This is a genomic window from Dysosmobacter segnis, from assembly GCF_014297285.1.
GTDB classification, from domain to species: domain Bacteria; phylum Bacillota; class Clostridia; order Oscillospirales; family Oscillospiraceae; genus Oscillibacter; species Oscillibacter segnis.
The window spans coordinates 112,945-169,261 of the sequence record NZ_JACOQI010000006.1 but is presented as its reverse complement, the minus strand read 5'-3'; the positions used below and the strand labels follow the sequence as shown (position 1 = coordinate 169,261).

General features: G+C 56.4%; 55 protein-coding genes, 2 pseudogenes and 2 riboswitches (2 of these 59 running past the window's edge). Of the genes and pseudogenes, 36 read left to right on the top strand and 21 right to left on the bottom strand.

Translation table 11 applies throughout. The features are described 5' to 3' along the window. The 11 genes and pseudogenes from H8Z83_RS08320 to H8Z83_RS08270 all read right to left on the bottom strand — a co-directional run. Positions 1-1,521: pseudogene (locus tag H8Z83_RS08320) on the bottom strand (VirD4-like conjugal transfer protein, CD1115 family); its annotated part reaches 57 nt to the left of the window's first position; the annotation flags it as partial. A gap of 85 nt (positions 1,522-1,606) precedes the next feature. Then, the gene (locus tag H8Z83_RS08315; protein ID WP_187014614.1) at positions 1,607-3,508 is read right to left on the bottom strand and encodes an AAA family ATPase; all 1,902 of its coding nucleotides are present in this window, start codon (positions 3,506-3,508) and stop codon (positions 1,607-1,609) included. 16 nt (positions 3,509-3,524) lie between these two features. After that, positions 3,525-5,033: a MobQ family relaxase gene (mobQ, locus tag H8Z83_RS08310; protein WP_187014624.1), complete on the bottom strand. Its 1,509-nt coding sequence runs from the start codon at positions 5,031-5,033 to the stop codon at positions 3,525-3,527. A gap of 231 nt (positions 5,034-5,264) precedes the next feature. Beyond that, positions 5,265-5,561 carry a DUF3847 domain-containing protein gene (locus tag H8Z83_RS08305; protein ID WP_187014613.1) on the bottom strand — a complete coding sequence of 99 codons (297 nt, stop codon included), beginning with the start codon at positions 5,559-5,561 and terminating at the stop codon, positions 5,265-5,267. An 82-nt stretch (positions 5,562-5,643) separates the two neighbouring features. Further along, positions 5,644-6,474, bottom strand: coding sequence for a hypothetical protein (locus H8Z83_RS19550; protein WP_243184840.1), 831 nt, complete (start codon positions 6,472-6,474; stop codon positions 5,644-5,646). A 105-nt stretch (positions 6,475-6,579) separates the two neighbouring features. Beyond that, a complete protein-coding gene (locus H8Z83_RS08295; protein WP_187014612.1) occupies positions 6,580-6,876 on the bottom strand; it encodes a hypothetical protein in 297 nt (98 codons plus the stop codon). A gap of 133 nt (positions 6,877-7,009) precedes the next feature. Continuing rightward, positions 7,010-7,201 (bottom strand): transposon-encoded TnpW family protein, encoded by a 192-nt coding sequence (locus H8Z83_RS08290; protein WP_187014611.1) that lies wholly within the window; start codon positions 7,199-7,201, stop codon positions 7,010-7,012. Between the two features lie 79 nt (positions 7,202-7,280). Further along, a complete protein-coding gene (locus H8Z83_RS08285; RefSeq protein ID WP_187014610.1) occupies positions 7,281-9,155 on the bottom strand; it encodes a recombinase family protein in 1,875 nt (624 codons plus the stop codon). A gap of 32 nt (positions 9,156-9,187) precedes the next feature. Next, positions 9,188-9,484: pseudogene (locus H8Z83_RS08280) on the bottom strand (conjugal transfer protein TraG); the annotation flags it as partial. Further along, positions 9,481-9,969: a PcfB family protein gene (locus H8Z83_RS08275; protein ID WP_187014608.1), complete on the bottom strand. Its 489-nt coding sequence runs from the start codon at positions 9,967-9,969 to the stop codon at positions 9,481-9,483. The pseudogene H8Z83_RS08280 and the gene H8Z83_RS08275, both read right to left, overlap by 4 nt. 6 nt (positions 9,970-9,975) lie before the next feature. Then, positions 9,976-10,869: a DUF6017 domain-containing protein gene (locus tag H8Z83_RS08270; protein ID WP_187014607.1), complete on the bottom strand. Its 894-nt coding sequence runs from the start codon at positions 10,867-10,869 to the stop codon at positions 9,976-9,978. A 426-nt stretch (positions 10,870-11,295) separates the two neighbouring features. Between H8Z83_RS08270 and mblB the strand changes: the two genes are divergently transcribed. Continuing rightward, positions 11,296-12,390 (top strand): anti-phage 6A-MBL system MBL-fold protein, encoded by a 1,095-nt coding sequence (mblB, locus tag H8Z83_RS08265; RefSeq protein ID WP_187014606.1) that lies wholly within the window; start codon positions 11,296-11,298, stop codon positions 12,388-12,390. A gap of 9 nt (positions 12,391-12,399) precedes the next feature. After that, complete coding sequence (cap2-3, locus tag H8Z83_RS08260; RefSeq protein ID WP_187014605.1) at positions 12,400-14,559, top strand: anti-phage 6A-MBL system cap2_3 protein; 2,160 nt, start codon at positions 12,400-12,402, stop codon at positions 14,557-14,559. 64 nt (positions 14,560-14,623) lie between these two features. On the opposite strand, the gene H8Z83_RS08255 is transcribed toward cap2-3, so the two are convergent. Next, positions 14,624-14,827, bottom strand: coding sequence for a helix-turn-helix domain-containing protein (locus H8Z83_RS08255; RefSeq protein WP_187014604.1), 204 nt, complete (start codon positions 14,825-14,827; stop codon positions 14,624-14,626). 410 nt (positions 14,828-15,237) lie between these two features. Then, a riboswitch (THF riboswitch) is annotated at positions 15,238-15,348 on the top strand. Positions 15,349-15,425: 77 nt separating this feature from the next. On the opposite strand from H8Z83_RS08255, the gene H8Z83_RS08250 reads away from it, so the two are divergent. The 9 genes from H8Z83_RS08250 (at position 15,426) to H8Z83_RS08210 (ending at position 23,729) form a co-directional block, all read left to right on the top strand. Beyond that, positions 15,426-15,992, top strand: a complete 567-nt coding sequence (locus tag H8Z83_RS08250) for a folate family ECF transporter S component (protein WP_187014603.1) — start codon at positions 15,426-15,428, stop codon at positions 15,990-15,992. Positions 15,993-16,185: 193 nt separating this feature from the next. Beyond that, positions 16,186-17,262 carry a heat-inducible transcriptional repressor HrcA gene (hrcA, locus tag H8Z83_RS08245; protein ID WP_207732022.1) on the top strand — a complete coding sequence of 359 codons (1,077 nt, stop codon included), beginning with the start codon at positions 16,186-16,188 and terminating at the stop codon, positions 17,260-17,262. Continuing rightward, positions 17,259-17,858 (top strand): nucleotide exchange factor GrpE, encoded by a 600-nt coding sequence (locus H8Z83_RS08240; RefSeq protein WP_187014602.1) that lies wholly within the window; start codon positions 17,259-17,261, stop codon positions 17,856-17,858. Before hrcA ends, H8Z83_RS08240 begins: the two co-directional genes overlap by 4 nt. Before the next feature lie 12 nt (positions 17,859-17,870). Further along, positions 17,871-18,062, top strand: coding sequence for a PspC domain-containing protein (locus tag H8Z83_RS08235; RefSeq protein WP_187014601.1), 192 nt, complete (start codon positions 17,871-17,873; stop codon positions 18,060-18,062). Positions 18,063-18,136: 74 nt separating this feature from the next. Beyond that, the gene (gene dnaK / locus H8Z83_RS08230; RefSeq protein WP_187014600.1) at positions 18,137-20,002 is read left to right on the top strand and encodes a molecular chaperone DnaK; all 1,866 of its coding nucleotides are present in this window, start codon (positions 18,137-18,139) and stop codon (positions 20,000-20,002) included. 151 nt (positions 20,003-20,153) lie between these two features. After that, positions 20,154-21,296 (top strand): molecular chaperone DnaJ, encoded by a 1,143-nt coding sequence (dnaJ, locus tag H8Z83_RS08225; protein WP_187014599.1) that lies wholly within the window; start codon positions 20,154-20,156, stop codon positions 21,294-21,296. 8 nt (positions 21,297-21,304) lie between these two features. Further along, positions 21,305-22,114 (top strand): histidinol-phosphatase HisJ family protein, encoded by an 810-nt coding sequence (locus tag H8Z83_RS08220; protein ID WP_187014598.1) that lies wholly within the window; start codon positions 21,305-21,307, stop codon positions 22,112-22,114. A gap of 80 nt (positions 22,115-22,194) precedes the next feature. After that, positions 22,195-22,635: a ribose 5-phosphate isomerase B gene (gene rpiB / locus H8Z83_RS08215; protein ID WP_187014597.1), complete on the top strand. Its 441-nt coding sequence runs from the start codon at positions 22,195-22,197 to the stop codon at positions 22,633-22,635. Positions 22,636-22,667: 32 nt separating this feature from the next. After that, entirely contained in the window at positions 22,668-23,729 is a 1,062-nt protein-coding gene (locus H8Z83_RS08210; protein ID WP_187014596.1) for a putative glycoside hydrolase, read from the top strand. A gap of 48 nt (positions 23,730-23,777) precedes the next feature. Here H8Z83_RS08210 and H8Z83_RS08205 read toward each other — a convergent pair whose 3' ends face one another. Continuing rightward, positions 23,778-24,491 carry an MBL fold metallo-hydrolase gene (locus tag H8Z83_RS08205; RefSeq protein WP_187014595.1) on the bottom strand — a complete coding sequence of 238 codons (714 nt, stop codon included), beginning with the start codon at positions 24,489-24,491 and terminating at the stop codon, positions 23,778-23,780. Between the two features lie 67 nt (positions 24,492-24,558). On the opposite strand from H8Z83_RS08205, the gene mutY reads away from it, so the two are divergent. Genes mutY through H8Z83_RS08170 form a run of 7 tightly spaced genes read left to right on the top strand, consistent with a single transcriptional unit; the run spans position 24,559 to position 28,624 of the window. Beyond that, the gene (mutY, locus tag H8Z83_RS08200) at positions 24,559-25,638 is read left to right on the top strand and encodes an A/G-specific adenine glycosylase (protein WP_187014594.1); all 1,080 of its coding nucleotides are present in this window, start codon (positions 24,559-24,561) and stop codon (positions 25,636-25,638) included. 1 nt (position 25,639) lies between these two features. Beyond that, positions 25,640-25,867 (top strand): hypothetical protein, encoded by a 228-nt coding sequence (locus H8Z83_RS08195; RefSeq protein WP_187014593.1) that lies wholly within the window; start codon positions 25,640-25,642, stop codon positions 25,865-25,867. A 35-nt stretch (positions 25,868-25,902) separates the two neighbouring features. Continuing rightward, entirely contained in the window at positions 25,903-26,091 is a 189-nt protein-coding gene (locus H8Z83_RS08190) for a hypothetical protein (protein WP_187014592.1), read from the top strand. A gap of 2 nt (positions 26,092-26,093) precedes the next feature. Continuing rightward, entirely contained in the window at positions 26,094-26,573 is a 480-nt protein-coding gene (locus H8Z83_RS08185; RefSeq protein WP_187014591.1) for a PF20097 family protein, read from the top strand. A 5-nt stretch (positions 26,574-26,578) separates the two neighbouring features. Beyond that, positions 26,579-27,172, top strand: coding sequence for a thymidine kinase (locus H8Z83_RS08180; protein ID WP_187014590.1), 594 nt, complete (start codon positions 26,579-26,581; stop codon positions 27,170-27,172). Then, positions 27,172-28,044, top strand: a complete 873-nt coding sequence (locus H8Z83_RS08175; RefSeq protein WP_187014589.1) for a radical SAM protein — start codon at positions 27,172-27,174, stop codon at positions 28,042-28,044. Before H8Z83_RS08180 ends, H8Z83_RS08175 begins: the two co-directional genes overlap by 1 nt. 40 nt (positions 28,045-28,084) lie before the next feature. After that, complete coding sequence (locus H8Z83_RS08170; protein WP_187014588.1) at positions 28,085-28,624, top strand: hypothetical protein; 540 nt, start codon at positions 28,085-28,087, stop codon at positions 28,622-28,624. Between the two features lie 82 nt (positions 28,625-28,706). Here H8Z83_RS08170 and mgtE read toward each other — a convergent pair whose 3' ends face one another. From mgtE to thyA, 4 genes are all read right to left on the bottom strand, one after another. Next, positions 28,707-30,089: a magnesium transporter gene (mgtE, locus tag H8Z83_RS08165; protein ID WP_187014587.1), complete on the bottom strand. Its 1,383-nt coding sequence runs from the start codon at positions 30,087-30,089 to the stop codon at positions 28,707-28,709. Positions 30,090-30,210: 121 nt separating this feature from the next. Further along, a riboswitch (M-box (ykoK) riboswitch) is annotated at positions 30,211-30,373 on the bottom strand. A gap of 116 nt (positions 30,374-30,489) precedes the next feature. Further along, entirely contained in the window at positions 30,490-32,538 is a 2,049-nt protein-coding gene (gene recG, locus H8Z83_RS08160; RefSeq protein ID WP_187014586.1) for an ATP-dependent DNA helicase RecG, read from the bottom strand. Between the two features lie 114 nt (positions 32,539-32,652). Continuing rightward, positions 32,653-33,147, bottom strand: a complete 495-nt coding sequence (locus H8Z83_RS08155) for a dihydrofolate reductase (protein WP_187014585.1) — start codon at positions 33,145-33,147, stop codon at positions 32,653-32,655. A gap of 11 nt (positions 33,148-33,158) precedes the next feature. Further along, positions 33,159-33,989 carry a thymidylate synthase gene (gene thyA / locus H8Z83_RS08150; protein ID WP_187014584.1) on the bottom strand — a complete coding sequence of 277 codons (831 nt, stop codon included), beginning with the start codon at positions 33,987-33,989 and terminating at the stop codon, positions 33,159-33,161. Positions 33,990-34,187: 198 nt separating this feature from the next. Between thyA and H8Z83_RS08145 the strand changes: the two genes are divergently transcribed. After that, positions 34,188-35,036: an AraC family transcriptional regulator gene (locus tag H8Z83_RS08145; protein ID WP_187014583.1), complete on the top strand. Its 849-nt coding sequence runs from the start codon at positions 34,188-34,190 to the stop codon at positions 35,034-35,036. 98 nt (positions 35,037-35,134) lie between these two features. Here H8Z83_RS08145 and H8Z83_RS08140 read toward each other — a convergent pair whose 3' ends face one another. Further along, the gene (locus H8Z83_RS08140) at positions 35,135-36,061 is read right to left on the bottom strand and encodes a SufB/SufD family protein (RefSeq protein WP_187014582.1); all 927 of its coding nucleotides are present in this window, start codon (positions 36,059-36,061) and stop codon (positions 35,135-35,137) included. Continuing rightward, entirely contained in the window at positions 36,058-36,798 is a 741-nt protein-coding gene (locus H8Z83_RS08135) for an ABC transporter ATP-binding protein (protein WP_187014581.1), read from the bottom strand. Before H8Z83_RS08135 ends, H8Z83_RS08140 begins: the two co-directional genes overlap by 4 nt. A 242-nt stretch (positions 36,799-37,040) precedes the next feature. On the opposite strand from H8Z83_RS08135, the gene H8Z83_RS20035 reads away from it, so the two are divergent. The 17 genes from H8Z83_RS20035 to H8Z83_RS08050 all read left to right on the top strand — a co-directional run bounded on the left by H8Z83_RS20035 (position 37,041) and on the right by H8Z83_RS08050 (position 55,675). Next, positions 37,041-37,655, top strand: coding sequence for a ferritin-like domain-containing protein (locus tag H8Z83_RS20035; RefSeq protein ID WP_187014580.1), 615 nt, complete (start codon positions 37,041-37,043; stop codon positions 37,653-37,655). A 113-nt stretch (positions 37,656-37,768) separates the two neighbouring features. Further along, positions 37,769-38,272 (top strand): GreA/GreB family elongation factor, encoded by a 504-nt coding sequence (locus H8Z83_RS08125; protein ID WP_187014579.1) that lies wholly within the window; start codon positions 37,769-37,771, stop codon positions 38,270-38,272. 523 nt (positions 38,273-38,795) lie between these two features. Next, on the top strand, positions 38,796-39,359 hold the full coding sequence (rsmD, locus tag H8Z83_RS08120; protein ID WP_187014578.1) for a 16S rRNA (guanine(966)-N(2))-methyltransferase RsmD: 564 nt from the start codon (positions 38,796-38,798) through the stop codon (positions 39,357-39,359). Next, positions 39,356-39,841 (top strand): pantetheine-phosphate adenylyltransferase, encoded by a 486-nt coding sequence (gene coaD, locus H8Z83_RS08115; protein ID WP_187014577.1) that lies wholly within the window; start codon positions 39,356-39,358, stop codon positions 39,839-39,841. Before rsmD ends, coaD begins: the two co-directional genes overlap by 4 nt. A 12-nt stretch (positions 39,842-39,853) precedes the next feature. Continuing rightward, complete coding sequence (locus H8Z83_RS08110; protein ID WP_187014576.1) at positions 39,854-40,381, top strand: hypothetical protein; 528 nt, start codon at positions 39,854-39,856, stop codon at positions 40,379-40,381. A 468-nt stretch (positions 40,382-40,849) separates the two neighbouring features. Next, positions 40,850-41,293: a division/cell wall cluster transcriptional repressor MraZ gene (gene mraZ, locus H8Z83_RS08105; protein ID WP_187014575.1), complete on the top strand. Its 444-nt coding sequence runs from the start codon at positions 40,850-40,852 to the stop codon at positions 41,291-41,293. Between the two features lie 3 nt (positions 41,294-41,296). Then, positions 41,297-42,244, top strand: coding sequence for a 16S rRNA (cytosine(1402)-N(4))-methyltransferase RsmH (rsmH, locus tag H8Z83_RS08100; protein ID WP_187014574.1), 948 nt, complete (start codon positions 41,297-41,299; stop codon positions 42,242-42,244). A 61-nt stretch (positions 42,245-42,305) separates the two neighbouring features. Continuing rightward, on the top strand, positions 42,306-42,866 hold the full coding sequence (locus H8Z83_RS08095; protein WP_187014573.1) for a hypothetical protein: 561 nt from the start codon (positions 42,306-42,308) through the stop codon (positions 42,864-42,866). Between the two features lie 95 nt (positions 42,867-42,961). Further along, positions 42,962-45,409 (top strand): penicillin-binding transpeptidase domain-containing protein, encoded by a 2,448-nt coding sequence (locus H8Z83_RS08090; protein ID WP_187014572.1) that lies wholly within the window; start codon positions 42,962-42,964, stop codon positions 45,407-45,409. A gap of 168 nt (positions 45,410-45,577) precedes the next feature. Continuing rightward, positions 45,578-47,026, top strand: coding sequence for a UDP-N-acetylmuramoyl-L-alanyl-D-glutamate--2,6-diaminopimelate ligase (locus H8Z83_RS08085; RefSeq protein WP_187014571.1), 1,449 nt, complete (start codon positions 45,578-45,580; stop codon positions 47,024-47,026). 139 nt (positions 47,027-47,165) lie between these two features. After that, positions 47,166-48,152 (top strand): phospho-N-acetylmuramoyl-pentapeptide-transferase, encoded by a 987-nt coding sequence (gene mraY, locus H8Z83_RS08080; RefSeq protein WP_187014570.1) that lies wholly within the window; start codon positions 47,166-47,168, stop codon positions 48,150-48,152. A 45-nt stretch (positions 48,153-48,197) separates the two neighbouring features. After that, positions 48,198-49,424 carry a putative lipid II flippase FtsW gene (gene ftsW / locus H8Z83_RS08075; RefSeq protein WP_187014569.1) on the top strand — a complete coding sequence of 409 codons (1,227 nt, stop codon included), beginning with the start codon at positions 48,198-48,200 and terminating at the stop codon, positions 49,422-49,424. 212 nt (positions 49,425-49,636) lie between these two features. After that, positions 49,637-50,770, top strand: coding sequence for an undecaprenyldiphospho-muramoylpentapeptide beta-N-acetylglucosaminyltransferase (murG, locus tag H8Z83_RS08070; RefSeq protein ID WP_366463971.1), 1,134 nt, complete (start codon positions 49,637-49,639; stop codon positions 50,768-50,770). A gap of 198 nt (positions 50,771-50,968) precedes the next feature. Continuing rightward, complete coding sequence (murA, locus tag H8Z83_RS08065; RefSeq protein ID WP_187014567.1) at positions 50,969-52,237, top strand: UDP-N-acetylglucosamine 1-carboxyvinyltransferase; 1,269 nt, start codon at positions 50,969-50,971, stop codon at positions 52,235-52,237. A gap of 26 nt (positions 52,238-52,263) precedes the next feature. Beyond that, positions 52,264-53,040: a cell division protein FtsQ/DivIB gene (locus H8Z83_RS08060; RefSeq protein WP_187014566.1), complete on the top strand. Its 777-nt coding sequence runs from the start codon at positions 52,264-52,266 to the stop codon at positions 53,038-53,040. A 180-nt stretch (positions 53,041-53,220) separates the two neighbouring features. Beyond that, on the top strand, positions 53,221-54,369 hold the full coding sequence (ftsZ, locus tag H8Z83_RS08055) for a cell division protein FtsZ (protein WP_187014565.1): 1,149 nt from the start codon (positions 53,221-53,223) through the stop codon (positions 54,367-54,369). Positions 54,370-54,667: 298 nt separating this feature from the next. Further along, positions 54,668-55,675 (top strand): SpoIVB peptidase S55 domain-containing protein, encoded by a 1,008-nt coding sequence (locus H8Z83_RS08050; RefSeq protein WP_243184838.1) that lies wholly within the window; start codon positions 54,668-54,670, stop codon positions 55,673-55,675. Positions 55,676-55,758: 83 nt separating this feature from the next. Here H8Z83_RS08050 and H8Z83_RS08045 read toward each other — a convergent pair whose 3' ends face one another. Beyond that, a complete protein-coding gene (locus tag H8Z83_RS08045) occupies positions 55,759-55,944 on the bottom strand; it encodes a DUF4177 domain-containing protein (RefSeq protein WP_187014563.1) in 186 nt (61 codons plus the stop codon). A gap of 133 nt (positions 55,945-56,077) precedes the next feature. After that, positions 56,078-56,317: the final stretch of an NUDIX hydrolase gene (locus H8Z83_RS08040; protein WP_187014562.1), read on the bottom strand. The gene runs 324 nt beyond the window's last position; the window shows 240 of its 564 coding nt (coding positions 325-564); its start codon lies off the right edge, out of view — the gene reads right to left on this strand; its stop codon occupies positions 56,078-56,080.

Sequence of the window (56,317 nt, the reverse complement as noted above, 5' to 3'; positions counted from 1 at the left end):
GTACAGATCGAAAGGCTCGTCCGGCTTCACAATGGCCGGTCTGCGTTTCATGTACCGTTCAATGTCAAAGGTGTTTTTCTTGTCGGCGTCGGCAAGGTATTTATAGCGGGGATGCTTCGTTATATCAAACTTGTCGCTGAAAAACGGCCGCACACCTCGAAGCTGCAAGATACACTTGCCTCCGTCCATCACCGCGATCTCGTCCTGGGTCATCAGCTCCTTTCCTAATTTCTGATAGTTGAGGCCGTGGGAAACCTGGCTGCCCCGGTTCTCGGATTGATTGAAGCTGTCGATGGTCTCCTTGCCTAGCAGCTCCGAGATTTCTTTCAGGGTGGATTTCTCCTTGCCTCCCAAAAACAAGGTGGTGTCGCAGTTGCCCACAATGGTATCTGCGGCGTCCTTGTAGATGGTCTTTAACTGGCTTTGGGACTGCAAAATAATAGAAGCCGAGATTTCCCGGCTCCGGATGGTGGCAATCAGCTTGTCGAAGTTGGGTATCTGCCCAATGTTGGCGAACTCGTCCAACAGGCACCGCACATGGACGGGCAGCCTGCCGCCGTACACGTCGTCCGCCTTGTCGCAAAGAAGGTTGAATAGCTGGCTTTGCAGCATGGCGATGACGAAGTTGAAGGTGGTGTCCGTGTCGCTCATAATGAGGAACAGCGCCGTTTTCCGGTCGCCCAGGGTTTCCAGATCCAGCTCGTCGTCTGACATGATTTCCCGCAGCTCCGCAATATCAAAGGGAGCAAGGCGGGCGCCGCAGCTAATCAGGATGGATTTCAGGGTTTTGCCGGCGGCCAGCTTGAATTTGCGGTACTGCTTCACGGCGAAGTGGTCCGGGTGCTCCTTCTCCAGCTTGGCAAAGAGCAGGTCAACGGGGCTTTGAAATTCCTCGTCGTCCTCTCTGGCCTCCGATGCGTTGATGAACTCCAGCAGCGTGAGGAAGTTCTTTTCTTCCGGTTCCGCCTCGTACCAGATGTACCCGACCAGGGCGCAGTACAAAAGCCGTTCGGCCTTGACCCAAAAATCTTCCGATGATTTTTCCCCGTCGCCTTTGGTGTTGGCGATGATGACATTGACCAGTTTGAGGATGTCTTTCTCCGACCGGATATAGGCGAAGGGGTTGTATTTCATGCTCTTTTTGAAGTTGATGGTGTTGAGGACTTTAATGCGGTACGGCTCATAGATGACCTTCCCATGGGCATCCCGCATGGGCTTTCCGTTCTCGTCCAGCTTGGGGGCGCCCCGCCGCAGCATGGTCCCTACCTCGGACAAAAGCTGTCCTTTGGGATCGGTGACCACATAGCTGCTGTGCATCTGCATGAGGGAGGGCTTGACGAAGAACCGGGTCTTGCCGCTGCCGCTGCCGCCGACGACCAGAATGTTTTTGTTCCGGGCGTACTTGGGATTTTTTGGGCGGCTGGACATGGTGAGTTTTTCCGTCTGGGTCAGAGGGATGTTCCGGTCGGGGACCGGATCGACATAGGGGGCAATATCGGCCGCTGTGCCCCATGAAGCGTTTTGTCAAGTGCTTTTTTAAGTTATTGACGCAAATTATCGTGAAAGCGCGAAAGTGCAAAGTGCAAAGGGTCTGCGTTTTGCACTTTCAGCTTGCGGGTTCGGGTGGCTGCTTCTTCTTGATGAAGTTGTACCATTGACCGCCGACACGCCTTGCGCCTAAAATGCCGCCCATGTTGCGCTTGGCGTTCTGCACCGTCCTTTCGGATATTCCGGCTTCGGCTGCGGCTTTTACAATGTCCTCGCTGGCAAGCTCTTTCCCGTCTGCAAGCAGGTCAAGTATCAGCCTTTCGGCTTGCTCGGTCTTGGTGGCGTTGTTCCCGCCCGCGCCGGACAGCAGCTCGTCGGCGGTGATGTCGTATTCGCCTATCCATGAAAAGCCCGTTTCCGGGTCAAGGCAAAAGGCAACGGGCTTGCCCTCCGGCGCAAGGGAAGATTTGTCATGGACGATAACGCGCACATTCGGTTCTCGCTTCACGCGCCCGATAAGAAGCACGCTCCGGGCGGCGGCGCGGAAGTCGATAGAACCTAAGCCCCGGTATGCGCTCTGCCCTCCGGCAGCTTTGTTGAGATGTCCGATAAGGATAACGGCGCACCCGGTACGCTCGGCAACATCGGCAAGGCGGCGGAACATGGGGCGCACTTCGTTTGCCCGGTTCATGTCGGTTTTTTCGCCCATGTACGCCTGTATGGGGTCAAGGATAATCAGCCGCGCCCCGTTCTGTACGATTGCTTTCTCTATGCGCTCGTCAGATAGGGTAAGCTCCCGTTTTGCTTCATCAATCACAAGCACCCGGTCAAGGTCGGCTTCTGCTTCTATCAAGCGGGGCTTGACGGTATCACCCAAACCGTCCTCGGCGGTCTGGTAAATCACTTGGAATGGCGGTAAGGGCTTCATTCCCGGCAGCGTTCCCCCGGTGGTGCAGGCGGCGGCAAGGCGTAGGGCAAAAGTGGTCTTGCCCTCGCCGGGATTGCCTTGCACAATGGTTACTTTCCCAAAGGGGATATACGGCTCCCATAGCCATTCAACGGTCTGCGTGTCAACCTCGCTCATGCGGATAATCTCAACGGTTTCTTCCTGCGGCGGCTCTTTCAAGCCGTAAATCGCTTCCCGGATATACTTCCCGTCCGCGATTTCTGCCCGGTGCTGCAATACCTCGTTCCAGTCCTTGTAAAGCGGCACAAGGCGGTGAACGGTCAAGCCCTCCGGCACAAGCTCTGCAAGGCGGCTGCAAGCGTCGTTTCCGGCTTCGTCGCTGTCAAGGCAGAGAAAAACGGTCTTGATGTTCGGACGGTCAGAGAGAAAGCGCAACAGGGCTTTTTCTCCCACGCCGCCCAACGCCAGATAGCTTTGCTTCTGCCAGTCCTTTTTGAACAGGCAGAGGAAAGATAAGAGGTCTATCGGGGCTTCAAAGACAAACAACCTTTCGCCCTCGCCACGGTAGCAGAAGTTAAAGGCTTTGTCGCTGCCTTTCACATCAAGCCGAAAACTCCCGGCTGTGCCGCGCTGATGGGCGTATCGCGGTATGCCGTTTTCATCTCTACCGACAAATACGGCGTTATGGTGGGTGGCTTCCTCGTAAATATCCCCGGTGGAAAAGAAAAAGCCCGACACATCTTCATCAATGCGGCGGGCGGCTGTGAGGTAGTTCCTCGCTGTTCGGTTGTCGGGGCTGCGGGGTGGTAGCCGGAAGTCGGATAGGGGCGCGGGGCTTGGTCTGTCCGGCGGCGGTGCAGCTCCCTTTTCTCCTGTGAGAAGTTCAACGGCTTCGGTGAAGCTCTTGCCGAAAAACTCCATGACAAAATCAACGGGGCCGCCGCCCTTGCTCTGGCTGTGGCGATACCATTTGTTGCCCCGGACGGTCAAGCTGTCGTGCCGTTTCCAGCGGTACTCATTCCCGGCGCGGGTAAGCTGCTCGCCCCGTCCTTGCAGAAAAGAAACAAGGTCGGCTTGGTTGGCGCGGTCTATCTGTTCTTGGGTGTAATACATAAAAGTTCAACTCCTTTCAGCGGTCTATATCATGCCGCTTGGTGCGGCTCTGCGTCTGCTCCGGCTGGCCGGTGCGGAGTGCAATATCCACGCACTTGCGTATCTTCTGAAGCTCGGCAACCTCGGCGCGGGTATCTTTCAGCGTGTCATATTCCGCTTCCCGCTGTGCTTTGAGGTCGGTATATTCTTTCTCCCACGCGGAGATCGGCAGGGTTTTCACCCCCTCCGGCAAATGGGCATGGAGATAGCGGTTTGCCGCGTCCCATAGGGTAAGCTCGGCGCGGCGGGCTTCCGCAAACTTCTCTTGTTTTCCTTTCCAGCGGATTTGCCGATACTCGTCCTGTATGGGCTTGTAGGTTTGATAATTTCTGCCGTACTCCATGAGTTTTTGCAGTTCTTTCATGCGCTGCTCGGCGGTTTTCATTCCCTCCCGGATGGAATAGGCTTTATCACTGACAGAGGAAAGAGAAGCGTCCAGCTCATCAAGATTAGAGATACCATGCTCGGAAAGATAGTTGACCGCTGCCGCTATGGTTTTCAGTTCATCGGCTGTGTGCTGTTGTTGCCATCGCTGCGAATACTTCCGGCTCTTTTCTCTCTGAACGCTCAAATACTTCATCAACAGATTTGCAAGGTTGGGAGATTGCGGCGGCTGCTTCGGGGCGGTTTCCCGCGCTTTGAACAGGTCGGCAATCCACTCTTTGAGCTTCCCAATCTGCGCCCGGATTTCCCGGATAAGGCGGTTTGCCTTTTGAATACTGCGGTTCAGTTCGCCTTTCTCGGTGGCGATACCTTTCTTCTCCATCTGGCAAGCCGCCACGCCCATATGGACGGTCGGTATTTCGTCAATGCCGCGCTCGGCGTTACTGCGGTGGTCGATACGCTCCGGGCTTCCGGCACGCTCAAGATAGTCGTTTGAAATATCAGCCCATGCCTTGCGCCAAACAAGCGCATTCTCTTGGCTGTTCCAGCCTGTGAGGTCAACCTTGTGGGTTTTGTATCTTCCGCTTGGCAAGCGGATACGCTCGCCGTTTTCGTCAAGGTCATATTCCTTTTTGGATTTCGCCGCCCATGCTCCGCGCTCGTCAAGGGGGCGCATGGTAAGCATAATATGACAATGGGGGTTGCCGCTGTCGGTGTCGTGAATGGCATAATCAACGCACATTCCTCTGGAAACAAATTGAGAGGAACAGTATTCCCGGACAAGCCGGATCTGTTCCTCTCTGGATAATTCTATGGGGAGCGCCGCGTCAATCTCTCTGGCAAGCTGGGCGTTCCCGGCTTTCTCGTAAAGCTCCACGCTGTTCCACAAGGTTGAGCGGTCAGAGAAAGAGGGCGGGGCATGGGGCGGCAGCATGATCTCTGTATGGACAACGCCGCCTTTGCGGGTGTAGTCATGGGTCATTCCGTCCCATTCGTTTGTCAGCTTTTCACCGCTTCGGTAGGCGGCTGCGGCAATGGCTGATTTGCCTTTTCCTCGGCTCACAATGCCGATGTTCCAATGGTAAATGGCTATGGGTATCACCTCCCGGATAGGATAATAAAACCCGCAAAAATGGTACAGACGCCAACGGCGGGTGTACTGTTTTTGCGGGTGTGCAGGGATAGCCGCAAAGCGGCGCAAGGGGTGCAGCCCCTTGTTGCGGCAAAGCCGCCATATCGGAGCGCGGGGAACTCTCCCTGTGCGGAGATAAGCCCTCGGCAGAGCGCACACGCCCGCAAGGGTGTATAAGTGCGCCCTTAGTTCCTAAGGGATTTATTCGGCGTTCCCGCTTTCGGCTCGTTTTTTCAGATATTCCCGTGCTGGTTCACTCGTCAGTGCAAGCCGGAGAAGCGCGGCAGCTTCCTCGTCGGTCATGGTCTTTGCTTCCGGCACAATGCTTTCAAAGACTGCGCCCCGGACGATAAGGCGGTGGCTGCGCGTTCTGCGTTCCTCTTTGGATAACTTCTGACGCAACATCTTTTCCCGATTTTCAAACTGCCGGATTTTCTTCTTTCCATCCTCAATCTCGGCTTGCAGCTCCTCGCGGGTTTTCTCTCTTGGCTTTGTCATGGTTGGTCGCTCCTTTCTGCCTGTCGGCATAGAAAAAGGACAGTCGATTTTCTCGGCTGCCCTTGTGGGTGGCTATTCAATTTTAGTCTGCTGTTTTCAAATATATAAAATAGCTTGCTGTTCCGCCATAGCCATTTTCAGTATTCCATTCAGCTGTTACTTCATAAATATATCCGCCCAGTTTAAGAGTGAGTACGTTTCCAACAATAGTTACATCTTCGCTGTTTGTAGCAGGCTCTCCCCAATGTTCGTCACTCCAGCACTGCACACTTAAAATTGTATCTGGGTCTTCTGTAAATCTTAATGTAGCTGTTGTTTCTGTTGTTTCAAATGGTGGGGACAACAGATCCTTGCACTCTAACGGGTGTGGGCTATCAGCTATTGTGCTTTCAGCAGTTCCGTCAATATTTGTTTTTTGCCACGAATAAGTTCCTAATACTGCACCGATAGCGGTTTCGTCACTCACAACGCTTAATGTGGGCGGTTCTTCCAAAATTATATTGGCAGTCCCAGAGTTTAGTAATTCATTTGCATAGCTGTTGAGTGCTTCACATGGCTCATATTTTGTCTTATAACCGATACCGTCAATGACAATAAATGGGTTATACGCCATAATATCTGTTTGTGTACCGTCTACCATAGTCAAGGTAAAAACAACGCCTTGTCCATCATACTCTGTGTAAGAATTATCCTCATTATAGACAACAACATCATTCAAATATTCAACTAATTCTTGGATATTTTCAATCTCAATCGTTTTGCCTGGCGGTGTTAATAACACTTTAGCGGAAACAATCTGCGCTGCGTCCAAATCCTTATACGGTTTTTTCCCCTGTTGTGAAAAAAATACGATTACCGCGATACCTACTAAAATGATACAAGCTATTGCAATCATCAATCTCTTTTTTCTCATGGAACAAGCCTCCTGTTCTTCTCTGTTACTTGTATAGACGAAAAAATTGAAAGGAAGTTTCACTATCTATAAATATCATAGCACATGGTTATGAATAAATCCACCTCATTTCAGCCTGTCAGTGGCCTTGTTTTCTCTGGCAGACCGCCGCGCAGCTTCCCGCCGTTCCTCGCTGTATGGAGCGGTCAGACGGAAAGAGAAACGCCCCTTGCGGATTTCAAACTCCATGCAGCCCGTTTCGGGGTCTGCGTCGGTCTGGCGGCACTGGTCGGGGTGCTGCCCGGCGTAGGCGGCAAGCCGTTTCTTTAAGTCGGTGTTGTGGGTGCGAATATGGATCAGCGGGTCTTTCTCGTCAAACCAAATATCGGTGGTCTTTTCCTGCTTGGTAAGCCCTGTTCTCATAAGCTCTCCTTTCTGCGCCCCTGTTACGCAATAGGGGCATTTTTCGGGTGTTTTTCCCGGCTCTTGACTTGGGGAAAATGAGGATTTTCAAATAGAAACCGCCCGAACAGGGAATGTATCGTCGGGGCGGCTGTTATCGCGGATTTTCTGTTTTTTCCGGCTCTTGACCGTCAGGCGCGGATAAACGCGAGCTGTCGGCAAGCACCAGTTTGAGCAGCTTGTCGCGGAATGTTTCTGTGCTGCTATGATTGAAAAACAACTCCGCAACAATGGTCTGCCCGTTCCTCTGGGTCGTAATGATGCTGTCGGGGGTCTGTTCTGCCATAGGCGGCTCCTTTCTCCGGGCGCAAAAGAGGGATTTCCCGTAGTTCGGAAAATCCCTCTTGGTTGACGGTTATTCTGTTTTACTGTGCGGGCTGTGCGGCAGCTGCCTGTGCCTTTCTCCTTGCCCGGTATTCCCGCGCTTTCATGCGGTCATACTCCCGCTGCTTTTCAAGGTTTCGCGCCCGGTACTCCCTTGAATAGTTGCGGTGGTAGGCGCGGCTCTTTTCCTTTTTGGCTTCTTCGATTTCCTCCCGCATTTGCCGGATTTCCTGCTCGGTCGGTTCTGCAAGCTGTGTCACTTCATTCTCAAACTTGCCGATGTAATTGAAATATATGCTGATGTGCTGGATTGCGTATCTCGCCCTTTTCTGGTCGCGCTCATGCACTTCAATCCGGCTGATAAACTCGTTGAGAATGGCGGGGGTAAGGTCGGTAAAGGCGGCATGGCGTTCCGTCAGCTTCAAAAACTTCTGCGCCCGTCCTCCCGCGTTCTCATAAGCGGATAGCTGCTCTTGGAGCGTGGCAAGCTCCGCTTTCAGCGCGTAGTATTCTTCCGAATACTTCTGCGACATCTGCTCATAGCGGTCTTGTGAGATCGTGCCGAGGGCGTTGTCCTCATAGAGCTTATTCAGCACCTTGTCGATCTGTTCAAGGCGCGTCGTGATTTGCGGAATACGCTTCTGCTGTTTCTTGGTCTGGTCGGTCTGCTGCATGGCAAGGTTCTTTTTCACTAATGCTTCAAACTCCGCCCGATTGCTGATAGAATAGTCCTCGATTTTCTTCAGCACTTCCGCGATGGTCTGCATGAGCAAGTCTGCGTCCATGATGTGCGGGGAATTGCATTTCGGATTTCTGGATTTTCCCTTGTGGTACTCGCTGCAAAAAGCAACGTGCCGCTTGCCGCCGTTCCGGTAATCTATACGAATGTGCATTTTTGCGCCGCAGTCCTTACAGAAAAGTAAGCCGGACAGAGGGTGGATTTCCCCGTCCCCGTTGGGGCGTCTGACGGGTGCGTTTTCCAAGATCCGCTGTACGGTTTCAAAATCGCTGCGGCTGATAATCGGCTCATGCACATTTTCTGTGATGTGCCACTGGCTTCGGTCTACATAGTGGTTATGTTTATCCCGGAAATGCTTTGTAGTCTTGAAGTTGACCACATCGCCGCAATACTCCTGCCGTGTGAGGATATTGGTCAAGGTGGCTTTGTTCCACTTGCAGCGGTTATCCTCGTTGAGCGTCTTATTTTTACAGGTTCCCCGCCCCCGGTCTTTCATATAGAAAGTGGGGGTAGGGATTTGCTCGTTTTTCAGATGCACGGCGATTTGGTTGCGGTTTTTCCCGCCGATAAACAGACGGAAAATCAAACGGACAACCTCGGCGGCTTCCTCGTCGATTATCCAAAAATCCTTGTTGTCCGGGTCTTTGACATAACCGTAAGGGGCTTCGGTGACAATCGGCTTTCCACTCATGCCTTTGGTCTTAATGCCCGTTTTCACTTTTTTGCTGATGTCCTTTGCATACCACTCCGACATGATATTGATAAAGGGCGCAAACTCCAATGTGTCGGGTTTCTCGCTGTCAATGCCGTTGTTGACCGCGATAAAGCGCACATTGTTCCGTCTGAATATCTCCATCGCGTTGCCGACCTGGAGATAGTCGCGCCCCCAGCGGGTGAGGTCTTTCATAATGCAGACACCGATTTTCCCGTTTTCCACATCGTCCATCATGCGGGAGTAGGCGGAACGGTCAAAAAACCTGCCGCTTTCGTCATCGTCGATGTAGTGCCGGATATTGGTTAGGTGCTGCCCTCTGGCATAGTTCTCCAAAAATATTTTTTGGTTCTGTATGCTGTTGCTCTCGCCGCCGTCCCTGTCCTCGTCGCCCACGGAAAGGCGGGAGTAAAGGGCTGTAATTTTGCTATAATCAGTCATGTGCATAACCTCCTGTGCGTCCATGTATGTGTCATTTACACTTAAAATTATGCACTCCACCGGGCGCTGCCGTACTCGATGCCCTTGCGGTATTTGCGGGCGTTTTTCCCTTTGGCGTACACCGCCAGCCGGACAATGACAGACCCGGCAATACCTGCCAACAGGTCCAGGGAATGCAGGCTGGGCAGGCCAGAAGAAAACGCCTCCGTAAAGCCCTGGCTCAAATGCAGGAACTTTTCAGAGGCGTCAAGACCGGGCGCAAGGCGCACCGCCTGGCAGAGCTTATCAAAGAGATACACGAACAGCAGATACGGAAGGTTGAGGATGAGAACCTTCTTCAAATCAACCGTCATAATTCCACACCCCGGTCTTTGGTCTTGACCTTCTCCCGCTGGCGGTGCTGGGCTTTGGACTGCTGCTTTGCCTGCTCCAGTTCCTTGCGGATGGAGGGCTTTTTCTCTTTCTCCAGGTTCTTTGCGGAGAACTCCCGGAAGGCCGCCGTGATAACGTCGGCATCCCGGCCCTTGAAAAACACCAGATAGCGGGGTATCTCTCCGCTGGTGTCCTTTTTCAGCGCGAAGTCAATGCCGTACTTCTTGGCGGTGGCGGAAAAGGCCCGGATGTTCTGGTCGGTGATCTCGATATTGGAAACGCCGGTGTTGTGCTTCATAAGCTGCCGGAGGGTCTGTTTTCCGTGGTGCAGCTTGGTCTTGTGGTCGGTCACGCCTTTCTGCATCTCGTCCAGCACTTTTTTCATGGCCTGTTGCAGCATCCCGGCGGAGAGCTTGGTGGCCTCCACACAGAGGGCAACGGTGCGCTGGGTGACTTCTTCCTGCATGAGTGATTACCTCCTTTCTCCGCTGCCGTACAGGTCGTGGTTCACCAGGGACGCATAGTAGCTGTCGATGGTGGCCGGGGCGTTATACAGGGCAGCCAGCAGATATTTCTTGATGTTGCGGACATAGGTGGTGTTCTCCCGCATACGGTCCAACACATACTCGATGTGAGAACTGTTCAGCTTCAGGAACCGGGATTTGACCACCTCCGCCGGATAGTCGTCCCCGGCAATGCGGATCGTCTCCCTGTGGGAACAAACGGTATCCACCATAAGCTCCACCAGCTCGTTCAGCATATCCCGGTCCAGCCGGTCATCCCGGCATAGATAGTCATACTCGATATTCTCCAAAATCAGTTCCCGATAGCTCTCTCGCTCCCGCATCCAGTCCCGTCCGGTCCGGCTGCCCCCTGCGGGGGTTTGGGGGCTTGATTGGATAGGATTTGATCCTTCCGTACTTGATGAATCAGTATTTTGTTCTTCAGGATTTCTTTTCTCTTTATTTAATTGCGGCCGGTTTTCCAGACATGGGTTATCCATATCCGGGTTTTCCGTATCTGGACAAGCCGTATCCGGCTCGTCCTCACACGGCTGGCCCGTGTCCGGGGGATGGGGAGTTTCGTAGATGACATACTCCACATCCACGATTTTACCCTTGCTGTCCCGGAGGCGGTTGCGGACTATGTACCCGGCACGCTCCAGCTCCTTCAGGGCGGAGCCGATGCTGTCCGTGCCCTCCTTGCAGATTTTGGCCAGGCCCCTAGTGGTGTAGTTCCAGTCCTCCGGCAAGGACAGCATCATGGAGAGCAGCCCCTTGGATTTCAGAGACAGCCCCGCATTGCGCAGGTGGTGGTTGGACATCACCGTGTAGTCTCGGGTTTTCTCAATACGAAATACCGCCATGGTATCACCTCCTTTCGGCGGCCTGAAAAAGTGTTCGTTTTCGGGAAAAAAGCGGCCTCTATGCCGCCCGGATGCCCCGGAGGGGAAAACCTATGGGCGGTAGCCTTCCAACTGATTGTAAAAGAAAAAATATTAGATTTTTGCCCCCTTCCGGGACAGTTCTGTTGAGTTTAGTGCGTCACCTATAAAGGTATTAGAGTGAGCAACAGAATGAAAATCAAAATCATTCATAAAAAATGCCATAGGCTTATAACCTATGGCTTACAGCTTATATACATTAGAACATAGTAATGGAGATAAACCTTTCTTGCTGCAATTGGAAAACGATGGTATAATGCTATTGTCGATTTACTCATCATTTAAAAACGCATCAAATGGGTGATTTAAAAATACAAAACGGGCGCATAGATGTGAAAGGAGCAAAGAATGTCACAAACACTTACTTTTTATCCCCTTGGAAATGCTGAGACATGTTTGCTTGAGCTGGGAAATGGAGCCAAATTACTTTTTGACTATGCAGCAATGTATGACGGGTCAACAACAGATACACGATATGATATTAAAAAAGAACTGTCTACGATTAAAGAATTTGATGTAGTGATGTTTTCTCATGCTCACGATGATCATACACATGGTGCTAGCGAGTTTTTTTACCTAGATCATGCAAAAGCATATCAATCAGAGAGTAGAGCTAAAATCAAAGAACTATGGGTTTCTGCCGCATTCTTATTGGATACGGATTTGGAAAACCAATCTGACGCCAAAATCATTCGTGCGGAAGCAAGACATCGTTTGAAAAATAAATATGGAATCAAAGTATTTGCTGAGCCAGACAGCTTAGAAAAATGGTTAACCGATCACGAGATTGATTATGATGATGTGTCCGACTTAATCATACATGCAGGCCAAGTTATAAATCTACCGGATTCTTTAAACGAGGAAATGCAGGTGTTTGTGCACGCGCCCTTTTCCGATGATAGCGAAGATATACAAGATAAAAACGATCCGTCGCTTGTTTTGCAAGTTCGCTTGTTTAATAATGAGCGCGAGACTAATTTGCTGATAACCGGAGACACCCCCTATCAGGTTTTAGATAAAATTGTAGATATCTCTCAAGCTAATAGCAACGAATCTTTTCTTGCGTGGGATATTTATGATATTCCACACCACTGTAGCTATACCGGATTAAATGAAAAAGGCGAAAAAGCTGTTCGAATTATTACACCTACAGATAATGTTCAGTGGCTTCTTGAGCAAGCCACAACAAATGCTCATATGGTAGCCTCATGTCTCAAGATTACAGAGGAAACATCTCCTCCTCATATGTGCGCAAAGCGCGCATACGAAAAGTATACTAGCCCGGATGTAAAGTTCCTAGCAACTATGGAACATATTCCGTTTAGTGGCGGAAAGCCGACTCCTATTAAATTTGTAATTGACTCTTTTGGTGTTACTTTGAAGCAAGATAGAATGCAAGAAGTTTACTTTAAGAAATCCGCCCCTCGAGCAGGGAAGCAATAGGAGGAAAAAGTGGATTACACATGTAAAACTGCTTTTGCTACAAATATCCTAAAAAATCTGAGTGCAACTGGGTTAGGGAAATTAGTTAGCGTGCAAGACATAGACGGAGCTGAGGTTATTACTATAGATATTGGTCCAATGGAAATTCCTCAATATCCAGTTTATCTTGTGAAGACAATTGAACGTGTTAATATTATTTCCGTTGACGACGACCTTCCTGTTGTATATTGTCGTGATGATTTTCCGATAGTCCCTCATTTAAATGTGCTGCCAGATGGTCGAAAAACCTTATGTCTATTCGATGTTCCATTTAACGATATCAGATATACATTTAATGCAAGTATGTTCCTTCGGAGAATTGTCTATTGGTTTGAGCAAACGGCACGTGCACAACTTCATCAAGCAGATCAGCCACTAGAGCCTTATTTCCCTGGTACATGTGATGGCCTTATTCTATCGGATTCTGGGTATCCGTTTGTTAGACTTAAAAGAATTAAAACTTTAAATAGTATACTTTACAAAGAAATTGCTCTTGAAAACATAACCGAAGGCAGAGTGTACATACTTTTAAGTGCGGTCATAAAGAAGAACTATACGAAAAATATTATCAATAGGATGCCCCAAACGCTAGGGGAGTTAGACGATGCATTTGAAGAAAACATTCTAAAGGAACTTGAAACTCGTTTTTCAGAAATCTGGGCAGTCAAACAAACTTCGCTGTATAAAACTATATTTCAAGAAAAAGAAACAGAGTTACGAAATAGTGGAGTACTATTAGCTATTCGCATTGGTCTTTCAAGATCTGAAGGCGAGGAGCCTGAACGTTACTACATCAAGGCATTTCAAGTATCGGATACTTTTCAGTCTTTATATCAAGCCTTTGGATACCACAGAAGCAAGAAAAATAAATTAGAAAAAGTTAAACCCGCAGAAGACTATAAGAATATTTCAATTATTCCTTTTGAGATGTTCTATCAGTTTAATAGTCAGTTTGCCACTTTTCTTAACGAAGGCACGATTACCGAACACAACGATAATATTGTTCAAATTGGCCTTGGCGCACTGGGTTCACAAATTGCTAATAATTGTATTCGCGCTGGCTATGGAAACTGGACCTATATTGATCCGGATGCGCTTTATCCACATAATTTAGCAAGACATTGCCTAAATCAAGACAGCATTGGTCAAAATAAGGCACAAGCCATGCAACAGTATGCTAACCTCCTTTTCGACGGCAAAGATAATATTATTAAGGCAGTTATTTCATCAGATATTTTTAGTAAATCTGAGCAAGAAAAAATTCGGGCTTCGATTAGTGAAGCAACCCTCGTGGTAGACTGTACTGCATCTGTTGCTGCCGAAAGATACCTTTCTCATGAACTAGCCGGTAAAACAAGGTCAGTAAGTTTCTTTATGAATCCTACAGGAACTGCATTAATTATGCTTTTGGAAAGTGCAGATCGAAGTATTACATTAGATGTATTGGAAATGCAATATTATCGCCTGCTTATCAGAGAAAAAAAGTTGTGGCACCATTTAAAATCGGATCGCAAAGTTCTATATTCTTCGACTTGCCGAGGGGCAAGCCTTGTGTATCCACAAGATAATGCTTCAATTTTTTCCGGGCTTTGTAGTTCAGCAATTAAACAAATATTCTCTTCCCCCAATGCTACTGTTTCTATGTGGGTATATGATGATCTTTCTATCACTCGATACAAAAAAATCGGTGAAATATTTCAGGAAATTAATTGCAACGGATGGAAAATTAAAATTTCATCATCTTTAATTACACAGATGTATGATCAGAGAAGGAATAAATTACCCAATGAAACCGGTGGAGTTTTAATTGGAGCATATGACTATGAACATAATATTTGCTATATTGTTGATATAATAGATTCACCCTCTGACAGTGAGGAATACCCTAATGCCTATGTTCGTGGGCATAATGGATTGTTGAAACAAATAGAACGATTAGAAGAAATAACAATAGGAAACTTAACCTATATAGGAGAGTGGCACTCACATCCGACAGCCTCTACGCAGCCAAGTAAATATGATTTGATACTTCTGAAATCTATTTCAGACTATACTCTGGCACAAGGCAATCCAGGATGTATGTTAATCGTTGGTGACTCAAACTTTTCTGTTTATTTGCAATCCATTTAAAGAAAAATGTTACATATCAAACCGCCACAGGTTAATAGCCTGTGGCGGTGCCATTGTTCTTATTCTATTCCTCGTCCAGCCCCTCCGCCCTCAGCCAATCCTCAAAGGACTTCCTGGAGATGCGGATCATGTTGCCGATGCGGATCGTCTTGAACAATCCGGAGTTGGCGAGTTTATAGGCCGAAGCGCGGCCGATACCGAGAATGGCTGCGATGTCATTCACGGTGTATGTCCTGCTTTGGGGCGTCCCTTTTTCGTTGGTGCTCATAAAATCATCCTCCCTGCTAATAGCATTTTGAAATGGCCCCTGGAAGCCCTCTGTCACAAGGGGTTCCTGCTAATACCTTGCTAATACGACATTTGAAAAGCAGTTGTAAGGCAGCATATTTCAGGGGAATTTGTGCAAATTGACCTGCCTCCAGGCAGCACAATTTGCGAAGAAACAACACGGGAAGATATGATATGAACAATTTACGAAATGGTACGCCATACTCCTAAGCGTTAGGCCGCTGGTTCGACTCCAGTCCGGGGTGCCAGAGAAAAGCGGAACATCCGATCGGATGTTCCGCTTTTCTCTGGATTTTGCGCCTTTTCGAAAAAATCTCCGGAAAAATCCAAGCCGGGAAGGAGATGGCCTTGCATTTTTGGGAAAGGCATAGTAAAATACTACCAAATAGAGGCAGAGTAGAAGCACGCGTGTCGGCCAACAGGCCACAGTGCCGGAGGAACGGGGAGTTGTCCGCCGGACGAAAGGAGATTTCCGCAGTGTGTGCTTCGCATCCCGCTGCCGCATACCGGAACCGGCGGGCGGTGCTTGCCCGGCCTCCTCTGTGCGGCGTAACTGCCCACAGAAGGAGGAATTTTTTATGTATCCCCACCCCTTTTCCGTCGGCTATTGGCGCACAGCCGCCAATGAGCTGAAAGACGTCCGGAAGTTGACCTTTGCGGCGCTGTGCATCGCTTTGTGCATGGCGCTGGCCGCCATTCCGTCGGTGCCCCTGTGGGGCGGTGCCAAAATCACCTGGGGCTTCCTGGCCCGGGCGGTGTGCGCATGGGTCTGCGGACCTGTACTGGGCGTTGTGTTTGCCGTGGCGGAGGATCTGCTGAGCTTTTTCATCACCGGTGGCGGCGGCTACCCTTTCTTTCCCGGTTATACCCTGACCACCATGCTGGGTGTTTTCGTATACTCTTTGTTTTTCTACAAGTCGAAAATTACGTTTGGTAGAGTCTTTTGGGCGAAATTGCTGACCAATATCCAGAATGTGACCTTGGGCGCACTCTGGATGGCTATTCTCAGCGGCAAGGCGTGGTACGTCACCGCCAGCGGCAGCGCCATCAAAAACCTGATCTGTCTGCCCTTCCAGGCAATTTTGCTCTATACCCTGTTCACCACCCTTCGTCCGGTTTTGGTGAAAGCGCGGCTGATTGAGTGACAGGGAAAACCTCTTTTCGGTGATACGTGCGCCCCGGCTTCGGCCGGGGCACTTTTCGTATGAAAACCGGCGGGAAAGGGGGGAAGTTCATCATTTGCTTTCCCTTTGTTCACAAATTGTTTACCTGCCCCCATTGACTTTAGATAGCAGGGGTGGTAAACTGCGTTTAGCACTCATGGAGAAAGAGTGCTAAATGAAATTTGAGGTGCTTTTTGTGGACTTGACCGACCGGAAAAAGCAAATATTGAAAGTGGTGGTTGAGGATTACATCCGTACCGCCGAGCCGGTAGGCTCCAAAGCCATTGCCGCGGAAATGGGCGGCAGCGTTTCTTCTGCCACCATCCGCAATGAGCTTTCCGACCTGGTGGAGCTTGGTTATCTGGAACAGCCCCATACCTCCGCCGGACGGGTGCCGTCCCCCAAGGGCTACCGGCTGTACGTCAACGAGCTGATGGAGCGCCAGCGGCTCTCCTTAGCGGAGACCGAAAAGATCAACCAGTCCCTCCAGATGAAAATGGAGGAGTTGGACCGAGTGATTTCTCAGGCGGGCCGGGCCGTCAGCAGCTTTGTGAATTACCCCGCCTATGTGGCGACTGCCGGAAAGGGCAGCATCACCGCCAGCCGCTTTGATCTGCTGCCAGTGGATGAGAAAAGCTGCATCGTGGTCATGATGATGGGCGACAACCGGGTGAAATCCCAACTGCTGCGGATGCAGCTGAAGGTGGACCGGGATCAGATGGCCGCATTGGTGGAGCTTTTGAACCGGCATTTCACAGGGATCTCCATCAAGGAGATGAACCAGAAGCTGATGGCCATTTCTCAGGGCATTACCCCGCAGCTGTTTTTGCTGCTAAGCCAGACGGTGAATTACGCGGTGGATGTTCTGGAGGAATCCAACCATCGGGAGTTCATCATGGCGGGCACCAATCAGCTCTTGAAGCTGCCGGAGTTCCGGGACGCCGACAAAGCCCATGAATTGATGAGCTTTTTGGCGGACGATAAGGAAAAGCTGCCGGTGCCGGACGAGGGGCCTATTAAAATTTTGATTGGCCCGGAAAATGTGAACGATGCCTTAAAGGACACCAGCGTGGTGGTGGCCAGTTACGATATTGGCGATGATATGCGGGGGTTGATCGGCGTGGTCGGTCCTACCCGGATGGATTACGCCACCGTGGCCGCCCGGCTGACGGGCTTTGCCGATGGGCTGACCAGACTGTTCGGCAAGCAGGAAAAACAAGAACTACCCCCGAAGGAGGATACAGATACATGAGCGAAGAAACCAAAGAGCCTTTAGAGGAAACTCCCGTGACCGCGGAAACGGCGGAGACGGAGCAGGAAAAGACTCCGGAGAATCAGGAGCCGGAAAAGAAGGCCAAGAAGAAAGAAAAGAAGGAAAAGGGCATCACCTTTACCCGGGAGCAGGTGGAAAAGATGGAGCTGGCTGCCAAGCAGCTGGAATCCGTGAAGGATCAGTTCACCCGCCTCACTGCCGAGTATGACAACTACCGCAAGCGCACCACCAAGGAAAAGGATGGCATCTATCAGGATGCCAAGGGCGACACCATCAAGACCTTCCTGGCGGTGTATGACAATCTGGAGCGGGCCGCAGCCGCCGAGGGCGGCGAGGACGATCCCCACAAAAAGGGATTGGAGATGATCTTCCACCAGTTCAAGGAGCTGCTTGCCAAGGAGGGGGTCAAGGAGATCGAGGCCAAGGGTAAGGAATTTGACCCCGAGCTGATGGACGCCGTCATGCACATTGAGGATGAGAGCCTTGGAGAAAACGTAGTGGCTCAGGTGTTCCAGGCGGGCTTTGAGCTGAACGGCAAGGTTCTGCGACACGCCATTGTGCAGGTGGCCAACTAAAAGGAGATTTATATGGATAAGAAGCTGTACCGTGATCCCCAGAACGGGATGATCGCCGGTGTGTGCGCCGGTGTCGCCGAGTATTTCGGCTGGGACCCCACCTGGGTCCGGCTTGGCTGGGCGCTGTTCACACTGCTGGGCGGCAGCGGACTGATTCTGTATCTGATCGCGGCGATCATCATGCCGCGGCTGGACCGTATGTGATCTGAGCACCGGCGAAAACCGGGGTATGCAAATAGTTATCAATAAAAATTCAGATAAATTTGGAGGAATTCATTATGTCTAAGGTTATCGGTATCGACTTAGGTACAACAAATAGCTGCGTGGCTGTCATGGAGGGCGGCGAAGCCGTCGTCATCCCCAACGCCGAGGGCAACCGCACCACCCCGTCTGTGGTGGCATTCAGCAAGACCGGCGAGCGTATGGTGGGTCAGGTGGCAAAGCGTCAGGCCATCACCAACCCCGACCGCACCATTTCTTCCATCAAGCGTGAAATGGGCAGCGATTACAAGGTGAACGTGGACGGCAAGGCCTACACCCCTCAGGAGATCAGCGCCATGATCCTGCAGAAGCTCAAGAGCGACGCTGAGGCCTATCTGGGCCAGACCGTTTCCGAGGCTGTCATCACCGTTCCCGCTTACTTTACCGACGCCCAGCGTCAGGCCACCAAGGACGCCGGCAAGATCGCCGGTCTGGACGTGAAGCGGATCATCAACGAGCCTACCGCAGCCGCTCTTGCCTACGGCGTGGATAAGGAGCAGTCCCAGAAGATCATGGTCTATGATCTGGGCGGCGGTACCTTCGACGTGTCCATTCTGGACATTGATGACGGCGTTATCGAGGTTCTGGCCACCGCAGGCAACAACCGTTTGGGCGGCGATGACTTCGATGAGTGTATCATGAAGTGGATGGTCAGCGAGTTCAAGCGCACCGACAATGTGGACCTCTCCGGCGACAAGGTTGCCATGCAGCGTCTGAAGGAGGCTGCTGAGAAGGCCAAGATCGAGCTGTCCGGCGTGACCACCTCCAACATCAATCTGCCCTATATCACTGCGGACGCCACCGGCCCCAAGCATCTGGACCTGACCCTGACCCGGGCCAAGTTCAACGAGCTGACCGCTCATCTGGTGGAGGCTACCGCCGGCCCCGTCCGTCAGGCTCTGGGCGACGCTGGCCTCACCGGTAATGACATCCACAAGGTCCTGATGGTGGGCGGCTCCAGCCGTATCCCCGCCGTGCAGGACATGGTCAAGAAGCTCACCGGCAAGGAAGGCTTCAAGGGCATCAACCCCGACGAGTGCGTGGCTATGGGCGCAGCCCTGCAGGGCGGCGTGCTCACCGGCGACGTGAAGGGCCTGCTGCTGCTGGACGTCACCCCCCTGTCCTTGGGCATTGAGACCATGGGCGGCGTGTGCACCAAGCTGATCGACCGCAACACCACCATCCCTGTGAAGAAGAGCCAGATCTTCTCCACTGCTGCGGATAACCAGACCTCTGTGGAGGTCAACGTCCTTCAGGGCGAGCGTGAAATGGCTGCTGCCAACAAGTCCCTGGGCCGCTTCCATCTGGACGGCATCGCTCCCGCCCGCCGTGGCGTGCCTCAGATCGAGGTCACCTTCGATATCGACGCCAACGGCATCGTGAATGTCTCCGCCAAGGATCTGGGCACCGGCACCGAGCAGCATATCACCATCACCTCCTCCTCCAACATGAGCAAGGACGATATTGAGAAGGCTGTCAAGGAAGCCGAGCAGTATGCCGCTCAGGACAAGAAGATGAAGGAGGACGTGGAGGTCCGCAACCAGGCCGATCAGATGGTCTATCAGAGCGAAAAGACCCTGAATGAGATGGGCGACAAGATCCCCGCCGAGGATAAGAGCAAGGTCCAGGCCGGCATCGACAAGCTGAAGGAGGCCCTGAAGGGCACCGACACCGCCGCCATCAAGACCGCTACCGATGAGCTGACTCAGGACTTCTACGCTGTCAGCGAGAAGCTCTATCAGCAGGCCAACCCCCAGGGCGCTCAGGGCGGTGCCCAGACCGGTCCCGACATGGGCGGCCAGCAGGGCGGCAATGCCCAGGACGGTCAGTATTATGACGCCGACTACAAGGTCGTGGATGATGACGACCAGAACAAGAAGTAAAAAAGCTATACGGATCGGAACCGATGGGACGGGGATCATTCCCCGCCCCATTGGGGCCGTTTTGGAGCAAACTTAGAGATGAGAAATCCGGAACGGGGAAGCCGGTTCCTGATTCCTGATCCTTAAGTGATTCCTGAGAGGAGCAGCAAGTATGGCAGCAGAAAAACGTGATTATTACGAGGTCCTGGGCGTTGACAAGAGCGCATCCGAGGACGAGATCAAGCGCGCATATAAGAAGATGGCCCGGAAGTATCATCCGGACCTGAATCCTGACAATAAAGAGGCGGAGGAGAAGTTCAAGGAGGTCAACGAGGCCTATGAGGTTCTCTCTGACTCTGATAAAAAAGCCCGTTATGACCAGTTCGGCTTTGCGGGTGTGGACCCTAACTACGGAGCGGGGGCCGGCGGCGGTGCTTACGGTGCCGGCGGCTTCGACTTTGGCGATCTGGGGGATATTTTCGGCAGCTTCTTTGGCGGTGGCTTCGGCTCCGCTCAGCGCCGGAACCCCAATGCGCCCCAGCGGGGCGAGAGCATCCGCCTGAGTGTGACCATCAGCTTTGAGGAGGCGGCCTTCGGCTGCGAGAAAGAGGTCAGCGTGGACCGCTATGAGACCTGCGCGGTCTGTCACGGCTCCGGCTGTGCCGACGGCACCTCTCCTGAGGTCTGCCCGGACTGCCACGGCTCCGGTCAGGTGCAGGTGCGGCGGCAGACGCCCATGGGTGTGTTCGCCACCACCTCTCCCTGCGGCCGATGCGGCGGCAAGGGCCGCATCATCAAGACCCCCTGTACCGCTTGCCGGGGCAGCGGCTTAGAGCGCAAGCGCCGCACCATTCAGGCTAAGATCCCTGCAGGTATCGACAACGGCCAGACCATCTCCATCCGGGGTCAGGGTCACGCCGGAAAGAACGGCGGCCCGTCCGGCGATCTGCTCATCACCATTACCGTCCGGCCCCACGAGCTGTTCCGCCGGGAGGGTACCTCCGTCCTCTGTGAGGCGCCCATTACCTTTGCACAGGCAGTTCTGGGCGCGGAGCTGGAGATCCCCACCATTGACGGCAAGGTGAAGTATGACCTGCCGGAGGGCACTCAGTCCGGCACTACCTTCCGGTTGAAGGGCAAGGGTATTCCTGAGCTCAACGGCCGGGGCCGGGGTGACCAGTATGTGACTGTTTATATCGAAACGCCCCGGAACCTGAACCGGGAGCAGAAGGAAGCTTTGAAGAAGTTCGCGGAATCCGTAGGTGATAACAACTACGAGGAACGGAAGAAGTTCTTCAAGAAGTTTAAGAAGTGAGGCAAGGTATGTATCTGGCAGATTACCATACCCATACGCAATTTTCTCCCGACGCCCATGATCCCATGACGGTGATGGCTCAGGCCGCACTGGATGCCGGGATGGACGAGATCTGCTTTACGGATCATGTGGAGCCCCTGACCTGGGGGTCCAATGAACTGCGCCCGCCCTATGACTGGTCGGCGCTGACGGAGGATTTCGCCAACGTTCAGGCCGCGCTGGGGGACCGCATCCATCTGCGGCTGGGCATGGAGATGGGCGACGCGCAGAAGGCCCCGGCCCACATGAAAAAGCTGTTGGAGGACGCGCCGCAGTTTGATTTCATCATCGGCTCGGTGCACCTGCTGTCGGAGCGCTTCGGAAGCGATGACCTGTATCTCTACTCGCCCAAGAATCAGGCGGAGGCTCAGACCGCATTGGGAGATTATCTGGAAGAGGTTTTAGCGCTGGCAAAGCTGGGCGGCTTTACGGTTCTGGGCCATTTGACTCTGCCCCTGCGGTATTTCAATGAGATGCGGGGGCTTCATACCAGCTTTGATCCCTATGAGGCTGAGATCCGGGAAATTTTGAAAACTCTGATCGAAAACGGGCGAGGCATCGAGCTGAACGTCAACCGGGGCAATACGCCCTTGCCGGACGCCAAGTGGCTGCGGATCTACCGGGAACTGGGCGGTGAGCTCATCACCCTGGGCACCGACGCCCACAGCCCGGAGCATGTGGGCCGCTTCATCCGGGAGCGGCAGACTTTGCTGAAAGAGTGCGGCTTTACCCGGTTCTGCACCTTTGAAAAGCAGATGCCTGTCTGGCACGCACTGTAATAAAGAATTGATTTTTGTCGGAGGGCGGTGTATACTGACCCTGCATCATCCGAAAAAACGATTATTTGGAGGAAATGACTATGAAAATCGCATTGGGCTGTGACCACGGCGGCTATGAGCTGAAGCAATTTATCATGAAGACCTTGGAAAAGCTGGGCTATGAGTATGAGGATTTCGGCTGCTACTCTCTGGAGAGCTGCGATTATCCCGATTTCGGCGCTGCCGCTGCCCGTGCTGTGGCTGAGGGCAAGTGCGACCGCGGTATCGTGATCTGCACCACCGGCATCGGCATTTCCATCGCCGCCAACAAGATCAAGGGTATCCGCTGCGCCCACTGTGCCGACTGCCTGGAGGCAGAGATGACCCGCCGCCACAATGATGCCAACATGATGGCCATCGGCGCGGGCTTTACCGGCAAGAACATGGCAGAGCGCATGGTGGAGGTGTTCCTGACCACCGAGTTTGAGGGCGGCCGCCATGAGCGCCGGGTCAACAAGATGATGGCCCTGGAACAGGAATAACAGACCGAAAAGCAGAAACGGGGTGAGGCGGCATGGCATCAGGCACCAGAGGATACAGCAGCTATCGCGGGAGAGGCCGGAAGGGAAAAATTTTCCTGGCCATCCTGCTGATCTGCATTATTCTGGGTTCCGTGGGCTTTATCATGGCCCGGGAGCACATGCGCTATGACGCCGACGGCAATCTCCACTTTGACCTGCCTTGGGACAAAGGGACTTCCGACCCTGTCGAAGCCCCCGGAGACCCGGATGTGGTGATCCGGGAACCAGAGCAGACCACTGTCAAAACACCGGTCCGGGGGACGCTGCTGGCGGCAAAGCCGCTGACAATGGAAGATCAGGAGACCGCTGAGACGCCGCTTTCCGAAGCCGCCGTAACGGCGGTGACGCTGAAGGACAGCGCCGGCCGGGTGTATTTTGACAGCAGCGCTGCCGTGACCGGCGCAGTCAGCGTGAAACCGGACACCGGGGAGGCGCTGAATGACCTGACGGCCCGGACAGACGTGACCGCTGCGGCCCGGATCGCCTGCTTCCACGATCCCAAGGCCGCCAACGCCGACGTGGAGGGCATGGGCCTGAAAAACACCGGCGGTTATATCTTCTATGACGGCAACAACAGCCAGTGGCTGGACCCCGGCCATGAAAAGGCCCGGACGTATCTGCTGAATATCATCCGGGAAGCTGCGGAGCAGGGGTTCCGAGAGATCATTTTGACGGATGTCAGCTATCCCACCGCAGGCAAGCTGGACAAGATCGACTTTTCCAACGCCATGACCGCCGGGAACACGGCAGAGGCGGGACGGCAGGCACAGATCGAGGGCTTCCTCCGGGAGGTGCGGGATGCACTGCCGAAGAATGTGATCCTTTCACTGGAGCTGCCTGCGGAGACCGTTCTCGCCGGGACGAACAGTGACGCCGGGCAGGAACTCGGCGCCTTGGCGCCGCTGGTGGACCGCATCTATGCGGAGACCACCGAGGCGGAGGCCCCTGCATTGGAGACTGCTGTCAAGGCGGCGTCCGCTGCCTGCGGCTTTGTGCCGGAGTTGACGGAGCAGCCTGCCGAAGGTACGGAAAACTGGCTGCTGATCCAGAAGTAAATGAGCAAAAGGAACCCGCATTGTGAAAACAATGCGGGTTCCTTTTGCTTACAGCTCGCCGAGAAATTCCCCGTCCCGGTGGATTTTTACGGTGACGGGGGCAAACTGAGGGTACGCGGACAAAAATTCGTCGGTAAAGGCGAAGTCCTCCCACTGGTGCATGGGCAGAAACCGGCGGACCTCCATCAGATTCAAAAAATAGTTAGGCCCCAGATAGCCGTCCGTTTTCAGCCGGGAGTCTAACGGCAGCATGGCCAAATCGACGCGGCGGCCCCGGAGAGGTTCTGTGTACCGCTTGAAATTGGCCTCCATATTGCGGTTCCAAGCCAAGTCCTCTTCCGCCCAGTGCCACCAGTTCAGGTCTCCGGCGTGGAAAATGGACTGTCCGTTGACCGTCACCATCCACGCCACGCCCTCGTCGGTGGAGGGGAAGGTCTCCACGGTGACGCCGGGGAGAGGGGTAAAGGTGTCATGCTTGCCGCAGCGGCGGCATTTGGCGGCGGTCTCCGGTGAAAGCTGCCACTTTGTCAAATTGTGGGGCGTCAGGTGAAAGTCGCTGCCTAACAGGAATTGAATGTCCGCCTTGCAGTCCGCCAGTGCGAACACCGCCGGATTGAAATGGTCCTCGTGGCGGTGGCTGACGAACACCAGCAGCGGCTTGTCCGGCAGGGGCGGGAGAACGCCCTTCCACCAGTCGAACAGCAGGCAGACCTGATCCAGTTCGATGAAAAAACCGTCGTGGGCCAAAAATGTGACACGCATGTAAATTTTCTCCTTGATTCGCAAAAAGGGGGTGGGAAGCCGTCTCACCTTGTGGTAAGATTATAACATGAAACAAACAGATTCGACAACTGAAAATCTATTGCGGACGCTGCCGGAGCCGCTGTTGGGCTGGTACCGGGAAAACGCCCGGGACCTGCCCTGGCGGCACACGGAGGACCCTTACCGTATCTGGGTGTCGGAGATCATGCTCCAGCAGACCCGCGTGGCGGCGGTCTTAGGCTATTATGCCCGTTTTTTGGCGGTGTTCCCCACAGTGGAGGCGCTGGCGGAGACAGACGAGGAGCTGCTCATGAAGCTGTGGGAGGGCCTTGGCTATTACAGCCGGGCCAGAAACCTGCAAAAGGCGGCACGGGAGATCACGGCGCTGGGCGGCTTTCCGGACACCTATGACGGCCTGCTGGCCCTGCCGGGGATCGGAGACTATACCGCCTCCGCCATTGCCGCCGCAGCCTTCGGACGGCGGGAACCGGCGGTGGACGGCAACGTGCTCCGGGTCATGACCCGGCTGACGGACTGCCACGATGACATTTCTGATCCGAAAACCAAGCGGGCTGTCCGGGCGGCGCTGGCGGAGGTCATGCCGGAGGAACCGGCGGACATCCGCATTTTCAATCAGGCCATGATGGAGCTGGGGGCCACAGTCTGTGGGCCCAATACCGCTCCCCGGTGCGATGACTGCCCCGTAAGCGGCCTGTGTCTGGGCCGACAGCGGGGAACAGCAGAGACCCTGCCGGTGAAAAAGACGAAAAAGGAGCGGCGGGTGGAGGAAAAAACCGTGCTCCTGCTGAAACGAGACGGAAAGATCGCCCTGCGGAAGCGGCCTAAAACCGGCCTGCTGGCGGGACTTTGGGAGTTTCCCAATGTGGAGGGCACTCTGGATGAAACAGCCGCCGGTGCGGCGGTGGAGGCCATGGGCCTGTCGGTGATCGACTGGCAGAGCCGCCTGACGGCCAAGCACATCTTCACCCATGTGGAGTGGCATATGACCGGCTACGCGCTGACCGTCCGGGGCGACGGCCCTGCGGAACTGGAATGGGTGGATGCGGCAGGCCTTGCGGCGCGCTCTGTGCCGTCGGCGTTTGCCCGGTATTATGAAGAAGCAAAGCGTGAATTGGAGATGAAGTAAAATGGGATTCTTGCTGGGACTGCCTTTGAAGCTGTTGGCGCTGGTCTTTGGCCTGCTCCGGGTGCTGATCCCTGTCTTGCTGCTGATTTTGGTCGTTCGTTGGCTGTGGCGGAAATACGGCGGCCACAGGCGCTCGGAATCAGCAAAAAAAGACGAACCCCACTTCAAGGGACCGGTGTATACCGTGGATTACAAGGAAGTCAAGGACGATGACAGGCACAAGGAATGATCCTGCTTACCGCCCTGATGTTATAAGGAGAAATCATGCTGAAGGTTTTTAATGTCATCGGCGTTATTGTGCTGCTTTTGCTGCTGCGGAAGCTGATTTGGTGTCTGCGATGGCTGTGGTGCTGGAAACATGACCGGGAGACCCCACCGCCCATCGGCTGGCTGCCCAGCCGGGACGGGGGCCGGTTTGACGCTCATGTGCAAAAGTTTGACGGGGAGGACTGACAATGGCTTTCTGGAAAAAGAGCGAGGACCCTTGGGACATCGACCCCGACGAGCGCAGGCTGGCTTCGGAACCGGCGGAAAAAGCCCCCGGTCTGTTGGATACCCTCCGGGGGGATTGGGACGCTATGCAGGTGGAATGGCAGGAGAAACGGGAAAAGTTGCGGCTGCCGCCGGAGAAGTGCCCCTGGTGCGGCGAGGACATGGAGCAGGGCTTCCTTATGAGCGGCAGGGGTGTTTTCTGGTACCGGGGCATCCCCACCGGAAAGGCGCGGTGGCTCAGTCCCGGAGGTGGAAATATCATGCGGGTGGACACAGAAGGCTTTTTGACTACCTACCACACGGCCTGGTACTGCCCGGACTGTAAAAAGATGACCATTGACGCAGCTGACCTGCAAACGGAGGCGGAGAGAAACCAGACGGCATTCCCCGTGGGAGCGGAGGAGACAGCATCGCAGAGCGATGAAGCAAAAGAGGGAGAATAAAAAAGATGGCACAGCTTTATTTCAAATACGGAGCCATGGGCTCCAGCAAAACGGCCAACGCTTTGATGGCCCGGTTCAACTATGAGGAGCGGGGCCAAAAGACCCTGCTGGTGAAGCCCCGGATGGACCAGCGGGACGGAGACCACATGGTCCATTCCCGTATCGGTCTGGAATACCCCTGCGTCTACTTCGACGAAATGCGGGCGCTGTCCGAGGACGAGTTGAAAGAAAACGCCTGCATCATCGTGGACGAGGCCCAATTCCTCTCCAAGGAGGAAGTGGACTATCTGGTGCATGTGGTGGACGATCTGGGGGTCCCCGTGATCTGCTACGGACTGCGGGCGGACTTCAAGGGAGAGCTGTTCCCCGGCAGCTACGAGCTGCTGGTGATGGCCGACAAGCTGGAGGAGGTCAAGACCATCTGCTGGTGCGGCAAAAAGGCTATGTTCAACGCCCGGTTCGACGAAAACGGCAAGGTTTTGAAGGAGGGCGCTCAGGTGGTCTTGGGGGCCAATGACAAATACATCGGCCTGTGCCGCCGCCACTGGCGGGCCGGGGATCTGGGCCCGGACTTCAACGGAAAGGGTACGGGAGACTGATGATCTGTAATCTCTGCCCCCGCCGCTGCGGTGTGGAGCGAACGCCGGACAAGGCGGGGGGCGTGTGCGCCATGCCCGCGTGGCCAGTGGCGGCACGGGCCATGCTGCACCAGTGGGAGGAGCCGTGTCTCGTGGGGGAACATGGCGCGGGCGCCGTGTTTTTCTCTGGGTGCAATCTCCGGTGCAAATTTTGTCAGAACGGCGTGATCTCTCAGGAAGGCTACGGCAAGCCCATCACCCCCCGGCGGCTCCGGGAGATTTTTGAGGAACTGGTGGAGCAGGGCGCGGCCTGCTTGGATTTAGTGACGCCCAGTCACTTCACGGACGCGGTGCTGGAGGCCTTGGGCGAGGAGCGCTGGCCGGTGCCGGTGGTTTGGAACTGCGGCGGGTATGAATCCGTGGAGACCCTGAAACGCTTGGAGAACCGGGTACAGGTGTACCTGCCGGACCTGAAATATGCCCTGACGGAGCCGGCCAAAGCGTATTCCGGTGCAGCGGATTACCCAGAGACGGCGAAAGCGGCCATTTTAGAGATGTTCCGCCAGACCGGGCCGTACAGAATGGAAAACGGCCAGCTGAGAAGCGGCGTTCTCATCCGGCATCTGGTGCTGCCGGGAGAATTGGAAAACACGAAGGCCGTCATCGACTGGGTGGCGGAGACCTTCCGCCCCGGCGAAGTGCTGTTTTCCCTCATGAGCCAGTACACGCCCCAGCCGGGGGCCGAGGGCAAGCTGGCCCGGAGGGTGACAAAGGCGGAATACCGGGCGGCGGAACGGTACATGGCAGATTGCGGCATTGCCGACGGCTTCACTCAGGAGCGCACCTCCGCCAAGGAGGAGTATACCCCGGATTTCCATTTGCAGGGGATTTGAGAAGATAGGACGGACGGACCAAAATTTAGGGGGCCATAATATGAAAGTAAAAAAGCTGATCATTGTCCTTGCGCCACTAGGGATTCTGTTCGTTGTAATATGTGCGGTAGTATCTTTGACAAGACCATATTTTCCACCAAGACCAAAGAATACAACTCTGGAATTTTGGATATGTGACGATGTGTCATCCGTTGACTGGAACGGACATGATGAAATAACCGGCTGGATGGGTGCGCGGGAGTTTTTGGGAAAAGATTACCACATGAGCACGCAGGGGGGGAAACCCAATGTGCGGGTGTCCTATCTTCTGACCGCTTGGCCGGACTATGCCGATGATGGACAATATGTTACAACAATAGAAATAACCGACCCGGCTGTATTTGTATATGGACTAACAGTAGAATCGGAGCCTACAGAATTTGAGCGGGTGATGATGTCTATGGGATATAAAGTCGAATTGGCAGATAATAGCATTCAAAGAGCCGTTAGGGATGGGTTTACCTTTTCCATTTGTCGTGGCGATACTCCGAAGCTTGTTATTTCCGCAGAGGTAAGTAACCGCGAAGAGATTTGCTTTTGACTGAAAACGTCCAGCTTGCTGGATTCCACATAAAGAGCGCCCCTGTATGACGCAGCCATACAGGGGCGTTTTTATACACTTTTCAGATACCCAGCAGGAAAGAGGCGAAGCGGAAGTAGATCAGCAGGGAGAGGGCATCCACGATGGTGGTGATGAAGGGAGAGGCCATCACCGCCGGGTCAAAGCCGATCTTTTTAGCCAGCAGCGGCAGCATACAGCCTACGATCTTGGCGGCGAACACGGTGCACACCAGCGTCAGGCAGATGACGGCGGCTACGGTGACGGTAATGGGATTGTGGAATACCATCCGGTCCAGCAGCATCAGCTTGGCGAAGTTGGCGCCGGCCAGAACGGTGCCGCACAGCAGCGCCACCCGGCACTCCTTCCAGACCACCTGGATCAGGTCGGAAAATTCGATCTCGCCCAGAGACAGGCCGCGGATCACTGTGACGCTGGCCTGAGAGCCGCAGTTGCCGCCGGTGTCCATCAGCATGGGGATATAGGCGGTGAGGATGGTGAAGGCGCTGAGGGCGTCCTCAAAGCTGGAGATGATCTGGCCGGTAAAGGTGGCGGAGACCATCAATAGCAGCAGCCACGGAATACGGGATTTGAAGGTGTCAAAGGCACTGGTGCGGAGGTAGGGCTTGTCCGTCGGCAGCATAGCCGCCATCTTTTCCATATCCTCCGTGGTCTCTTCCTGCAAAACGTCAATGGCGTCATCGACGGTGACAATACCCACCAGGCGGTTTTCCGTGTCCACCACGGGGAGGGCCAGAAAGTCATACTTGCCTAAAGCGCGGGCGGTCTCCTCCTGGTCATCCAGGGTCTGGACGCAGATGTAGTTCCGCTCCATGATGTCCCCGATGATGTCATCCTCCTCCGCCAGCAGCAGAGTACGGATGGAGAGGACGCCGATGAGGTGCCGCCAGTCATCAATGACGTAGCAGACGTTGATGGTCTCCTTGTCCGGTCCGGTCCGGCGGATGCGCTTCAGGGCGTCCTCCACCGTCATGGTCTCCTTCAGATCCACAAATTCCGTGGTCATAATGGAGCCGGTGGAATCCTCCGGATATTTCAGAATTTCGTTGATGCTTTTGCGCATATCCGGGTCGGAGTGCTTCAGAATCCGCTTGACCACGTTGGCGGGCATTTCCTCCACGATGTCAACGGTATCGTCCAGATACAGCTCGTCCAGCACTTCCTTCAGCTCCGTGTTGGAAAAGCCGCGGATCAGCAGCTCCTGCTGGTCACTTTCCAGCTCTACGAACACCTCTGCCGCCTGCTCCTTAGGCAGCAGACGGAACAGCAGGGGCAGGGTCTTTTCATCGTCCAGATCGTCCGCCAGAATAGCGATGTCCGCAGGCTCCAGCGGCAATAGGAGGTCCCGCAGTTCTGTATATCGTTTTCGGTTCACCAGATCCTCAATTTTTTCGACCAGTTCCCCACGGCTTTCCATTTCAAACATAGCGTGACCTCCTTTCCGGGCCTTCCGCCCGGTATTTCTGCATGGCGCGGAGTAAAATAAAAGACCTCGCCGCGTCCCATTCCGGTGCGGTGAAGTCCTGCTTCCAGGAGCGTCTCAGAGGACAGCATCCCTACCGTTCAAGCTTTAGCTTCACAGGGCGGTGAAATCGCGTTAGATGATACCTTGTTGTTCGATATCGCCTGTTCAAACCCTCTCATGATGTCTCCATCACTCTGCGGCAGCGATCCATATCCCTGTGGTAGCCTTACCTACCGGAACTCTATGCGGTTGTCATTTGATAACACATTTATAGTATGCCAAAAAACAGGCGCTGTCAACCCGGACGGACGAAAAAATTTCACAGAACCAGGAGAGCGGCCATCTGGCCGGTCTCCCGGATTCAGTTCAGACTGTTTTCGCTCTGCTGAAACAGCTTTCGTACCCGTTCCGCCGTGGCGGGGTGGTGTGTCAGCGCCGGGTCCTCTGCCAGCAGCCCGTCGGCGGCGGACTGAGCCTCCGCCAGCAGCCGGGTGTCGCAGCCGAGATCTGCCACCCGCAATCCCGGCAGACCATGCTGCCGGAGACCGAAGAAGTCACCGGGGCCCCGGAGCCGGAGGTCCTCCTCGGCGATCTTGAAGCCGTCGGCGGTTTTCGTCATGGCCTTCAGCCGCTGGCGGGTCTCGTCATTTTTATTGTCGGACACCAGTACACAGTAGGACTGGTGCTGCCCCCGGCCCACCCGTCCCCGAAGCTGATGGAGCTGGCTGAGGCCGAAGCGCTCCGCGTTCTCCACCACCATCAGATTGGCGTTGGGCACGTCCACACCCACCTCGATCACGGTGGTGGACACCAGAATGTCTGTTTCCCCGGCGGCGAAGGCGGACATGACGGCATCCTTCTCCCTGGCCTTCATCTTGCCGTGGACGAAAGCCACCTTCAAGTCGGGGAAAATCTCCGTTTGCAGCTTTTGGGCGTATTCCGTCACGGCCTTCCGCTCGTCGGGCAGCTCGTCATTCTCGCTGACCATGGGGCAGACGATGTACACCTGCCGCCCGGCCTCCACCTGCTTGCGGATAAAGGCGTACAGCCGGGGGTGATAGGCGGAGGTAACGGCATAGGTTTCAATAGGCTTCCGTCCCGGTGGAAGCTGGTCGATGACGGACACATCCAGATCGCCGTACAGAATCAGGGCCAGCGTCCGGGGGATGGGCGTGGCGGACATGACTAAGGTGTGGGGGTGCTCTCCCTTTTCTGCCAGCGCCGTCCGCTGGGCCACGCCAAAGCGGTGCTGTTCATCCGTCACCACCAACCCCAGGTCAGCGTAGGCCACGCTGCCGGAGATCAGGGCGTGGGTGCCGATGGCGAAGTCGATCTCGCCGGTGGCCAACTGGGCGGTGACGGAGCGTTTCGTTTTGACGGTGGTGGAGCCGGTGAGCAGGGCGCAGCGGATATTCAGCCGTTCCAGCAGCGGGGCAAGGCCCCGGTAGTGCTGCTCTGCCAGCAGCTCCGTGGGGGCCATCAACGCCGCCTGACGGCCGTTTTTGATGCAGAAATACACGCAGGCGGCGGCCACCATCGTTTTGCCGGAGCCGACATCCCCCTGACAGAGACGGTTCATGGGCTTGCCGCTTTGCATATCGGCAATGGCTTCCTCTACACAGCGGCGCTGGGCGTCGGTGAGGGTAAAGGGGAGGGCGTTGTAAAACGGGGCCATATCCACCGGCTGAAACGGTTCCACGGAGACGGTCTCCCGCCGGGAGCGCAGCAGCTTCAATCCAATGGCGAAGAAAAATAGCTCCTCGAAAGCCAGCCGCCTCCGGGCAATGTCCAGCGCCTCCGGGGCCTCCGGGAAGTGGATGTTCTCGTAGGCATAATTCACCCGGCACAGCTGATGCGCCTGACGGACGCCGTCCGGCAGGCAGTCCGGCAGAATATCGGCGCAGCTGTCCAAACCCTGCCGGATGGCCCGGGACAACAGCAGCTGGCTGATCCCGGCGGTGAGGGGATAGATGGGCACGATGCGGCCGGTGTGCTCCCGCCGTCCCTCTGGCTCTACAATGGGACTTGCCATACTTTTCCGCAGGAGGCTTCCCTCCGCCCTGCCGTAAAAGGTGTAGGTCTCGCCTACCCGCAGTTGATTTTTCAGCCAGGACTGGTTGAAAAAGGTCACATCCAACGCGCCGGTGTCGTCCACGGCCCGGACCTTCACCAGATCCATGCCCTTGCGGATGTGGGACAGCTTTGGCTCCGAGGCGATCATGGCGGAGACGCAGGCCGGTTCGCCGGGGATGAGCTGGCTGATGGGCTTTATTTCCCGGCGGTCCTCATAGCGCCGGGGGAACCAGTTGATGAGGTCGCCCAGCGTGGCGATGCCCAGCTTGCCCAGAGATTTTGCCTTGGCCTCGCCAATGCCCTTGATGTACCGCACATTGGTGTTCAGATCCGCCATGCGCCCGCCTCCTTTCCGCAGTTTTCATAAGGCTATTATAAACGGCGGCGGCGGTTTTGAAAAGAGGGCAGAGAAAAGAACAGGGCTCCGCCGAGAAAACGGCGGAGCCTTGGCTTACAACAGCGCGGTATTCACATAGTCCACAAAGCGGTAGGTCAGGTCATTTTCCGTGACGGCCTCGCCGATCCGCTCAATTTTCCAATTAGGGAGGGCGTCCAGATCGGGGAAAAAGGTGTCGGCATCCGATACGGTGCTGTCCACCCGGGTGACGGAGGCCCGCCGGCAGCGGCCCAGCAGCGCGGCGTAAATGCTGCCGCCACCGATGAGCCAGACGTTTTCTTCATCTCCGGCCAGCGCCAGCGCATCCTCCGGCGTGGAGACAGTCTCGCAGCCCTCCCGGTGAAAGTCCGGGGACCGGGTGATAACGATATTCCGCCGCTTGGGCAACGGTCTGCCGCCGGGGAAGGAATCCAGGGTCTTGCGGCCCATGATGACGGTGCCGCCGGTAGTCAGCGTGCGGAAGTGCTTCATGTCCCCCGGCAAGGAGAACAGCAGATCACCGCTCCGGCCAATGGCCCACTGTTTATCTGTGACAACGATGGCGTTCATGGCACGGCTCCTTAAATGGCAATGGGGATTTTGTCCTCGAAGGGGGCGGGGGTGTAGCCCTCCATCGTAAAGCTGTTCCGGGTGAAGGCATAGAAATCCATTACGGAGGGGTCTATGGCGAACTTCGGTGCGGGGGCGGGGGTCTGGGTCAGCATTTTCTCCACGATGGGCACATGGCGGTCGTAAATATGGGCGTCGGCGATGACGTGGACCAACTCGCCGGGCACAAGGCCGCTGACCTGAGCCATCATGTACACCAGCACGGCGTACTGCACCACGTTCCAGTTGTTGGCGGCCAGCATATCCTGGCTCCGCTGGTTCAAAATGGCGTTGAGCACGTTGCCGGAGACGTTGAAGGTCATGGAATAAGCGCAGGGGTACAGGTGCATCTCAGAGAGGTCGGCAAAGTTGTAGATATTGGTCAAGATCCGGCGGCTGGCGGGGTTATGCTTCAAATCGTAGAGCACCCGGTCCACCTGGTCCATGTCTCCCTCGGGATAGTGGTGCTTGACGGCCAGCTGATAGCCGTAAGCCTTGCCGATGGAGCCGGTTTCATCCGCCCACTGGTCCCAGATCCGGGCGTTGAGGTCATGGACGTTGTTGGACTTTTTCTGCCAGATCCACAGCAGCTCGTCCACAGCTGTTTTCCAGTAGGTCCGGCGGAGGGTCAGAATAGGAAACTCCTTTTGCAGATCGTAGCGGTTGACGATGCCGAATTTTTTGATGGTGTGGGCGGGCGTGCCGTCCTCCCAGTGGGGACGGACGTTCTGATCGGTGTCCCAGACGCCGTGGTCCAGGATCTCCTGAATGTTTTGCATAAAGACCTGATCGGCGTAGCTCATGACACATTCCTCCCCAATTCTCATTAACTCTACACAGTATAGCAAAGAATGAAGGGGAAAACAAGATGCTCCCACAGAGAATGTTGTATAGAAAAAATCGGAAAATCAATCACAGCTTTCCTGCTGAAATAACGTCTATTCCTTGAAAAACAGCAAAAAGTGCTGTAAAATAGGATCATAAACGAAAGAGGTGATAGTATGCTGGATCGCAGCGAGGTGGGCAAGCGGGGGTATCTGGACCGGGACTTCCGCCTGGTGCATCTGAAGGATTCTCTGGCCCAGAAAATCGACTACCATTACCATGAATTTGATAAGCTGGTGATCTTCCTCGGCGGAAAGGTGACCTACGTGGTGGAGGGCGTCACCTATTTCCTCAAACCGTGGGACATCGTGCTGATCCAGCATAACCTGATCCACCGGCCCATCATCCACGCCGAGGAACCTTACGAGCGGGCGGTGCTGTGGCTGGGGCGGGACTGGATCGCCCAGCGCAGCGATCCCGGCGAGCCGCTGGACGCCTGTCTGGACAAGAGCCGGGAGCAGGGGTTCCACCTTCTGCGGACCGGGGAGGAGGGGCGTCTTGGCTACGCCCGGTCCATCCAGCAGTTAGAGGAGGCCCTGCGGTCCGAGGAGTTTGGCGCCCACCGCATGGCGGACACCTTGTGCCAACAGATTTTGATTCAGGTAAACCGGGACTTCCTCCGGGCCAATACCGCTCCGGCAGAGACGGACAGCTACCATCTGGACCCCAAAATGGAGGAGATCCTCCACTATATCGCCGCCAATCTGGAGGGAGACCTCTCCGTGGACGCGCTGGCGGCCCGTTTTTACATGAGCCGGTACTACCTAATGCACCGGTTCAAGGAGATCACCGGCTACACCGTCCACCAGTACACCGTGCAGAAACGGCTGCTGCGGGCAGGAGAGCTGATCCGGGAGGGCGTTCCGGTGATGAAGGCGGCAGAACAGGCGGGCTTTCCGGAGTATTCCACCTTCCTCCGGGCCTTTCAGAACACCTTCCATACCAGCCCGAAGAATTTTCGATAAGCGCGCCGTCTGTCTGCGTATACCGAAAGAGGATAATTGCCAACAAAATCAACGCCCCGCCATCCGGCGGGGCGTTGATCGTATATTGAATCGGAAGTTTAGGCCAGGAAGCCCTTCAGGATGCACTCCTCAGCTTCCTCGGGGGACAGACCCAGGGTCTCCAGCTTCAAAAGCTGGTCCCCGGCGATCTTGCCGATGGCGGCTTCGTGGATCAGCTGAGCCTCCGTGCTGTTGGCAACGATGGCGGGAATGGACTCAATGTGGGCATCATCCATGATGATGGAGTCACACTGCACATGGCCGAAGCAAGCGGCGTTGCCCACCATCTTGGGATAGAACACCTGACGGGAGGTGCCCTTGGCCACGGACCGGGAAATCACCCGGCCACGGGCACCGTCCCCATCCAGAGAGATCTCCATGTCGCTTTCTGCCACCTGATCACCGTGGGTCATGAGCCGCTCGGTGACCACGGCCTCAGCATCCTTGCCGCAGACGATCTTAGTCTCACGCTTGGTGGAGTCGATGCCCCGGATCTGGACGGTCTCCATCTGGATGGTGGCGCCCTCTTCCAGATAGACAACGGTCTGGGGGTTCATGATGCGGCCACCGGTGCCGTCGCCGTCACCGTAGTGCTTTTCCGTGTATTTCACATGGGAGTGCTTACCTACATAGAAGGTGTGGATACCGTCATGACGGCTGTCCTCTCCGCCGCAGTTGTGGATGCCGCAGCCGGCCACGATGTCCACATCGCAGTTTTCACCGATGTAGAAGTCATTATAAACCAACTCCTGAATACCGGGCTTGGTGATGATGACGGGAATGTGGCACTGTTCGCCCTTGGTCCCATCCTTGATGCGGATGTCAATGCCGGATTTGCCGTCGGTCTTGCCGGTGATCTGGATGTTCTCCGTGGACTGCCGGCCGTCGCAGCCGGTGTCCTTGCGAATGTTGAAGGCGCCTACCGGCTTGCCGATCAGGTCCGCGATTTTTTCCAGCAGCTCCCGATCTACCTGAGATTCCATCATAAGGCGTGTACCTCCTTGTTCAGTACCGGGCAGCCGCCCAGCGTGTCGGTCAGGATCCGGGGCAGGATCTCCTTCGGAGTGCCACGGTGGCGGAGGGTGCCGTCACCCACCACGATGACTTCATCCGCCAAGGAAATAATACGCTCCTGATGGGAAATGATGATCATGGTGGCGCTGCCCTGACTGTGGATCTGCTCGAAGGTCTCCGTCAGCCGGGCGAAGGACCACAGGTCGATGCCTGCCTCCGGCTCGTCGAAGATCATCAGGTCGGCGTTCCGGGCCAGAATGGAGGCGATCTCAATGCGCTTGACCTCGCCGCCAGAAAGGGACACATCCACTTCTCGGTCCAGATAGTCATTGGCGCAGAGACCCACCTTGGTGAGGTACTGGCAGCACTTGTCCTTGGAAAGCTTTTCGTCGCCGGAGGCGATGGTCAGCAGGTCGCGGACAGTGATGCCCTTGAAGCGGGGGGGCTGCTGGAAGCCGTAGCTGATGCCCAGCTTGGCCCGCTCCGTAATGGTCATGTGGGTGACGTCCTGTCCGTTCCAGAGAATCTGCCCCTCAGTGGGTGTCACCAGACCCATGATGATCTTGGCCAGCGTGGTCTTGCCGCCGCCGTTGGGACCGGTAAAGACCACCAGCTTGTGATCGTCCACGGTCAGGGAAATGTCCTTCAGGATGCCCAGAGTCTCATCGGCTTCCCGAACGGAATAGCTGATATGTTTTAATTCCAGCATGGAAGGTCCTCCTTTATGGGGAAAGGAAAAATTTCCTGTCTTTCTCATGTAGTATACCAAAAATACGGGGAAATATTGGTTGCAAAAGCAACAGAAAACGGTCGGAAGCGGCCGAAATCCGCATACTGTTATACCCTAACATATTTTACCCTACCTGTCAAAGGGTAAGGGGGGATTTTTCAGTAAAACCGGCACTTTTTTTCCGGGTCCGCATAGACTGGAGGGAAAAGGAGGGGGAGCCCATGGAACGAAATCTCCACGAGCCGGAGATCTACGATTTCCGGCAGCATGACCGGCTCTGGCAGCGGGTGGGCCCCGGGCTGGAGCCCTATCCGGAAACCACGGCGGAAGCAATGCCGCGAAGGGAGGAACTGCCGCCGGCGCAAGAGAGCCAGCTTCCCGGCGCGGAGCCGAACCCCTGCTGCATGGGCAGCGAGGCAATGGAGCTTCTGACGGTGCTGGAGGGATACATCGAGGAGGAACTGGAGGACCGGCGGCGCTATCTGGCGCTGTCCCGGCAGGCACCCTCGTGGGCGAGGCAGACCTTGCGGGACATGGCGGAGGAGGAGAACGGCCACGCCCGGCGGCTCATGGCGGCCCGGTATCTCATCACCGGCCAGCCCTACCGGCCCAATCTGGTGTGCGGCGTGTTCTGCCCGGGCCGTTGGGCGGAGGAACTGCGGCGAAGCTACCATGAGGAGGCGTGCAGCGGCCTGAACTATGCCCGGACGGCAGACGGCACCACGGATGTCTGCCTTGTCAAGCTACTCAATGAACTGAGCGAGGACGAATACCGCCATGCGGAGCGGCTCATGGCACTGCTGGAGCGGAGCCTTGGGCGGCAGGGCAACTGTTGAACAGGAATGGGAAAGCGCCCCGGAGCCGGGAAAACGGCTCCGGGGCATTGCTTTTGCCCGGCGGCTTGTGCTATACTATCCCATTAGAATTGATCAGGATCGGAGGACCTTGTATGTATGATGAATTGACGGCGGTGGACATTCAGAAAATGCAGGAGGAGATCAACTACCGGGTCCGGGAACTGCGTCCCCAGCTCATTGAGGAGGTCCAGACCGCCCGCGCCTTCGGGGATCTCAGCGAGAATTATGAATATAAATGCGCCAAGCAGGCGAAAAACCGCAATGACAGCCGCATCCGCTATCTGGAACGGATGATCCGCACCGCCAAGGTCATCGAGGTGAAGGAAACGGCAGATGCCGTGGGATTGTTCGACACCGTGACGGTCTATAACGAGATGATGAAGAAGGAAATGATAGTCCGCATTGTCACCACCCTGCGGCAGGACGCCTTAAAGGGACTCATCAGCAAGGAATCCCCTGTGGGACAGGCCCTCATGGGCCGCCGGACCGGGGAGCGGGTGGAGGTCGCCGTCAGTCCGGAGATGAAATATACTCTGGAGATCCGAAAGATCGAAAAGGGTTCGGATGACGAGAGCCTGGACATCAGCAGCTACTGAGCCGAGTCCGGGCCGACAGGATGCCGGATCGGAGGATTTCCGGCGGTTTTGCGGAAAAGCTATTGAAATACCGGCTTTCTTGCCGTAAAATAAGGAGAAAGATAGAATCAGAGACTGTCAATAAAGTGGTAAATTCTCCGGGACGGTAAGGTAGGGCAGCCGTTAGCGGCTCCGCCGCTTTACGGATGCCGCATACCCCTTGCGGGTGAAGGGTGTGCGCGGGACTGCGCCCGCAGGCGTGTTTCGGAGCGCAACCGCCGCAAGGCGGCTCTTAGCGCGGAGATAACCCAAGAAGGGATACACCGTCGGCTCAAGCCAATCAGCGGATACTGCATATCCGCTGATTGGGAGCCTTCCTCGAAACAGGCTCGCTTGATCCGCCACCGGCGGCGCTTCGCCTGTTTCCCTGTGCCATTAAAATCCTAAGTTTTCAGAACTTTTATAAAGTTCTGAAAACTTGCTCAGCGGGGAGAAAAGACTTTTTTGACACGCTGAGTTAGAATCTGATGAGGAGGATCTCACCATGCGCGTCATCACCGGCTCCGCCAGGGGCCGCCGTCTGAAGGAATTAGAGGGGATGGAGACACGGCCCACCACCGACCGGGTGAAGGAAGGGCTGTTCAACGTTCTGCAATTTGATATTGAGGGCCGTAAGGTCCTGGACCTGTTTGCCGGCACCGGCCAGCTGGGCATCGAGTGCCTCAGCCGGGGCGCGGCTTCCGCTGTGTTTGTGGACCGGCGACCGGATGCGGCAGCTTTGACCCGCGAAAACCTGAAGCTCTGCGATCTGACGGACCGGAGCCGGGTCGTGGCCGGGGATTCCATGGAATTTCTCAAGGCTGCCCGGGAAAAATATGACCTGATCTTTCTGGACCCGCCCTATGAGACGGAACTGCTGGAGACGGCCATCGCCCATATTGCCCGCCATGACCTGCTGAACGTTCACGGCATGATGATCGCGGAGCATCCGGTGGACAAGGCCCTGCCGGCCCTGTCCGCACCCTACCGCATGGGCCGGACCTACCGGTACGGCAAGATCGCCGTCACCATCTATCACCGGGACGGAGACGAGGGGGCGCAGGTATGAGGATCGCAGTCTGTTCCGGCAGCTTTGACCCCATCACGCTGGGACACATGGATATTATTCGCCGCACGGCGGCCTGCTTCGATCAGGTGTATGTCTGCGTCAGCCCCAATGCAGAAAAGCGGGGCCAGATGTTCACCCCGGAGCAAAAGCTGAAGCTGGTGGAGGCGGCGGTTTTAGAGCTGCCCAACGTAACGGCGGAGCTGTACGGTGGCCTGCTGGCCGATTTCGCCGCGGAGCGGAAGGCTACCGCCATTGTCCGGGGCATCCGGACCCAGAGCGATTTCGACACGGAATATCAGCAGGCCATGGTGAACCGGGGCCTGCATCCGGGGCTGGAAACGCTGCTGCTGCCTGCGGACCCGGCGTACATCTATTTGAGCTCCACCGTGGCAAGGGAAATGATCCATTATCATCAGCCCCTTGATAAGTACCTGCCCAAGGCGATCCTGCCCCTGATCCGGGACTGGACGGAACAACGATAAGGAGAATGCGTTATGGCTGAAAACGATGTAAACCGTTTAATTGATATGCTGTATGAACGGGTCGAGGACGCCAAGTCCCCCGCCCTGAAGCCCAACCTCAGCATGGTGGACCGGGACGAGGTGCTGGATCTGCTGGACGAGCTGCGGAACCAGCTTCCTGTGGAGCTGAAACGGGCTCAGGAACTGCTGGCCGCCCGGGAAAAATTTGTGGACGAGGCCAAGCGGGACGTGGAGCGGATGATGCGTCAGGCGGATCTGGAGGCCAAGAGCAAGATCTCTGACAGCGAGGTGCTCTATGCCGCCAAGGAGAAGGCCCGGAAGATCATCGCCGACGCGGAGGATCGCTCCCGCCAGCTCTGTCAGGTGGCAAATGAGTACGCAGAGGACGCTCTGGCCCGGACGGAGGAGGCTGTACAGGCCGCACTGACCGAGGTGAAGCAGTCCCGGTCCGCATTCCGGGCCGCTTCCGCCGCCAAGCTTCAGGAACAGCGGGAAAAGCTGGAGGCAGAAAGAAAGACTGCGGAAGAGACAGGAAATTGACGTGCTGTCCGCCGCAATGCAAGCGGACGAAACACATAGGAACAAGTATAGTCGGTGTGGAAAAGATGGTTGACCATAACGGAGACTGTCTGCCGTAAAAAAGGGGTTTTGCGGGAAAATTCGTTAAAAATGACGAAAAAGAACCTGCAACTTTTTCAAAAACTCTATATTTAGCGCAACTTGCGTTCTGAAAAAGAATGACAACACAAGATATTGTGTTGTCATTCTTTTTGATTTTACGTAAACCAATCGGCGACGATGGAACAATTGTTTGAAAACGGTGAATTATTCCTGACTTTTGGCAAAAAGTGGCCTGTTTTCAAGGGTTTGCGTCGGAAAAAAATACTTGCAATCCCCCTTGAAATCGCTTATACTCAGGGTGTGTGGTGGGGAAAAGTGGGGAAGATGTGGATAACAGTGCCACATTGGACCACGAAAACCCAAAAAGTAGGGAAGGAGGGCACCGCTATGGCCAGACTCATGGGCAAGTCCAATAACACCATTGACTCCAAGGGCCGGCTGGTGATTCCCTCCAATATGCGGGAGGCACTGGGAGACCGGTTTTACATCACCATCGGCGCCCAGCACTGCCTGACCATTTATCCCGAGGCCAAGTGGAACCAGATGTCCGAGGATATGGACGAGCTGCCCTACACCGAGGCCCGGGCGCTGACGCTGCTGTATGCCAACGCTGTGGAGTGCGAGCCTGACGGTCAGGGCCGCGTTCTGATCCCCGCCGCTTTGCGGAATTACGCAAACCTGAAAAAAACCGCCACAATCGTTGGCATGAACGCCTTTGCCGAGATCTGGGATTCCGCCACCTGGACGGAGCGGGAACGCCAGATGCTGGAAGAGGACGATATGGCCGCCGCCATGGACGCCTTGGCGCGGGCCCGTCGGAATCGGAGCTGAGCTATGGAATTTACCCACAAGCCCGTTTTGCTGGCCGAGTGCATCGAAGCGCTGCATATCCGGCCGGAGGGAATTTATGTAGACGGCACACTGGGCCGTGCGGGGCACTCAAGAGAGATCGCCCAAAGGCTCACCACCGGCCGGCTGGTGTGCATTGACCGGGACCAGGCCGCTATCGACGCGGCCCAGGAGCGGCTGGCCCCTTGGATGGACCGGGTGACGCTGGTCCACAGCAATTTCGACCGGGTCAGCGAGATCTTGGCGGAGCTGGATATTCCCGGCGTGGACGGTATGTTATTTGATCTGGGAGTATCCTCTCCTCAGCTGGATGACGCGTCCCGTGGATTTTCCTATATGCATGACGCACCGCTGGACATGCGGATGGACGCCACCGCCCCTCTCACCGCTTATGATGTGGTAAACACCTGGAGCTACGAGGAGCTGCGCCGCATTTTGTTTGAGTACGGCGAGGAGCGCTACGCCCCCGCCATTGCGAAAAGAATCGTACAGGCCCGGGAGACCGCGCCGGTCCAGACTACATTGGAACTGGCGGAGCTGATCCGCTCTGCCATGCCTGCCGCCGCGCTCCGGGAGAAACAGCACCCGGCCAAGCGGAGCTTTCAGGCCATCCGCATTGCCGTCAACGGCGAGCTGGACGCCCTGCCGCCCATGCTCAGCGGAGCCATCGACCACCTGAACCCCGGCGGCCGGCTGGCCGTCATCACCTTCCATTCTCTGGAGGACCGCATTGTGAAGCGGGCCTTTCAGGATGCCGCCAAGGGTTGCACCTGCCCGCCGGAATTTCCGGTGTGCGTGTGCGGGAAAAAGCCCAGAGTGCGGCTGGTGACCCGGAAGCCCATCGTTTCGGGAGCGGCGGAGCTGGAAGAAAACAGCCGGGCCCGCAGCGCCAAGCTGCGGGTGGTAGAAAAATGTGACCCATTTGATATTTGACTTTTAAAAAGGGACAAGCCCTTTATTGTGTGTTGATTTTGTGGAAGGGAGGGACTCTGCAATGGCGTCAGCGGCCAGAGAATACCGTTATGCGCATCGGGAATTCAGCACAAACGGGAGTCTGGCCCGGGATCTGGACTGGGCGGTCCGGGAACGGGAATTGGAACATGCCGGCGAGGTCCCTCGCCACGAGCGGACACAGGCGGCTCCGAAGGTTTATCATAAGGAACAGGTTTTGGTGCGGGAGCGTCAGGCGATCCCCGTGCTATCTGTGTTGGGGGTAACGGCTGTGGCCGTGGCCGCGGTGATGCTGCTGCTGAGCTATGTGCAGCTGACCACCTTGGCCGCCGACACCGTGGCTCTGAAAAGCGAACTGACGGTCTTGCAGGCGGAAAATGTCAGCCTGACGGCCCAGCACGAGCAGATGTTTGATATGGCCACCGTCAAGGAGGTGGCGGCTGCTGCCGGAATGGCCAAGCCCACCAGCAGCCAGATCACCTATCTGGATCTGGACAGCGAGGACAGCGCCGTGGTCTACCGGACGGAGACCCCCAGCGTTTTCAGCCGGATCTTAAGCTCCTTGCATCATGGAGTCTACGCCGTGGTGGAATATTTCGACTGAACCTGAAATAAGTATGTTGTGACACAGCGGGGAGTGAGAAGCCGGCGTCTTCTTACTCCCCTTCTTTGCTGAATTGCCCCTGAAAGGAGAACTCTATGGCATCCAATCCCCGGAGAAAAAGCGACGCGGCCCGGCGGGCCAATCAGGTCATCCGCAGCCGGACGGTGCTGGTCATGCTGCTGTTGGGCATCGTGACCTTTGCAGTGCTGTTCTGGAAGCTCTATGACATCCAGATCCGTCAGCACAGCGTATTGCAGGAAAAAGCCATCGAGCAGCAGACCCGCAGCGCGGTGGTCAACGCCTCCCGAGGCACCGTTTATGACCGAAACCTCAACACGCTGGCCATCTCCGCCACGGCGGAGGACATAAACATCTCTCCAATGCGGATTGCGGAGTTTGTGGAGAGCCAAAAGGAAAAGCAGGAGAAGGCCGCCAAGAAGGCGGCGGATAAGGGAGAGACTTACACAGCCCCTATTCTGCGGGATCAGGCCTACATCGCCAAGGGCCTCAGCCGCATTCTGGGCGTGGAACAGGAGACTCTGGAAACCCGGATGACCAAGACCAACTATGACTATTGGAACATCAAGAAGCGGGCGGATCAGACGGTTTCCGACGAAGTTCGCCGTTTCATCAACGGCGAGATCGACCCTGACGGCAATGAGGTGCCGGAATCGGATCGGGTAAAGCTTCAAGGCGTCTGGCTCCAGCCATCCTCTAAGCGGTACTACCTGTACGGGTCTCTGGCTTCCGGCGTTCTGGGCTTTGTAAACTCCGACGGCGTGGGCAGTGTGGGTCTGGAGGCCAAGTACGACGATACCCTTACCGGCACTGCCGGGTATACCATCAGTGCCCGAAACGCCGCCGGCACGGAACTGATGTACAACTACGAGCAGATCTTCGATGCGGAAAACGGGCACAGTCTGGTGCTGACGCTGGATGCCAACGTCCAGATGAGTCTGGAAAACGGTCTGGAGAGTATGCTGAAAAAATACGGCGCCAAAAACGGCGGCACCGGCATCGTTATGGATGTGAACTCCGGAGCTATCGTGGCTATGGCGTCCTATCCCAACTACGATCTGAATGACTACGGCACGATTTTTGACGATGCCCTGAAGACCAAGCTGGATACGGAGCTTGCCAAGATCGACGCAAAGCGCTCCACCTATGAATCGGAGGAGGCGTATGCCGAGGCCCGGTCTGCGGCCATCAACAGCGCTGTTCAGTCCCAGTGGCGCAACAAGTGCATCGACTCCACCTACGAGCCGGGTTCCACCTATAAGCCCATTACGCTGGCGGCGGCGCTGGAGGAAGGCAAGGTGACGAAAAACTCCACCTTCTACTGCTCCGGCTCCACCCGTGTGCAGGGCTGGAACAAGCCCATCTACTGCTCTAACCACAGCGGCCACGGCCAGCAGACCCTCATCGAGGCGGTGGGCCATTCCTGCAACCCTGCCTTTATCAGCATGGGCCTGTCCGTGGGAACGGAGACCTACTACAAGTATCTGAAATCCTTCGGTCTGATGGATAAGACCGGCATCGACATGATCGGTGAGGTGAAGGGCATTTTTCAGGATGAAAAGAGCTTCAACTCTCAGGTGGTGTCTCTGGCATCCTACTCCTTCGGCCAGACCTTCAACGTGACGCCCATCGAGTTGATCCGGGCTCAGGCGGCCTGCGTCAACGGCGGCTATCTCTATCAGCCCTACATTGTGGAGCAGGTGCTGGACGAGGACGGCAACGTTCTGTCCCAGCATGACTCTACTTCGGTGCGGCAGGTCATCAGCGAGGAGACCTCCGCCATTGTCCGGGAGGCGCTGGAATATGTGGTCTCCTCCGGCAGCGGCAAAAACGGCCGGGTGGCGGGCTACCGCATCGGCGGCAAGACCGGTACCGCCGATAAGACCGGCACCAAGACCAACGACAACCCAAAGGGCGACGTGGTGGTGTCCTTCATGTGCTTCGCCCCGGCGGACGATCCCAAGTACATCATGCTCCTGACTATGGATACCCCTCGCCGTGATACCGGCACCGCCGTGTACGGCGGTACCATGGTGGCTCCCGTGGCCGGTCAGATCATGGGCGAGATCCTGCCCGCACTGGGTATTGAACCGAATTACAGCGCTTCGGAGCTGGCGGGCGCCGATGCCGCCGTGCCCTATGTGGTGGGCAAGAGTGCAGCGGACGCGAAGGCAGCTTTGAAGGCGGCGGGCTTTGCCTGTACCACCGTGGGAAGTGGCGATACCGTGACGGACCAGACCCCGGCGGGCGGCGCCATCGTGCCCAACAATGCTTCTATCGTGCTCTATCTGGGCGTGGAGAAGCCCAATGCCCCCAGCACCGTCCCCAACGTGGTAGGTAAGACCCCGGCGGAGGCCAACAAGGCCCTGACCAACGCGGGCCTCATTATGAAGGTCACCGGCGCCACCAGCACCGGCGGCAGCACCGGCAGCGTCACCGCCATTTCCCAGAGCGCGGAGGCGGGGACGGAATTGGCTGCCGGCAGCGTGGTCACGGTGCGTTTCGGCGCGAAAACCACGGACTGACCGCCCCTTACCGCACTTTTTGCCAGGTTTATGACACCATTTTCGGTATGCTTTCCGGAAAAACCTGCTACAATAGCCAAGGAGTGCTTTGTATACAGCCGCCGACTGCCCTGCGAGGGAGGCGGTGGACTTTCGTGAAACAATACCGATCAAATGGAGGAAAACGATATGAAACTGCGGGAACTGCTCAACGGCGTCCCTGTCGCGTCCTGCGCGGTGGATCTGGAAATGGAAATCACCGGCGTCAGCTATGATTCCCGGGCCACCCAGCCCGGAGACCTGTTCGTAGCCATGACCGGCTACGCCACAGACGGCCACAAGTATATCGCCACGGCGCTGGAAAAGGGCGCGGCGGCGGTGTTGTGCCAGAATTTGCCGGAGGGGGATGGCCCTTATATCCGAACGGCGGATTCCCGCCGCGCGTTGGCGGTGATCGGGGCTAACTGGTTCGGCCATCCCGCCGAGGAGATGACCATGATCGCCGTCACCGGCACCTGCGGCAAGACCACCACCACCTATCTGCTGAAGGCCATTCTGGAGCAGGTCCGGGGGGCCAAGGTGGGCCTTATCGGTACCAATCAGAACATGATCGGGCAGGAGGTCATCCCTACGGACCGCACCACGCCGGAATCCTTTGAGGTCCAGCGGCTCTTCCGGGAGATGGCGGACGCCGGGTGCACCTATGCGGTGATGGAGACCTCCTCCCACGCCCTGTGTCTGGACCGGGTCTACGGCGTTCACTATGCGGTGGGCATCTTCACCAATCTGACCCAGGACCATCTGGATTTCCATGTAACGATGGAAAACTACTGCGATGCCAAGGCCATTTTGTTCCGGAACTGCGGCGTCGGCGTGGTGAACGGTGACGATCCGTGGACGCCCCGGCTGCTGAAGGATGCCACCTGTCAGGTGCGCACCTACGGCGTCAAGTCCGAGGCGGACCTCCGGGCGGAAAACGTGGTGCTGTCTGCTGACGGCATCGCCTTTGACGCGGTGACAAAAACCGAGCGGGTACCCATCCGGGTGAATATCCCCGGCGGCTTTATGGTGTATAATACGCTGGATGTGCAGGGGGCCGCACTGGCGCTGGGCATTTCCCTGAAGGACAGCGCTGCTGTTCTGGCCAAGGTCCCCCATGTGCAGGGCCGGGTGGAGGTAGTCCCCACCCCCGGCAAGGACTATACCATCCTCATTGACTACGCCCACACGCCGGACAGCATGGTGAACGTGCTGCAAACGGTGAAGGAATTTGCCAAGGGCCGCACCGTGGCGGTGTTCGGCTGCGGCGGCGACCGTGACAAGACCAAGCGCCCCCGCATGGGCAAGGCGGCGGCGGACTGGTCCGATTTTGCCGTTGTCACCACCGACAATCCCCGGACCGAAGAACCTGCGGCCATCATCCGGGATATTTTGCCGGGCTTTGACGGCAGCAACACCCCTTACGAAGTGGTGGAGGACCGGGTGGAGGCGATCCGCTGGGCCATGGACCACGCCCAGAAGGACGATGTGATCGTTCTGTGCGGCAAGGGCCACGAGACCTATCAGGAAGTGAACCACCAGAAGTTCCACATGGATGAGCGGGAGATCGTGGCGGAGCACCTGAACAGCGGACGCTGAGGTCCGGCAGACTTTAGGCATTCCCGTTTCATAAATACAGCCGCGCAGCGGCGAAAACACCGGCCGGATGTGTACCGGCCGGTCAGCAAGAGAAAGGCCCTGACGGGGAAAGCTGTCAGGACCGGGATAAGGAGAAAGCATGAGTATCTATGTGGCGTTACTGGCCGGCTGTGTGCTGACCATAATTCTGGGCAAATTCGTACTGGCGGAGCTGCGGAAGCTGAAGGCCGGACAGGAGATCCGGCAGGACGGCCCCACCTGGCACAATTCCAAGGCGGGCACCCCCACCATGGGCGGCATCGCCTTTATTCTGGGCAGCGGCATCGTGACCTTTGCCTGCGGCTGGCAGCAGATGCTGGCGGGGGACTTCGCCCATCTGTATGTGTACCTGTTCGCCCTGATCTTCGGGCTCATCGGCTTTGTGGATGACTACCGCAAGGTCCGCCAGCACCAGAACGAGGGCCTGACCGCCAAGCAAAAGTTTGCTTTGCAGCTTCTGGCGGCGGTGGTGTTCCTGTGCCTGATGCGGTATGAGGGCCTCCTGACCAACGATCTCTATATCCCCTTTGTCAACGTGACGCTGACAGTGAACTGGATCGTGTATCTGATCTTCGCCGCCTTCGTCATCGTGGGCTGCGTCAACTCCGTGAACCTCACCGATGGTATCGACGGTCTGGCCTCCAGCGTCACCGCTGTGGTCATGGCGTTCTTCATGGGAACCGCTATGATCTGGAAATTCACCACGCTGGGAATTTTCTCCTCCGCCCTGTGCGGCAGTCTGGTGGGCTTTTATGCCCTGTATAACCGCCATCCCGCCAAATGCTTCATGGGTGACACCGGCAGCCTGTTTTTAGGCGGCGCGGTGGCGGCGCTGGCCTTTGCCTTTGATATGCCGCTGGTGCTGATTCCGGTGGGGATCATCTACATTCTGGAAACTTTATCCGATATTATACAGGTTGGATACTTCAAGGCCACTCATGGCAAGCGGTTTTTCAAAATGGCCCCTCTGCATCACCATTTGGAGCGGTGCGGCTGGAGCGAGGTGAAGATCGTAACGGTCTTTGTGTCCATTACGGCAGTGTTCTGCCTGCTGGCGTATTACGGCATCCGGAGCCGCTATCTGTAAAGTAAAAACACTTGACTTGATTTGGAGAGAAAGGAGGGAGCACCCATGACCCAGACACGGCCCCGCCGCCGTCCCCTGACCCATCAGGAGAAGCTGGCCCTTCAGGAGCGCAAGCAGCGCCGCCGGGAAAAAATGGAAGAGAGCCGGGAACTGGCCAAAGGTCCCATCGACCTGACCTTCTGTCTGCTGGTCATGCTGCTGACGGCCATCGGTCTGGTGATCCTCCTGTCCGCCAGCTTTCCCTCCGCCTATTATGAGAAAGCGCCCTCCCGCCACAACCCGCTGTATTACTTTGAAAAGCAGGGCGTTTTCGCCGTGCTGGGTACGGCGGTGATGCTGCTGGTCAGTAAATTCAACTATCAGCGGCTTCGCGGCGCGGGCAGAGCCTTGATCTATGTGTCCGTGATCTTCCTGATCCTGGTCATCATCCCCCACAACCCCATCGCGGTGACGGCCAAGGGCGCGACCCGATGGCTGAAGATCGGTATTCAGTTTCAGCCCTCGGAGATCGCCAAGGTGGCAATCATTACCTACTTTGCCGACAGTATTTCCCGAAAAAAGGACAAAATGCGCAGCTTCCGCTACGGCGTGCTACCCTACGCCTTTATTCTGGTGGTAGTGGCAGGCCTGGTGGCCGTTGAGCCCCACCTCTCCGGCGCGATCCTGATTTTGGGCGCAGGGGCGGCCATGATGCTTGTGGGCGGCATCAACTGGATCTGGGTAGGTACTGCCGCTGGCGCGGCGGTTGGCATGGTGTATGTGGCTTTATTTGTCATCGGCTATAACAAATCCCGCGTTATATACTGGCTGGACCCTTGGGCAGATGCCGCGGATAAGGGCTATCAGCTTTCTCAGAGCCTCATTACCATCGGCTCCGGCGGCCTGTGGGGACTGGGTCTTGGCAAGAGCCGGCAGAAGTTCCTGTTTCTGCCGGAGGAGCACAACGATTTCATTTTCTCCATCGCCTGCGAGGAATTGGGGCTGGTGGGGGCCGGGATCATCATGCTGCTGTTTGCGGCGCTGATCCTTCGGGGCTACTGGATCGCCCTCCACACCCGTGACCGGTTCGGCACACTGTTAGTGGTGGGCTTTACCACGCAGCTGGCTGTGCAGGTGTTTTTGAACATCAGCGTGGTGACGGGGCTGCTCCCCACCACCGGCATCTCCCTGCCGTTTTTCAGCTACGGCGGCACCGCCCTGCTTATCCAGCTGGCGGAAATGGGTGTGATCCTGAGCGTATCCAGGCAAATGAAGCCAACAAAGGCAGGGTAAACACCTGCCTCAGCGTGTCGAAAAGTTTTTTCGCCCCGCTGACACATTTTCAGAACTGTTAGTTCTGAAAATATTGGATTTTAATGGCGCAGGACACCCTTCTTGGGTTTCCCGCGCACACCCTTCCTTACCGTTTTCTTGATAGCCTTAGGCAGGGTAAACACCTGCCTTTTTGGCCTGTTTTGACATCTTTTTGGAAAGGGGCGCTGCTGGTGGAAAAGCGCATTGACCGGGTGATCTTCACCTGCGGCGGCACGGCGGGCCATGTGAACCCGGCTATTGCCGTGGCGCAGCTGATGGCGGAGAAGAACCCGCAGATCAAAATACTGTTCGTGGGGGCGGAGCGTGGCTTGGAAAAGGACCTGATCCCCAAGGCGGGATACGAATTCCGTACCGTTCACATCTCCAGCTTTCACCGCTCCCTCAAGCCGGCGGAGATCAAGCACAATCTGGTGTCCCTCTACAATATGGTCCGCTCCCCGGCAGAGGCCCGGGCTATTTTGAAGGAGTTCCGGCCTGACGCGGTGATCGGCACCGGCGGCTACGCCAGCTATCCCACCGTGAAGGCCGCCGCCAAAATGGGCATCCCCACGGCGGTCCATGAGTCCAACGCCGTGCCGGGACTGACCACGGAGCTGCTGGAGCCTTACGCCGGGCGGATCATGGTAGGCTTTGAATCCTGCCGCCAGCACTACAAGCACCCGGAGAAGGTGGCCGTCACCGGCACCCCGGTCCGGGAGGACTTCTTCACCCTGACCAAGGAGGCGGCCAAGGAAAAGCTGGGCGTCAATGACGGACGGCCGCTGATCGTCTCCTTCTGGGGGTCTCTGGGCGCTTCCGGCATGAACGCCCAGATGGCGGATATGCTGGCTTTGGAGGCGGGGAAGGAGCCGTTCCATCATATCCACGGCGCGGGCAAGAGCGGATATGCTGCCGTGCTGAAGGCATTGGCGGAGAAGGGCGTGGATCTGAAGGACCACCCCTCCCTGCAGGTCCGGGAATACATCTATGACATGGCCCCGGTGATGCGGGCGGCGGATCTGGTGATCTGCCGGGCGGGGGCCTCCACCGTCAGCGAGCTGACGGCGCTGGGCGTGCCGGCCATCATGGTGCCATCCCCCTATGTGACCAACAACCACCAGGAGAAAAACGCCCGCGCGCTGGAGACCCACGGCGGCGTGGAGGTTTTACTGGAGCAGAATTCCTCCGGGCAGGCGCTGTTTCAGACGGCGGCAGGCATTTTGCATGATGATGTCCGGCGGGAAGCCATGGCGTCGGCCATGGCGGAATTGGGCATCCGGGATGCGGCCCAGCGAATTTACGAAACCGTTCAGGAGTTGCTGTAATTTACTGTTTCGGACTTTACACCGGCCCATCGCCGTGATAAAGTATCAAAGTAACCGAAAAATAGACGGCGAAAGCGCCCTGTATTCGAGAAAACGGCGGGCGTTTAGCCCTTTTGATAAAGCGGCGGCAGGAACCGAAGTTGCTCTCTCCCCATAGAATGGCCCGTGATACCATTTTCATCGGGAGGGACCAATAATATGAGCCGACTGCTGATCCGGGGCGGGAATCGCCTCCAAGGGGAAGTTACCATACAGGGAGCGAAAAACAGCGTGCTGCCCATTCTGGCAGCTACCATTCTCACCGGCGGAAGCGTGGTGCTGCGCCGCTGTCCCCGTCTGCGGGATGTGGAGGCGTCCATCCGTATCCTGCAAGCCTTGGGCTGCAAGGCCGGGTGGCGGGGGGATGTGTTGGAGGTGGACACCGCCGGAATGTCCGGCTGCGACGTTCCCGACGCGCTGATGCGGGAGATGCGGTCCTCCGTGATCTTTCTGGGGGCGATCCTGGCCCGGTGCGGGGAGGCAAGCCTCACCAGCCCCGGCGGCTGCGAATTAGGTCCCCGGCCCATCGACCTGCACCTCTCCGGCCTCCGGGCACTTGGGGCGGAGATCGACGATACCGGCGGCACCCTGCACTGCAAGGCGGCAAAGCTGACGGGGCGGGAGATCGTGCTGGGGTTCCCCTCTGTGGGGGCCACGGAAAATCTGATGCTGGCGGCCTGCGGCGCGGAGGGCGTCACGGTGCTTTCCAACGCCGCCAGAGAACCGGAAATTGAAGACCTGCAAGGCTTTTTGAATACCTGCGGCGCGGAGATCACCGGCGCGGGCACATCCACGGTGGTGATCCGGGGCGGACGGCCCCTCCACGGCGGTACTTACACCATTCTGCCGGACCGCATCGCGGCGGCTACCTACCTCTGCGGGGCGGCCTCCGCCGGGGGCGAGGTCTTTCTCCGGGACGCACGGGAGGAGCACCTCTCCGCTGTGACGGCGGTGCTCCGGGAGGCGGGGTGCGACGTGACCGGCGGCAGCGCCGGGATCGTGTGCCGCCGTACCGGACGATTGACGGCGCCCCGGCCCATCCGCACGGCTCCCTATCCCGGTTTTCCCACCGACGCGCAGGCCATTTTGATGGCGGCGCTGCTGCGGTGCCGGGGGGCGGCGGTATTCGAGGAAAACCTGTTCAGCAGCCGCTACCGCCATGTGGATGAGCTGGCCCGCATGGGAGCAGACATCCGGGTTTCCGGACGGACGGCGGTGGTGCTGGGCGTGGAGCGGCTCCACGGAGCCGCCGTGCGGTGTACGGACCTGCGTGGCGGCGCGGCACTGTGCGCAGCGGCTCTGGCAGCGGAGGGAGAGACCGCCATTTCGGACATTACCCATATCGACCGGGGCTATCAGAGCATCGAGGATGATCTGGCGGCGCTGGGCGCGGATATACGGCGGGTGGAGGAGACGGCCTCCCCCTGAGAGACAGACTGTAAAGGAGAACCACCATGGCAAGACGGAGAGGATCGGCGCGGCGGCGCAGAAGGGGAGGCAGCGGCTTCCTCTATAAGCTGCTGTCCGTATTCCTGATCTGCGGCTGTCTGGTGGCGGCCATCACCCTGTTTTTCCGGGTGGATACGGTGGTCATCACCGGGGAGAAGCGCTATACGGAGGCGGAGATCCGTCAGGCCAGCGGCGTGGAGGACGGTGACAACCTCTTTTTGCTGAACAAGTATCAGGTGATTCGGAACATCGCCGAGGCCCTGCCATATATCGAGATCGAAAACACCCGTATTCAGCGGAAGCTGCCGGACACCCTGCTGATCCAGGTGCAGGAGTGCGGCGATCCTCTGGCCTGGACGCAGGACGGGACAGTGTGGCTGATGAGTCCTGCCGGAAAGATCGTGGAGCAGACGGATACCGCCGCGGGATACCCCACCGTTGACGGCTGTGAGCTGCTGTCCCCCTCCGTAGGAACCCAGATCGCTGTGGATACGGCCTATGAGACCCGGCGGGAAAGCCTGCTGGAATTGCTGGCTGTGCTGGATGAAACGGGGGATCTGGCAAAGGTGGATGCCATCCATCTGGGAGAGGCGTCCTATATTTCTATGGACTATATGGACCGCTTTACGGTGAAAATGCCCTATCAGGCGGACTTTTCCTATAAGCTGCGGGTGCTGGAACTGGCCATCAACAGTGACAAGATCCAGGATAATATGACAGGCACCTTTGATATGCGGCAGGAGGACGGCCAGGTCATATTTGATCAGGATACCAGAAAATAAGAGGAAGCCGGGAGGGAGACGCCGAAAAAAATCGGAAACAAATCTCCGGCAACCCTTGACCTCACCGGGAAAATAGCATACAATAGATAATCATATCCCACTATGCTTGGGACACTATAACTTGTGATTTACAGGGCGGCTTGCCGCCCTTTCGTACAAAAGACAGCAGGAGGCACCGCTATGGCATTTGGATTGGAAACCGGCCCCGAGTCCGTGGTCAACATCAAGGTCATCGGCGTTGGCGGCGGCGGCAACAACGTGGTCAACCGCATGGTCCGCTCCGGCACCAAGGGTGTGGAGTTCGTGGCCGTGAATACAGATAAGCAGGCACTGAATGTTTCCAGTGCTACATACAAGATCCAGATCGGCGAAAAGCTGACCCACGGTCAGGGCGCCGGCTCCGACCCCGAGGTGGGCCGCAAGTCCGCTGAGGAGAGCCGAAACCAGATCGCCAAGGCGCTGGAGGACACCGATATGGTGTTCATCACCGCCGGCATGGGCGGCGGCACCGGCACTGGCGGCGCACCCATTGTGGCGGAGATCGCCAAGGAGATGGATATTCTCACCGTGGCCGTGGTCACCAAGCCCTTTGGCTTTGAGGGCCGCCGCCGGATGCAGCAGGCGGAGAGCGGCATTGCCGAGCTGAAGGATAAGGTGGACTCTCTGGTCATCATCCCCAACGAGCGGCTGAAACACGCCACGGATCAGAAGATCACCTTTGCCAACGCCTTTGAGATCGCCGACGATGTGCTGCGTCAGGCAGTGCAATCCATTTCCGACCTGATCCGCGACACCGGCTTCATCAATCTGGACTTTGCCGATGTGACGGCCATTATGAAGAACGCAGGTATGGCTCACATGGGCGTGGGCCGGGCTGCCGGCAAGGGCAAGGCCGAGGAAGCCGCCCGTATGGCCATTTCCAGCCCCCTGCTGGAGACCTCTATCGAGGGGGCCAAGGGCGTCCTTATCAACGTCACCGGCTCTATGGACATCGGCCTGGAGGAAGTGGAGCAGGCCGCCTCTCTGGTGCAGCAGGCCGTCCATCCCGACGCCCTCACCATCTTCGGCGCCACCTTCGACGAAACTATGGACGACGAGATCCGTGTCACCGTCATCGCCACCGGCTTTGATAAGAACCCGGCTGACGATCTGCCTAAGATCGGCACATTTGCAAAGCCTCCCGTTCAGTTGGAGGGTCAGGAGAAGGATGAGCAGCCCAAGGCACCCTTTGCACCCATTGAGCCCATTGCTCCGGCAGAGGAAAAGCCCGCTGAACCGGAGGAAGACCCCTTCGATGACATTTTCAAAATTTTCAATCGCCGGGATTGAGTGGAATTTTTAAATTGAAGCTTCTACCAGCAGACGCAGGAATTTCCTGCGTCTGCTTTTTTGCGCTTATGCTTAAAGCGTCATCGTGATCCGGCTGGCGCTGCTGCCGCTTTTTGTCGGGATTTGCTTTTGCCGCGTCGGGAAGGATAAGTCTGTCCGTGAAGCGGAACGGCGCGACATGGATGAAAAAACAGGCAGACCGCCGCAAACGGAAGAAAAACACAATACAAAACGTAGAATTTCACAAAAAAAATACGGTATGTATGTGAATTTTGCGGCCTGCCAAAGGAGTGATGACTTGTTGTATGAAGAGATCCCCAAAGGACCCCTGCGGCATGGGGCGGCACTGGTGCTGGCCCTGCTGCTGTGTACCACGGCGGCTCTGGCCGCGGAGCCTGTCCAACGCAGTCTGATCCCGGTGGGACACACCGTAGGGGTGAAGCTGTTTGCCCGGGGCGTGGTGGTGGTAAAGCTGCCGGAGGGCGGTACTCCGGCCCGGACCTGCGGCCTGAAAACCGGCGACGTGATCGTGGAGTGCGGCGGCGAGGCCGTGACCTCCACGGAGCAGTTCCAATCCCTGCTGCAAAAAAACGGAACGGACGCCACGGCATTGGAGATCAAGCGGCAGGGCAGCCCGCTGACCCTCTCTGTGGAGCCGGAACGGAATGAACAGGGCATCTGCTGCATCGGCGCGTGGATCCGGGACAGCATGGCGGGCATCGGCACCGTGACCTATTACGATCCCGCGACCGGCGCTTTCGGCGCGCTGGGACACGGGATCACCGACGGCGATACCATGGCTCTGATGCCCTTCGGCAGCGGCTCCATCCTGCCCTCCACCGTGAAGGCGGTGAAGAAGGGGAGCAGCGGCAGCGCCGGGGAGCTGCGGGGCAATTTTGACCTGTCCGGCGACCTTGGCCCCCTGTGCGCCAACACCGACTGCGGCATTTTCGGCACACTTCCGGCGGACTGCACCCTTGCGGCGGGCGAGGCTCTGCCGGTGGGCGATGCCGTGGAGGGACCGGCAACGATCCGGGCCAATGTGTCCGGGGACGAGGTGCGGGAGTATGCCGTTGAAATTTTGAAACGGCTCCCAAATGCCTCTGACGGCCGGGAAATGGTGATCTCCGTCACGGACCCGGACCTGATCGCCGCCACCGGCGGCATCGTGCAGGGGATGAGCGGCAGTCCCATTATTCAAAACGGAAAGCTGGTAGGGGCTGTGACCCATGTGCTGCTTTCCGACGCAACAAAAGGATATGGAATTTCCATGGAAACTATGCTGAACGCGGGAGAAAACGTGTAGAAAAAGTAAAATGACGAGGCGGGGAGAAATCGTTTCTCCCCGCCCTGTTCCTTTTTGGCATGGAGGCTCCCACAAACCAGAGGTCAAGCGTCCCGCTCAAAGACAAGATCCAAGTCCGTTATCTTTCCGTAATTGTTGATATTTGTGGGGATGTACCCGACATAACGATAGCCCTTTGCGGCGTATTCGTCGATAATGGCCCGGTGCGCCTCCGATCCTGCGCCCACAAACTTCCCAATGTGAATGTTGACGTACTCGTATGCTTTCACTGTTCACTCCTCCTTTGGTACGCATATCCGCACAGGCGGGTTTTCTCTAAAAGGTTTCTGTTTCCGCACGATTCACTGTGTCAGAGAGTTGTTTCGAGCGGAAATGTGCTGACTTATCCGTCGATGGAGCGGCTTAAAAACGGGACAGCTTATCGTTCAGCTTCGTGTAGATCCGCTCCCGGAACCACGGCTCGCTGGAGGCGGCCATAGCGTCCGCCGGGGAGAACCAGCCCACCCGGCTGTTCTCGTCGGGCTTGGGACGGATGGCGGCGGAGGGGTCCGCCTCTAAGAGGTAGGTGACGTTGAGATGGAGGTGGGAGGAAACGTACCGGCCGTGCTTTTCGTGGCCGTCCACCGTCAGAATTTCCAAAGA

What these genes read in the sequence shown, in the direction of transcription:
- H8Z83_RS08060 (WP_187014566.1), top strand. Translation starts at nt 52,264, where the DNA reads ATGGCAAGACGGAGAGGATCGGCGCGGCGGCGCAGAAGGGGAGGCAGC.
- rsmD (WP_187014578.1), top strand. Translation starts at nt 38,796, where the DNA reads ATGCGCGTCATCACCGGCTCCGCCAGGGGCCGCCGTCTGAAGGAATTA.
- coaD (WP_187014577.1), top strand. Translation starts at nt 39,356, where the DNA reads ATGAGGATCGCAGTCTGTTCCGGCAGCTTTGACCCCATCACGCTGGGA.
- rpiB (WP_187014597.1), top strand. Translation starts at nt 22,195, where the DNA reads ATGAAAATCGCATTGGGCTGTGACCACGGCGGCTATGAGCTGAAGCAA.
- H8Z83_RS19550 (WP_243184840.1), bottom strand. Translation starts at nt 6,474, where the DNA reads ATGAGAAAAAAGAGATTGATGATTGCAATAGCTTGTATCATTTTAGTA.
- H8Z83_RS08110 (WP_187014576.1), top strand. Translation starts at nt 39,854, where the DNA reads ATGGCTGAAAACGATGTAAACCGTTTAATTGATATGCTGTATGAACGG.
- murA (WP_187014567.1), top strand. Translation starts at nt 50,969, where the DNA reads ATGAGCCGACTGCTGATCCGGGGCGGGAATCGCCTCCAAGGGGAAGTT.
- H8Z83_RS08175 (WP_187014589.1), top strand. Translation starts at nt 27,172, where the DNA reads ATGATCTGTAATCTCTGCCCCCGCCGCTGCGGTGTGGAGCGAACGCCG.
- H8Z83_RS08145 (WP_187014583.1), top strand. Translation starts at nt 34,188, where the DNA reads ATGCTGGATCGCAGCGAGGTGGGCAAGCGGGGGTATCTGGACCGGGAC.
- H8Z83_RS08140 (WP_187014582.1), bottom strand. Translation starts at nt 36,061, where the DNA reads ATGATGGAATCTCAGGTAGATCGGGAGCTGCTGGAAAAAATCGCGGAC.
- H8Z83_RS08270 (WP_187014607.1), bottom strand. Translation starts at nt 10,869, where the DNA reads ATGGCGGTATTTCGTATTGAGAAAACCCGAGACTACACGGTGATGTCC.
- H8Z83_RS08090 (WP_187014572.1), top strand. Translation starts at nt 42,962, where the DNA reads ATGGCATCCAATCCCCGGAGAAAAAGCGACGCGGCCCGGCGGGCCAAT.
- H8Z83_RS08125 (WP_187014579.1), top strand. Translation starts at nt 37,769, where the DNA reads ATGTATGATGAATTGACGGCGGTGGACATTCAGAAAATGCAGGAGGAG.
- mraY (WP_187014570.1), top strand. Translation starts at nt 47,166, where the DNA reads ATGAGTATCTATGTGGCGTTACTGGCCGGCTGTGTGCTGACCATAATT.
- H8Z83_RS08195 (WP_187014593.1), top strand. Translation starts at nt 25,640, where the DNA reads ATGGGATTCTTGCTGGGACTGCCTTTGAAGCTGTTGGCGCTGGTCTTT.
- H8Z83_RS08290 (WP_187014611.1), bottom strand. Translation starts at nt 7,201, where the DNA reads ATGGCAGAACAGACCCCCGACAGCATCATTACGACCCAGAGGAACGGG.
- H8Z83_RS08240 (WP_187014602.1), top strand. Translation starts at nt 17,259, where the DNA reads ATGAGCGAAGAAACCAAAGAGCCTTTAGAGGAAACTCCCGTGACCGCG.
- dnaK (WP_187014600.1), top strand. Translation starts at nt 18,137, where the DNA reads ATGTCTAAGGTTATCGGTATCGACTTAGGTACAACAAATAGCTGCGTG.
- H8Z83_RS08305 (WP_187014613.1), bottom strand. Translation starts at nt 5,561, where the DNA reads ATGACAAAGCCAAGAGAGAAAACCCGCGAGGAGCTGCAAGCCGAGATT.
- H8Z83_RS08095 (WP_187014573.1), top strand. Translation starts at nt 42,306, where the DNA reads ATGGCGTCAGCGGCCAGAGAATACCGTTATGCGCATCGGGAATTCAGC.
- H8Z83_RS08220 (WP_187014598.1), top strand. Translation starts at nt 21,305, where the DNA reads ATGTATCTGGCAGATTACCATACCCATACGCAATTTTCTCCCGACGCC.
- recG (WP_187014586.1), bottom strand. Translation starts at nt 32,538, where the DNA reads ATGGCGGATCTGAACACCAATGTGCGGTACATCAAGGGCATTGGCGAG.
- H8Z83_RS08190 (WP_187014592.1), top strand. Translation starts at nt 25,903, where the DNA reads ATGCTGAAGGTTTTTAATGTCATCGGCGTTATTGTGCTGCTTTTGCTG.
- H8Z83_RS08135 (WP_187014581.1), bottom strand. Translation starts at nt 36,798, where the DNA reads ATGCTGGAATTAAAACATATCAGCTATTCCGTTCGGGAAGCCGATGAG.
- mraZ (WP_187014575.1), top strand. Translation starts at nt 40,850, where the DNA reads ATGGCCAGACTCATGGGCAAGTCCAATAACACCATTGACTCCAAGGGC.
- H8Z83_RS08315 (WP_187014614.1), bottom strand. Translation starts at nt 3,508, where the DNA reads ATGTATTACACCCAAGAACAGATAGACCGCGCCAACCAAGCCGACCTT.
- H8Z83_RS08255 (WP_187014604.1), bottom strand. Translation starts at nt 14,827, where the DNA reads ATGAGCACCAACGAAAAAGGGACGCCCCAAAGCAGGACATACACCGTG.
- H8Z83_RS08185 (WP_187014591.1), top strand. Translation starts at nt 26,094, where the DNA reads ATGGCTTTCTGGAAAAAGAGCGAGGACCCTTGGGACATCGACCCCGAC.
- H8Z83_RS08085 (WP_187014571.1), top strand. Translation starts at nt 45,578, where the DNA reads ATGAAACTGCGGGAACTGCTCAACGGCGTCCCTGTCGCGTCCTGCGCG.
- H8Z83_RS08155 (WP_187014585.1), bottom strand. Translation starts at nt 33,147, where the DNA reads ATGAACGCCATCGTTGTCACAGATAAACAGTGGGCCATTGGCCGGAGC.
- H8Z83_RS20035 (WP_187014580.1), top strand. Translation starts at nt 37,041, where the DNA reads ATGGAACGAAATCTCCACGAGCCGGAGATCTACGATTTCCGGCAGCAT.
- thyA (WP_187014584.1), bottom strand. Translation starts at nt 33,989, where the DNA reads ATGAGCTACGCCGATCAGGTCTTTATGCAAAACATTCAGGAGATCCTG.
- H8Z83_RS08205 (WP_187014595.1), bottom strand. Translation starts at nt 24,491, where the DNA reads ATGCGTGTCACATTTTTGGCCCACGACGGTTTTTTCATCGAACTGGAT.
- mblB (WP_187014606.1), top strand. Translation starts at nt 11,296, where the DNA reads ATGTCACAAACACTTACTTTTTATCCCCTTGGAAATGCTGAGACATGT.
- H8Z83_RS08235 (WP_187014601.1), top strand. Translation starts at nt 17,871, where the DNA reads ATGGATAAGAAGCTGTACCGTGATCCCCAGAACGGGATGATCGCCGGT.
- H8Z83_RS08250 (WP_187014603.1), top strand. Translation starts at nt 15,426, where the DNA reads ATGTATCCCCACCCCTTTTCCGTCGGCTATTGGCGCACAGCCGCCAAT.
- H8Z83_RS08170 (WP_187014588.1), top strand. Translation starts at nt 28,085, where the DNA reads ATGAAAGTAAAAAAGCTGATCATTGTCCTTGCGCCACTAGGGATTCTG.
- H8Z83_RS08180 (WP_187014590.1), top strand. Translation starts at nt 26,579, where the DNA reads ATGGCACAGCTTTATTTCAAATACGGAGCCATGGGCTCCAGCAAAACG.
- H8Z83_RS08295 (WP_187014612.1), bottom strand. Translation starts at nt 6,876, where the DNA reads ATGAGAACAGGGCTTACCAAGCAGGAAAAGACCACCGATATTTGGTTT.
- ftsW (WP_187014569.1), top strand. Translation starts at nt 48,198, where the DNA reads ATGACCCAGACACGGCCCCGCCGCCGTCCCCTGACCCATCAGGAGAAG.
- H8Z83_RS08285 (WP_187014610.1), bottom strand. Translation starts at nt 9,155, where the DNA reads ATGGACGCACAGGAGGTTATGCACATGACTGATTATAGCAAAATTACA.
- dnaJ (WP_187014599.1), top strand. Translation starts at nt 20,154, where the DNA reads ATGGCAGCAGAAAAACGTGATTATTACGAGGTCCTGGGCGTTGACAAG.
- H8Z83_RS08275 (WP_187014608.1), bottom strand. Translation starts at nt 9,969, where the DNA reads ATGCAGGAAGAAGTCACCCAGCGCACCGTTGCCCTCTGTGTGGAGGCC.
- mutY (WP_187014594.1), top strand. Translation starts at nt 24,559, where the DNA reads ATGAAACAAACAGATTCGACAACTGAAAATCTATTGCGGACGCTGCCG.
- hrcA (WP_207732022.1), top strand. Translation starts at nt 16,186, where the DNA reads ATGAAATTTGAGGTGCTTTTTGTGGACTTGACCGACCGGAAAAAGCAA.
- H8Z83_RS08210 (WP_187014596.1), top strand. Translation starts at nt 22,668, where the DNA reads ATGGCATCAGGCACCAGAGGATACAGCAGCTATCGCGGGAGAGGCCGG.
- mgtE (WP_187014587.1), bottom strand. Translation starts at nt 30,089, where the DNA reads ATGTTTGAAATGGAAAGCCGTGGGGAACTGGTCGAAAAAATTGAGGAT.
- ftsZ (WP_187014565.1), top strand. Translation starts at nt 53,221, where the DNA reads ATGGCATTTGGATTGGAAACCGGCCCCGAGTCCGTGGTCAACATCAAG.
- rsmH (WP_187014574.1), top strand. Translation starts at nt 41,297, where the DNA reads ATGGAATTTACCCACAAGCCCGTTTTGCTGGCCGAGTGCATCGAAGCG.